Consider the following 52975-nt stretch of genomic DNA (forward strand, 5'->3'; position numbering starts at 1 on the left):
CGCGCCGGTGAACAGAAACGGGATGAAAGTCAGGGTGGCGACCATGGCGTTGGGCAGCACATGGCGCCACATGATCAGGCGCGATGGCAGCCCCATGGCTCGCGCCGCGCGCACGTACTCGAGATTGCGTGCGCGCAGGAATTCAGCGCGTACGATGTCGACCAGTCCCAGCCAGGAAAACAGCAGCATGATGCCCAGCAGCCACCACAGGTTGGGCTGCACCAGGCTGGCTAGGATGATCAGCAGGAACAATACTGGCATGCCCGACCAGATTTCGATGATGCGCTGACCGATCAGATCAACCTTACCACCGAAATAGCCTTGTACGCCGCCGAACAGGACACCCAGTGCCATGGAGCCCAGCGTCAGGACCACGGCGAAGACTACCGACAAACGAAAGCCGTAGATCACCCGGGCGAAGACGTCGCGGCCATGGTCGTCGGTTCCCAGCCAGTGGCGTGACGAGGGTGGCGAGGGGGCGGGCCCGGTCAGCTCGCGATCCAGCGTGTCGTAGGAGAAGGGCACGGCCGGCCATAGCATCCAGCCCTGCGCGGCGATGTTTTCCCGTACGGCGGGGTCGCGATAGTCGGCCGTGGTGGGGAGGAAGCCGCCGAACTCGGTTTCGGGATAATCGAATACCACCGGGGCGTACCACTGGCCCTGGTAGTGCATGACGATGGGCTTGTCGTTGGCGATCAACTCGGCGCCCAGACTGACGATCAGCAGCAGAGCGAAGGCCCACAGCGACCACCAGGCGCGCCCGTTGCCGCGAAAGACTTGCCAGCGGCGGCGGGCGATAGGAGACGGGCGTGCGCGCATGCGAAGTGTCATCATGCCCCCCGTGTCGCGAAGTCGATGCGCGGGTCGACCCACACATAGGTGAGATCGGAGATCAGCTTGAGCACCAAGCCGATCAAGGTGTAGAGATACAAAGTGCCGAAGATGACCGGGTAATCGCGCTGCATCACGGCCTCGAAGCCGAGCAGCCCGAGGCCGTCGAGCGAGAAGATGACCTCGATCAGCAGCGATCCGGTGAAGAAGATGCCCACCAGTGCCGAGGGGAGTCCCGCGATGATGATCAGCATGGCATTGCGGAATACGTGCCCGTAGAGCACGCGGCCTTCGCCGGCGCCTTTGGCACGTGCGGTGAGCACGTATTGTTTATGGATCTCGTCGAGGAAGCTGTTCTTGGTCAGCATGGTGAGCGTGGCGAAGCTGCCGATGGCCGAGGCCAGTACGGGCAGCGTGATGTGCCAGAAGTAATCCTGGATCTTGCCCCACCAGGAAAGATCGCCGAAGTCGGGTGAGGTCAGCCCGCGCAGCGGGAACCAGTCCAGGTAGCTGCCGCCGGCGAACACCACGATCAGGAAGATGGCGAACAAGAACCCCGGCACGGCGTATCCCACGATGATCAGTCCCGAGGTCCAGACATCGAAGCGCGAGCCGTGGCGCAGGGCCTTGCGTATGCCGAGCGGTATCGAGATCGAATACACCAGCAGCGTCGTCCAGAGTCCCAGCGAGATCGAAACGGGCAGGCGTTCGACGATCAGGTCGGTCACTGGCCGCCCGCGAAAGAAGCTATCGCCGAGATCGAAGGTGGCGTAATCGGCCAGCATGCCGAAGAATCGCTCTACGGGGGGCTCATCGAAGCCGAATTGCTTTTCCAATGCCGCTTGGAGGCGTGGGTCGATGCCGCGCGCGTTGCGGGTATCACCGTTGGAGGTCTCGCCGCCGCCTTCCAGGCGCGTGCTGGCGTTGCTGTCCATGCCTTCGAAGCGGGCCAGCATCTGGTCGATAGGGCCGCCCGGTGCCACCTGCACGATAATGAAGTTGAGCAGCAAGATGCCCAACAGGGTGGGGATCATCAGTAACAGGCGGCGTAGAATGTAGTTAGCCACGATGCGGTCCTTAGCGTTCACCACGCTGACGTTGTTCTATCCGCGACGCGCGCTGCGGGTCGACCCACCAGCTCGATAGATCGAAGGTATATTCGGGGAATGGCTGGGGGTAGCCGAACTTGTCCCATAGCGCCACGCGAGTGCCATCGAGGTGCCATTGGGGAATGACGTAAAAACCCCAGCGCAGGACGCGGTCGAGGGCGTGTGCGGCAGTGTCCAGTGCCTGCCGGCTGTCGGCGCGGATCAGGCTGTCGACCAGACCGTCGATGGCGGGATTCTGCAGGCCGATCAAGTTGCGGCTGCGGGGTGCGTCGGCGTAGTCGCTGGTCCAGAATTCGCGCTGTTCGTTACCTGGGTTGGCGGACTGCGGGAAGCTGCCGAGGATCAGGTCGAAATCGAAGTTGCGCTGGCGCGTCAGGAACTGGTTGACGTCGACCACGCGCAGGTTGGCCTGAATGCCGAGGCGTTTGAGGTTCTGAATGAGCGGTAGGGTCACGCGCTCGAACTGGGTATCGTAGAGCAGGAATTCGAGACGCAGCGGTTGCTGGGTGTCGCTATTCACCAGCGTGCCATCATGTATTTCATAGCCGGCGTCGCGCAGTAGTCCCAACGCTTTTTTCAGGCGCGGCCTCAGCCCTTCGGGCCGGGGAGCAGGCAAGGGCGTGTCGAAGACATCCTGCGGCAGGCGATCCCGATAAGGCCCGAGTAGCTCGCGCTCGGCGTCGCTGGGCAGGCCACTGGCTTCCATCTCGGAGCTTTCGAAGTAGCTATCGGTTTCCTCGTAAGCGCCGTAGAAGAGATGCGTGTTGAGCCAGTCGAAGTCGGTGGCCAGAGTCAACGCCTCGCGAACGCGGCGGTCCTGGAATTTCTCGCGCCGCAGGTTCATGACGAAGGCCTGCATGCCGGCGGGCTGCGCGTCGGGGACGACCATGCGCTTGATGTAGCCTTCTTCGCGCGCGGGGGTATCGTAAGCAGTGGCCCAGTTCTTGGCACTACTTTCGCGGCGCAGATCGAGATTGCCGGCCTTGAAGGCCTCCAGCGCCACGGTTTGATCTCGGTAGTAGTCGTAGATCAGGCGGTCGATATTGTGCCGGCCGCGATTGATGGGCAGGTCGCGCCCCCAGTAATCCTCGACACGGCGATAGACGATGCGGCGTCCCGGCGAAAGGCTCTCGACTTCATAAGGGCCGGATCCCAGTGGCTTGTTTAATGTCGGCGTGGCAAAGTCCCGCGACGCCCAGTAGTGCTTGGGCAGCACCGGAAGCTGGCCGAGGATCAATGGCAACTCGCGCGAATTGTTGTCGCTGAATTCGAAGCGCACGGTGTCGTCATCCAGCGCTTCGATCTTGTCGACATCGGCGTAGTAGGCGCGATAGAACGGCTGCCCCTCGTCGCGCAGTAGGCTAAAGCTGAATACGACATCTTCCGCCGTTACAGGATGGCCGTCGTGGAAGCGTGCTTCCGGGCGCAAATCGACTTCCATCCAGTGGCGGTCGGGGTCGAGGCGGATACCGCCTGCCAGTAACCCATACATGGTGAAGGGCTCATCGGCGCTGGATTCCATCAAGGTATCGTAGACGTGATTCAGGCCCTCGGCCGGATTGCCCTGAATGATGAAGGCGTTGGTCGAATCGAAGCTGCCTTGTGCGGCTTGCCGTAATTCACCGCCCTTGGGGGCATCCGGATTGGTGTAGGGCAAGTGCGAGAAGTCATCGGGCAGGGCGGGCGCATCGTAGAGCGAAATCCCCGTGACGGTTGGCACGTCTGCGGCCGGTACGGCCAGTGCCGCGAGGCTGGTCGCCCATAGGCAAGAACCCAACAGCAAGGTGATAACGAACGAGGGCATCAACCGGTTCCTTGAAGCAAGATGCGAACGGGCCGGTGAAACACCGGCCCGTTTGCTAGCCTACCCCAGCGGTGTCGCGTTGAGTAGAGGTATCGCTCAATGCGCTCAGCGAGAAGCCTGGCGCAAGGTCAGGCGTTGCCCGGGTTGCAGATAATCGCCTCTATCGAGCTGGTTCCAGCGTGCCAGATCGCCGACGCTGACGCCATGACGCGCCGCGATACGCGACAAGCTGTCCCCCGGTTTGACTCTGACTTCGCGCGTGGCGTCGCGACTGGCCAGGTTGGGGGAATGGCCGGTGGACGGCACCACCAGCGATTGCCCGATGCGCAACGTATCGCCACTGAGCGCATTCTGCTGACGCAATACGCTGATGGGAATGTCATGACGTGCGGCGATGCCGGAGAGTGTATCGCCGCGTTTGACTACATAATGCGCTTTGGCCTGACGCTTCTCGGCAGGCATCGTTTCGAGCTTGGCGAGAAAGCGCTGTCGGCTGTCGGCGGGAATCACCAGCTTCGCGTTTTGACTGGGGCGTGTCGCTTCGCGTCGAAAGGCCGGGTTGAGTTCGCGCAGGCGTTGCTCGCTAACGCCGGCAAGTTGCGCGGCATCGGTCAACGCGAGTTGGCCTTGGGTTTTTACCTGGGCGATGGCCGGGCGATCGGGAATATCGGGCAGGCTGATCGCGTAGCGCTGCGGATCGGATACCACTGCGGCCAACGCCAATAGTTTGGGCACATAATCCATGGTTTGATCGGGCAGCGAGAGGTGCCAGTAATCGATAGGCTGGCCTTGAGCGGCGGCACGCTCACGGGCGCGATTGACCGTGCCCGCGCCCGCATTGTAAGCGGCCAGGGCAAGCTCGAGATTGCCCTCATACCATTGGTCGGCGAGTGTTTGCAGATAGTCGAGAGCGGCGGTTGTCGAGGCGATGACATCGCGACGCCCGTCATACCACCATGTGTCGGTCAGGCCCATGGCCTCGCCAGTGCCCGGCATGAACTGCCATAGTCCTGAGGCGCCGCCGGGATGAGAGGCAGTGGGGTCGTAAGCGCTTTCGATAAACGGCAGGAGCGCCAGTTCGGTGGGCATGTCGCGCGCTTCGAGCTGACGGGTGACCCAGCGTAGCCAGGGGCGCGCATTCTGGGCCACGGCCGAGACGTACTCGGGATGCTCGGAAAAGTAGTCGAGCCATTCCTTGACGCGTGGATTATCGATATCGTGGGACAGTCCGAAGCCGCTTTTAAGGCGCGTCCAGGCATCGGCTTGCACGGCGCTTTGAAGCTCCAGTGCGTGCCAGAAGGTCCCTTGGTACGCCGATGCAGTCGTGTCGCCGCCGGTCGGTGAGTCGCTGGCCGCAAGTGCGGGTAGCGACAAGGTGATCAGAAAAAGACCTCCCGCCAAGCTCAGGGCTTGGCGGCGGGTCGATCGAACGTGCATGGGAAGCGAACCTCTCGAGGGCTATGACGTCAGCTTGACATGGTGTTGCTAGAAACGGTTTTTCCATTCGCGCAAGGTGGCGAAGGTGCTGCTGGCGTCGTCGGCGTTACCTTGTTCGGCCACTGCGCTGAGCAGGCCGGGTTGGTCGATGCGCAAGAAGGGGTTGATCTGGCGCTCGACACCGATGTTGGTGGGTAACGTGGGGCGCTCCAGCTGGCGTGCTTTTTCGCACTCCTCGAGGTAGGTGTCCCGCGTAGGGTTGTCGGGCTCGGCAGCTTGGGCGAAGCGCAGATTGGCCAGCGTATATTCGTGACCCGCGAATACCATGGTGTCGTCGGGCAATGCCGCGAGGCGCTCGAGTGAGCGCTGCATTTGTGCCGGCGAGCCTTCGAACAAGCGCCCGCAACCGGCCGAGAACATCACATCGCCGCAGAACAGCAGCCCCGGCGTTCCGGGGGCATATAACGCGACGTGGTCGAGTGTATGACCGGGGACCGCGAAGACTTCGAAGCGCCGGCCTTGCACGCGGAAGTCGTCGCCGTCGCCAACGACTTCTTCAACGGCGGGGATGGCCGAGTTGTCGGGGCCTATTACGCGTGGTCCGTAGCGTTTGACCAACGTGTCGATGCCGCCTGTGTGATCGTGATGATGGTGGGTGACCAAAATCGCTACCAGGTTCAGGTTTTCACGCTCAAGGTATTCGATGACGGGTTGCGCGTCGCCGGGATCGACGATCGCTACCTTATCGCTGGCATCCTGACGGAGCAGCCAGATATAGTTGTCCTGGAACGCAGGAATTGGAATCACGGTCAACATAGTACGCTAGACCTCGGCAAACGTCGGAAACACGCCTCTCGTCGCGCCATGCACGATGACGCACGGCAGCGTAAAATGCGACAACCTTGGGGGGAATGGGCCGTCGTGTCAAATTCGCATATGACAATGACGTTGGCGCAGGCTATCTGTGAAGGGCGCCGCTTCTGGGGCTCCGAAGAGGGCGTTGCATTATGGCAGGCACAGCGTGCGTGCCTGGGGCCACTCTGCGAGTCGCACTTCGGATCTCACAGCCTGCAGCTCGGTATGGCTTCGCGGCTGACCGACATGTGCCCCATTCGTCATGCGATGAGCTGGGCGCCGACGCGCGCCTTGGCTCAGGATGATGCCTCCTTGATATGCGATCCCAGCGCCTTGCCGCTTCCCGATGAAAGCCTCGATCTCGTGCTGGTGCATCATCTGTTGGAGGTAATGCCCAACGCGCATCATCTGGTGCATGAGGCGGCACGGGTCACGCGGGATGATGGCTTGCTGGTCATGATGGGCTGGAATCCCTTTGGTGCTGATGTCCTGGGGCATTTGTCCCCTGCCAATCGGCGTCGTTGGCCCTGCAAGGGTCGCTGGCGGCGCAGTGGCCGGTTGCGGGAGTGGCTGGCGTTTGTCGATTTCGAGATCGACCGCGTAGACTACTGCGGCTTTCGCCTGCCTGGCGGGCATATTCACAACTTGGGGCTCGAAACGCTGGGGCGTCGCTATAATCTCCCATTTGGGGGATGTTATCTGATCGTGGCCCGGCGTAAGCAGATCCCTATACAACCGGTGCGCACCTTACTGCGCCGCGATTCGATGGCGGACAACTGGCTCGGCCCCGCCGCGCTTCATCGCGATCACCGCGGGCGCTCGGGTCATGCCACGCACGCCCACGACGATAGGATGGCCGAGGTTGACTGATACTCCCCCCGTGGGCGATATGCCCCATGTGACTATTTATACCGACGGCGCCTGTCGCGGTAACCCCGGGCCCGGTGGCTGGGGCGCGGTACTTCGTTACGGTCAGCACGAAAAGACCCTTAATGGCGGCGAAGCCGAGACCACCAACAATCGCATGGAGCTGACGGCCGCCATTCGGGCGCTGCGTATCTTGACGCGTCCTTGTGAGGTGGCGCTATGGACCGATTCCGAGTATCTGCGTAAAGGCATCACCGAATGGGTCCATGGCTGGATCAAGCGTGGCTGGAAGACCGCCGCCAAGAAGCCGGTCAAGAACGCCGAGTTGTGGCGTGAACTACTCGAGGAGGCTCAGCGCCATCGTATCGAATGGCACTGGGTAAAAGGACATAGCGGCCACGAAGGTAACGAACTGGCCGATACGCTCGCCAATGCCGCCACCGACGATGTCCAGGCGGCTCAGCGGCGAGCCATGGCAGGAGAAAAGTAAGCAATGCGTCAGATCGTACTGGATACCGAAACGACCGGCATCGATCCCAAGGATGGGCATCGCCTGATCGAAATTGGGGCGGTGGAGGTCGTCAATCGCCGGCTGACCGGCAATAACTTCCATCAATACATCAATCCCGAACGCGATATCGATGCCGAGGCCATGGAAATACACGGCATCACCAATGAACGCGTCGCCGATGAGCCGGTGTTCGCGGATGTTGCCGATGCCTTCTGGGAATACATTTACGGCGCCGAACTGGTGATCCACAACGCGGCGTTCGACGTCGGCTTCATCGACCATGAGTTCGGCCTGCTGCAGAACAAGCGGAGTGGGCCACGGCTGGGCCCGGTCGCGGATCATTGCGGTGTGCTCGATACCTTGGCCATGGCGCGTAAGCTGCATCCTGGACAGCGCAATAATCTGGACGCGTTGTGCAAGCGTTACGCCATCGATAACGGTCGTCGGGTGCTCCACGGGGCCTTGCTGGACGCCGAGATTCTCTCCGATGTCTATCTGGCAATGACCGGGGGGCAGACGGCGCTTTCACTTGCCGGTGTCGAAGGTGCCGCTGGCGGCGACGCGGAGGGTGCGAATAGCGTTAGTGGTATTCGGCGTGTGGCCCGGGAAGGGGTAACGCTGGCGGTGACACGACCCAGCGAGACGGAATTGAGTGCGCACCGGGCCAAGCTTGACAGCATTCGCCAGGCGGCGGGTGAGTGTCATTGGGACACGTTGGACGACACGTCTCAGGGGCCCGCATGACGACCACTTCGACTCCGGCATTCGTCAGAGAACTGCCCGGTGCGCAGACGCCGCGCTGGGGGTATTGGATTCGTTTCGGCGAAGCGGGTATCGCCCCTGGTGAAGAGACGGGTATTTTGCAATCCCCGGCTGCCTGGCCCGAACAGGCCATGCCGCTGGGGATGTGGCAAGGCTTGCCGGTGGCGATGGTGCACGAGGCTGGCGAGTCGAGCTGGCCTGCGGCGCGTGATTGGTTGGCGCGGTTACCCACCGCACAGGGCGATCTGCTGGCGACGGCGCTGCAAGTCTTTGCCTGGGCGCGCGATCATCGTTTTTGTGGACGCTGCGGAACGCCGATGCAGCGTCTTTCGCATGAGTTTGCCATGCAGTGCAAAGCGTGCGGTCATCGCAGCTATCCACGCATCTCGCCGTGCATCATTACGCTGGTTACCCATGGACGGGATCTGTTGCTGGCGCGCAACGCGCGTTTCCCTGCGCGGCGTTATTCCACCTTGGCGGGGTTCATCGAGCCGGGGGAAACCGCCGAAAGTGCGGTGCGACGTGAAGTTCACGAGGAAGTCGGGATCGAGATCGGGCGGGTCAGTTTCTTCCGCAGCCAATCATGGCCGTTTCCGCATTCGCTGATGCTGGGGTTCTTCGCCGAAGCGGCCAGCCGACGCATCCGTATCGATGGCGTAGAGATCGCCGATGCTGCCTGGTTCACACCACGCCATTTGCCGGAATTGCCCCCCAGCCACTCGATCTCGCGTCAGTTGATCGAAACGCACCTCAGTGCAGTGGCGATGCGCTGAGAGATGTCATGGCGTGGAAATAGGCAAGGAAAGAATTAGCTGCTGGGGAACAGGCTGGTGAGCTTGCTGGCCAGCATGACATTGCCGGCGGCTTTCAGCTTGCCGCTCATGAAGGCTTGCATGCCGCTGACTTCACCGCTCATCACGCCCTTCAGGGTCTCGGTGTCGGTGGTCAGGCTGACGGAAGGGTCGTCGTGTTCGCCTTGCTGAACGTCCAGGGTGCCGTCCTGAATATGCAGGTAATAGTCATCGGCATCGCTGATGTGGAACTGGAAGATATCATTCATGCCTCGGGCGGCGGCAGGATCGAAGCGCGACTGAAGTTTTTCGATGACGGTGCTGGCGTCGGCCATGATCGGTCACTCTATGGTGTTGATGGAAGTTTCAGCCTATTTCAAACAAATGTTTCATACAAGAGCTGCATTGATTGTCATCCAAGTATGAGGTAGCGACGTGATTGAATGGATAGCGGAATACGCTTTGTTCGCCGCCAAGTTGGCGACACTGGTAATCGCCCTGGGCGTACTGATCGTGCTGGTGGTGTCCCTCAAGCAACGCGCCAGTGGGCAAGGCGATGATCATCGCCTACGCGTGGTGACATTGAATGAGCGCCAGCGGCGGCGGGGTGAATCGTTACGCCTGGCCGGGATGTCGCCCGCACGGCGGCGTCACGCACAAAAGGCGTTGCGCAAGCAGGAAAAGGCACGTCGCAAGGGAAAGGGTGACGCATCTGACGAAGTGTCATCGCGGGTGTGGGTGCTCGACTTCGATGGCGATCTCAAGGCATCACGCACTCCGCAACTTGCAGAGCAGGTCTCGCTCTTGCTGGACGAACTGCAGGCCGAGGATGAAGTGGTCGTGCGTCTCACCTCGGGGGGCGGCCTGGTTCACGCCTACGGACTTGCCGCTGCGCAGCTCGACCGGCTGCGCGATGCCGGAGCGCATCTTACCGTGTGCGTCGATAAGGTCGCCGCCAGTGGGGGGTACATGATGGCTTGCTGCGCGGATCGTTTGATCGCGGCGCCATTCGCTGTCCTCGGGTCGATCGGCGTGGTCGCGCAGATGCCCAACGTGCATCGCCTGCTCAAGAAGCACGATATCGATGTCGAACTGCTCACGGCGGGGCGTTACAAGCGGACCTTGACCATGCTCGGGGAAAATACTGATGAGGGGCGCGCCAAGTTTCTCGACGATTTGCAGGAAACCCATGATCTCTTCAAGCGCTACGTCGGCGAGCGGCGTCCGACGCTGGAAGTCGACAAGGTGGCGACCGGCGAAATCTGGTATGGCCGTCAGGCCCTCGAGGATGGCTTGATCGATGAGATCGCCACCAGCGACGGTTATCTTGCGGCACGCATGCAGGCAGCGCGGATCCTGCATGTGACGCTAGAGCCGCGCCATTCGCTGTTGCAGCGTGTCGGCGTGGGGGCCTCGATGGGGATCGAGCGTCTTGGGGATCGCGTCATGGAACGCTTGGAAGCCAGCAGTTGGCAGCGGCGTTGAGCCGCTGCCAGGGCCGGTTTAGCGGGGTTTGGCGTAGAGCGCGACCAGCGAGTCGATCACGGTGCGGGCCTCGTCGCCCGCCAGTGAATAGTAGATGGTCTGCGAGGCACGGCGTGTGACTACCAGGTTCTCACGGCGCAGGATGGCCAGGTGCTGCGAGAGCGCCGACTGACTGAGATTGAGCTTGCGATTCAGCTCGGTGACCGAAAGCTCTGCGTTGTCGAGCAGGCACAGGATGCGCAGGCGGTTTTCGTTGGCCATGGCCTTGAGTAGCGTCGTGCCTTTGTCGATGGCGCCGTAACCGGCGTCGATCAGGGTGGAGGCAGGCTGGAGCGGACGCATATTGTCTCTCCTACATTGGGATTGGCGATGGATTGCCGAAGGGCGAGGGATAAGCGCCCCACGACAAAGGGATGCTTGCGTGTCGAATGACTGTCTATGTCGGGTGTGTCCTTTCACCCATGGGACAACCAGTCATTCCCTGTTACTCATTCTTGATTTAGTGAATATTCAATAACTTCGCCAGCCCTGTCCAAGGTAGCCTTCAACGGTATTTCAGCGCTTGGGGTTGCAGCGTTATCGGCAGGCCGTGGGACGGGGCATTGCTACGGCACTTGTTGTATTGTAAGGCATTGAAGTAATGACGATAGTTCCTTTTCGTCCTTGGCACTTGGCGATATACGCGTACTCCCATGCCGAGGGCAGATGAGGCGTCTCGCTGGCCGGCATCGGTGAAATCCTTTACAATCCCGCCGCTTTCGCTCGGCGTCCTTCGCGCCGTCCTGCCTTGAGGGTTCCCTTACCCCTCGGCCTCTTTCGGCAACTAAAAAGGTGCTGCATGTTTGCCCTCGATTCTCGCCAGGCGCGCCGCTTGATGGGTTGGCTCGTGAGTTTCCACATCATCGTCATCGCGACCAGCAATTATCTGGTGCAATTGCCGTTCTCGATGTTTGGCGTACACACTACTTGGGGAGCATTCAGCTTTCCGTTCATCTTTCTCGCTACGGACCTGACCGTGCGGCTGTTCGGGAAACGCCGGGCGCGCACGACCATCGCGCGGGTCATGCTGCCTGCCTTGCTGGTTTCCTATGTGGTGTCGGTGCTGTTTCAGGACGGTGCCTTCCAAGGCGTTGCGTCGCTGGGTGGCTGGAGCCTGTTCGTGGGGCGAATCGCCCTGGCGAGTTTCATGGCCTATGTGCTGGGACAATTGCTGGACATTTACGTCTTCGATCGGATGCGACGGTTGCGCGCCTGGTGGGTGGCTCCGGCGTTTTCGACGTTATTGGGTAACCTGGCCGATACCTTTGCGTTTTTTGCTATCGCCTTCTGGAATGGGCCCAATGCGTTCATGAGCGCGCACTGGATTGAAATCGCCTGGGTAGATTATGCCATCAAGTTGAGCGTCAGCCTGGCCTTCTTCCTGCCGTTGTATGGCGTACTGCTGGGGGCGTTGACGCGTCGCCTGGCGCATGTCGCCGATGCCTCCGAACAAGTGTCAGGGCGCAATGCCTGAAACGCCTCTGATATCATGCCAGCATGACTTGAATGGCTGACGAGGCATATTGTGGAATTACATCATGTCGATACTGGCGGCGCCGGGCGTCCGCTGGTGGTGTTGCATGGCTTGTTCGGAAGCGCTGACAATTGGCGCTCGCATATCAAGCGCTGGCAAGAAAGCCGCCGTGTGATCGCCGTCGATCTGCGCAACCACGGCAAATCTCCTCACCAGGCAGGCATGAGCTATGCCGTCCAGGCAGCGGACGTCGAGGCCTTGCTGGATCGTCTGGCGATTGATAGCTGCGATCTTCTAGGTCACTCGATGGGAGGCAAGGTCGCCATCACGTTGGCGCGTCAAGCGCCTGAGCGTGTGGCACGCTTGATCGTCGCCGACATCGCGCCGATTGCTTACGAGCACGGACACGAGGCGATCTTCCAGGCCATGCGTGCGGTCGAACGGCAGCCGCCTTCGGACCGCAAGGAAGCCGACCGGATCATGACGGAATTCGTCGAGACGCAGGCGACGCGTCAGTTCCTGGCGACCAATCTGATTCGTGGTGAGAATGCCACGCTGATATGGCGCGTGGGACTCGACGAGATTGAGGAAGATTACGCCCATATCGTCGCGGTGCCGGACGGGGAAGGTGCCTATACAGGACCGACGCTCGTGCTGCGGGGCGGGCGTTCCGACTACGTGAGCGACGACGTCTTGCCGGCGGTCGAGGCGGTGTTGCCCGAGGCCTGTATCGAGACCATTCCCGGTGCTGGGCATTGGCTGCATGCCGAGCAGCCCGAGGCGTTTCAGCAAGCCTTGGCACGTTTTATAGCGACATGAAATGACGCGCCGACCATGCGCGGAAACGTTTCTCGCATGGTCGGCGCGCTCGGGGTCAAGGCTGGCTGAGATCGACGGCGAGGCGTGATAGCGGGCTCTTGGCCTTGATCTCGCCGCGCTCGAGCAGAAACGACTCGAAGGCCTCGTAGCGACGCCCATCGAGGGCTGCGGGCCGCAAGGCGAAGCGTGGAATGGTGTTGTACCAGGCTTTCTTGTTGACCGGTGTGTCCAGTGCTGGATCAGAGGCCTTGAAGGCTTCCCAGCCCTCATCAGGGTGATTGATGATCCACGCCGTGGCTTCCTCGATGGCAGCCATGAAACGGGTATAGGCATCGCGATGCTCATCCAGGGTGTCGCGATTGGCGATGAAAATCAGTTCATCGTAGGTGGGCACGCCTTCTTCCTCGATATAGAAGGCGCGGCCCTTGACGCCTTCCTGCGCCATCTGTGCCAGTTCGAAGTTGCGAAATGCACCGGTGACGGCATCGACTTTTTCGCCGATCAGCGCCGGTGTCAACGCGAAGTTGACGTTGACCATCTCGACATCATCCGGTGCCACGCCATTGTGCTCGAGCGTGGTATTGAGCAGCACTTCCTCGACGCCGCCTACCGAATAGCCGATGCTTTTGCCGGCCAGGTCTTCCATGCTCTCTATATCGCTGTCGGCACGCACCAGCGTGATGTTGAGCGGCGTTGCGATCAGAGTGCCCACGCGCACCAGCGGCAAGCCCTGGTCGACTTGCAGGTGCAACTGAGGCTGATAGCTGATGGCCAGGTCGACCTTGCCGGCGGCGACCAGCTTGGGAGGGACGCTGGGATCGGCGGGCGAGACCAGTTTCACGTCGAGCCCATGGCGCTTGAAGAAGCCGCGTTGCTGGGCGATGACCAGGGGAGCATGCGACGGGTTGGTGTACCAGTCGAGCATGACCTTCAGGGATGTCGTCTCCGTGGTGTCGTCGTCTGCAGCCCAAGCCGGGCCGGGAGCGATCAATATCAGCGCAAGGCAAGCTCCCATGAGGCGTCGAGTCAAACGTAGCATGTGATGTTCTCCTGCGGATCCCTGCCCGTTGAAGCGTGGCGGGCATTATCGTTATCGCCGTGTAAGGCGGCGTATGGGGCGTTGCCACGCGATGGCGGAAGCTGCCCCGGGTGATTTTCAGCTAGTAGCGCCGGTGCGATCTTCGTGCCATGGCATGAGGCGTCGCATCATGGCGTCGGTGGTGAAGTAGAGCGCGACTCCGAAGGTGACGAGAATCATTAGGGCGGCAAACATCAGGTCGACCTGCATGCGTGCGTTGGCATCGAGCATCAAATAACCCAGGCCCTGACTGGAGCCAACCCATTCGCCGATCACCGCACCGATGGGGGCGGCACTGGCGGCCATGCGCATGCCCGATGCCAGCGCCGGTAAGGCGGCGGGCAGTTGGATGCGCAACAGTCGGCGTCGACGGTTGGCTCCCAGTGTCTGGGCCAGGTCCAGCCATCCTTGGGGCGTCTGGCGCAGGCCGTCGTAGCATGTCGAGGCGACCGGGAAGTAAATGATCAACGTGGCCATGACGATTTTCGCGGTCATCCCATAACCTAGCCATAGCATGAGAATAGGCGCGAGGGCGAACAAGGGCACGGCTTGGCTGATCAGCAGTATCGGCAGCAGGGTACGCCGCAATCCGTGAAAGCGCGCCAGGGCTAGCGCGGTACCTAGCCCGCTGATGCACCCGATGAGCAGCCCCGCGACAATCTCGATCACCGTGATACCGGCATGATGCCACAGCAGTTGCTGGTGCGCCGTGAACGCTTGCATGACGGCAAGCGGCGAGGGTAGAACGTAGCCGGGGACGCCGGTGACGACGACGAGCACCTGCCAAAGCCCGAGTAAGGTGATGATTCCCAATAGAGCGGGCCAGAGACGCTTGAATACGCTCATGCAACGCTCCCGTTGGTGTTGGCATGAGGGGCGGAGTGAAGATGCGCCACCAACTGCGATTGCATGCGCTGTATATCGGGTGCGTCGAGGGCGCGAGGACGTTGTCCGCCGGGCACATCGAAGTCGCTCAAAGACGCCGGTTGATCACCGAGTATCAGGATTCGATCGCTCAGGCGCAGGGCTTCGAGTGGATCGTGCGTCACCAATAGCACCGTACGCCCGGCCAGCAGGCGTGCGGCGAGTTCATGCAATTCCAGGCGGGTGATAGCGTCGACGGCGGAAAAAGGCTCGTCCATCAATACCACCGGCGCCTCCTCGAAGAGTGTCCGTGCCAGCGCGACGCGTTGACGCTCTCCGCCGGATAACGTCTTGGGCCACTGCTCGGCTTTGTCGCTGAGGCCGACGTCGTTGAGCAGGGTCATCGCGTGCTGACGTTGTGCCACCGTGGGGCGGCCACGCAGCGCGGGACCGAGCAGGACGTTGTCGATGACCTTGCGCCAGGGCAGCAACTGATCCTGCTGGGCCATCCACGCCAGGCGGCCGGTCAGCGGGCGTTGATCATCGGTGGTGAGGGTCAGGTCATGGGTATCGGGAATGGGCAGGTCGGCGATCATGCGCAGCAAGGAGCTTTTGCCGCTGCCGCTGCGGCCGAGCAGCCCTGTCCAACTGCCTGCGGCGAAGGTGGCCGAAAGGCCATCGAATAGCCATTGCCCTGAAAAGGCAAGCCGCGCCTGGGACAGGGAAAAACCGAGGGACGTCATCAAGGCTCCATGAATGGGGCGAAGGACGTGCCGACGGCACGCTCTGGTATTTCCTCCGCCGGTGCTAACCGGATCAGGTTTCAGGGTTGCGCGTGGCGCTCTCAGCCCATTGCGTGGTGGGCACCCCTATCCAGAGATGGTTATTGTATCCTGATATGGTGGCGACTGCCCAGACGTGCCGGGGGCGCCATCTCGCTATCGCTTGGGTTGTCAGGAGTGTGCATGTATCCCGATCCCGCATTGACGCATCGCGTCGAGGTTTTTACCGGCCATGCGCTTGCCCCGTTGCCACTGGCCTGGGATGACAGCGCCAACTGGTTGTGGCGAACGCGCGATGAGGCGCCGCAGTTGCTCAAGCTGGCACGCACGCACCCGGCTCATGACCCCTTCTGGCAAGGGGTGGAGCGCCTCTTCGGCTTCGACCGCTGGCGCTGCCCCGAGGCGCTGACACGTTTGGCCGGTGCCTTGCCGATACATTTACCGCTTCCGCCATTGCCTTTGACGTATCTGGGCGCGCTACACCAGACGCCGCTCTGGAGTCTGCCCTGGAGCGATGGTATGCCGGCACGGATGGGGGAGGTGTTCGCTGAACTTTTAGGAAGTCAGCTGGGGCACCTGCATCGCGAAACGGTGTCGGGGTGGGGGCATCCTCTGGAGGCGGTCTGGATGTTATCGGAGTGGCCGCGACGGGCGCATGATTTTTTGAAGCACCATCCATGTTGCGCCGATTGGCCGACGCCTCCCGATTTTCCCGTGCCGTCACGCGCGGTGTGGTGCCTGCCCGATTTGCGTAGCGATCAATTCCTGTGCGGTGCCACCGGTTGGCTATGGAGTGACTGGGAGGCGCTGGTATGGGCGCCGATCGAGTTCGATCTCTGTGTGGTTGAGCTGCTCATCACGAGATCCGCTGAGAGAGACGCCTTTGTCACTGCTTATCGGCGACAGTCGCCCGATGTCGCGCTTGGCGAATACCGCCGAGGGATGCGTGCTCTTATCTGGGCCATGCGATTACAGGGCGATATCGATTGGCGTATCTTGGAAACGCATCCTGCCTGGCTAATGTAGGTGACAGCATGACGCGTCGGGACATGGCATACTAGGCCCTTGAATTTAGGGAGATAGTCGTTAGTCGTGGATACCATCAATAGCCTTTTTTTGTTTTCGGGGTTTCTAATCGCGCTGAGCATCGTTGCGAGCCGTGTTTCGTCGCGTATCGGTGTGCCGCTGTTGGTGCTGTTCCTGGGGTTGGGCATGATGGCCGGCGAGGAAGGTGTGCTGGGCATCGAGTTTGACGACTATTCGCTGGCCTACCTGATCGGGCACCTGGCGTTGGCGATGATCCTCCTCGATGGCGGCCTGCGCACGCGGCTCAAGACGTTCCGTGTGGGGCTCAAGCCGGCACTGTGCCTAGCGACACTGGGGGTCTTCGTGACCAGTGGCCTCGTTGGCCTTTTTGCGACTTGGGTATTCAACCTTTCCTTAGTGGAAGGCCTGCTGGTGGGGGCAATTGTTGGTTCCACGGACGCTGCTGCGGTCTTTTCGATGCTCAGCGGCCAGGGTGTGACGCTCAACGAACGGGTGGGCGCGACGCTCGAGATCGAGTCGGGCACCAACGACCCGATGGCGATCTTCTTGACGATCACCCTGGCCGAAGTACTGGTAAACGGTGCCAGCGGTGTCGGGCACACCTTAATGACGTTCACCTCGCAGTTCGGGTTGGGCTTGTTGTTCGGTGTCGGGGGCGGCTGGCTAGCGGCCAAGCTGCTGCGCTGGCTCGACCTGGCGTCGGGGCTCTATTCGCTACTGGCGCTGGCGTCGGGCTTTTTCATCTTTGGCTTGACCAGCGCGGCTGGTGGTAGTGGTTTCTTGGCGATTTATCTGGCGGGCTTGATGATCGGCAACCAGCCCGGGCGGCATCTCACGCATATTCTACCGGTCCACGATGGCTTGGCGTGGCTGAGTCAGATCGGGCTTTTCCTGGTGCTGGGGTTGTTGGTGACACCCAGCGAAATGATCGATTATGCGGTTCCGGGGGCCGTCCTGGCATTGGGCCTGATCTTCGTGGCGCGCCCATTGGCCGTATTGATCTCGCTCAAGCCGTTCTTCAGTTTTCGCTGGCGGGAACTCGGTTTCATTTCCTGGGTGGGCTTGCGCGGTGCAGTGCCTATCGTGCTCGCCATTTTTCCGGTGATCGCCGGGGTCGAGAATGCGACGCTGTATTTCAATGTCGCCTTCTTCGTGGTGCTGATGTCGCTATTGATGCAGGGAGCCTCCCTGGCACGGGTAGCGCGTTGGATGCGCGTCGAAGTGCCGGCCGGCACGACGCCCAATCGCCGCGGCCCGCTGGGCGTGCTGCCGGAAAACGACTATGAAATGTTCGTCTACAAGGTCGAGAACGAAGCGCTCGAGGACGTGCCCATACGCTTGCTGCGTTTCCCGTCAGGGGCCTTGATTTCCGGCCTTTTTCGCAAGCACACCATGCTGCATGCCAAAGGCAGTACGCGACTGAAGCTTGGCGATGTCATTTGCGTCATCGGGCGCAGCGAGGATCTGCCGGCGCTCAATCGCTTGTTCAACGGAGACGCCACGCTCAAGCGTGAACGTGCCTTCTTTGGCACCTTTACGTTGGATGGAGAAGCCGTCATGAGCGACGTGGCGGATGCCTATGGGCTGACCTTAAGCGCCGGTGAAAAGAACATGACCCTGGGCGAATTCGTGTCGCTGCGCGTCGGTGGCCATCCCGTGGTAGGGGATGATGTCGACTGGCATGGCTTTCACTGGGTCGTCAATGCGGTGGAAGGTAACCGGGTGACGCGGGTCGGGTTGAGGCTTTATCACTGAACCAGGTACATGAATGCAATAAGCGCACAGCGCGTTATCTTGTTCTACGCTGAGTAGATTGTCTTGTCCTGCGGAGTTTGTCATGTTCATGCCCCAGCGGGGTCTCTATCGTTGTCGCGCTTGTCAGGTTGAAGTATTCATCAAGGCAGCCCGGCGACCGCTGGAAGCAAGGTGCCCGGAATGCGAGGCGTGTGATTTCGAGAGCGTCGAGATGGCCGGCGCGCATCCGCGTGCCAGCGTCGATGAGCTGCTGGCGAAGGCGCTGGAGCGCGAAGGCAGCGACTTACGTGATGGTGGTCCTAGGCACGTTGGAGAAGCGGCGTTTCGCGATATTTAAACGGCCTTTGAAGTATTTCCGTTAGTTGATAAGGAGCCGTTCGCGTGATTCAACGGCACGGTCCCAATGAGTGCGGCCGCGATTTCATCGTCGGTGATATACACGGCCAATTGGCGTTGCTTCATGACAGGTTGAACGCAGTCGGTTTCGACCGACAACGGGATAGACTGTTCAGTGTCGGGGATCTGATCGATCGTGGCGCCGATAGTCTCCAGTGTTTGTCTCTCGTCCTCGAATCCTGGTTCTACGCCGTGCGTGGCAATCACGAAATGCTGGCGTATGAAGCGTTGCTGGGCGAGGAAAGAGGCAGTCTAAAAACCCGCGATGCCTGGATGATCAACGGCGGCACTTGGGCGCTGGAGGCGGGGCTGGCCGAGGCGCAGATGCTGCTCCAGCAGTCTTTGCCTTGCATGCCCTATGCGCGCGAAATATCAATCGCCGGTAAGCGTCTCGGCATTGTCCACGCCGAACCCCCCTTAGACTGGCGGGACATCGTAACGCCTTCGCAGGACCAGCTCTGGGGAAGAACGCGCATCCGGCGTGGCGATGAGACTCCGGTCAGCGGTATCGATGCCGTGGTGGTGGGACACACCATTGTAGAGCGACCCACGTGGCTGGGGAACGTCCACTACATCGACACCGGTGCCTTTACGACAGGAAGACTAACACTCATCGAAGCACGCACGCTGATGAGCGGTATCGAGCCGCGACGTGAGATGTGACATCCCGAAACGAAAACGCCCCGAGATCAGTAGGTTACTGAAACTCGGGGCGTTAAGATGCAATGGCGGAGGGACAGGGATTCGAACCCTGGGAAGGCTACAAACCTTCGCCGGTTTTCAAGACCGTAAAATACATCGCCATTAAACCTTTAAAATCATGGGTTTGCAATACGCTTCTATAACGATATTGGGTTATAGAGCACTCCGACTCCCGGTTAAGTCGTTTCGATTTGGGTCGTATGGTTATAGAAAATCGTCGCTCTCCAGCTCCAGTGCAGTAACCGACAGGACCTGTTTTTGGCGTAGATATATCTCGGTGGTGCGCTGGTCACTGTGCTGCAGGTTGGTGGTGACGTCGATACCACGACGCTCAGCGTCTGTTGCGTGTTTGGCCCTTAGATCGTGTTCGGTAAAGCGCTCACGCAGGCTGCCTTCCTTGATTGCCTTCTTCATTCCCCACTGCCAGCGAGTATGAAAAGAGTCCTTGCTGTAGGCGTTGCCGTTGCGATCACAGAAGAGCGTTGGCCCCTGACGCTTGTTGTTGGACTTCACCCATGCCGCGATTCGCTTCAACTGATCGGTCCACGGTATCACGAACTGCTTCCGTGTCTTGCTCGACCGCATTACGATTCCATCAGCCTGTAGTTGATCAATCTGCAGGTTCAGGATGTCACGTTGCCGCAAGCCGGTGATGTACTTGAACATCGCATAATGGCGTACCCACGGCGTGGTGTATTTCAGGAAGGCGGCGAACTCGGCATCGGTGACGTAGCGGTCGCGCGGCGCCACCTTGAGCTTCTCCACCGGCTCGGCGGGATTGTGTTCGTGAATGCCCCAGCGCTGGGCATACTTGAAGACGTGCTTGAGTAGGGCGAGTTCGTGATTGGCCTGGGTGGGCGACTGAGTTCCACGCTTATCCAGGTAGGCGTAGACGTGGTGAACGGTAATGTCCTCGGGTTCGCATTCAGCGAATACCAGGCGCAGGCGCTTGAGTTCGTCACGATTCGACTTCCGTGTCGCCTCGCTGCCCTTGGCGGGGATGATTTCAGCTTCGTAGCGATCGAATAGCCGCCCCATACCGGCTTGAGGGAAGAGGCGGCTTTCCCATGACTTGAAAGACTCCTTGGCTTTTTGCTCATCAGTCCCGAGCTTGATCCATGTCTTACCTATCAGCTTGGCCTGGCGGGCATTGCATTTGTAACGCCAGGCGCCGTCCTTCCAGTAGACGCGCGGGATGCCGACTTTGCTCACGATGCCAAGGCTCCAATATTGGGTTCACGCTTTTGTCGATCTGGTGGTGCCGTGCCACACAAGACTTCTTCGACGTGCCGGCGTCCGACCAAGGTTTCGCCGGCGGCATTAAGTAGCCAGCGCACGCCCATTGCATCAAGCTGTTCGCGCTGCTCTTTGCCACGGCGTCGCCCGGTGAGTTGCTCAAGCTCGCCAGGCGTGAGGAATAGATCCGATGTCATGATCAACTCCTATTGAAAGACCTGAAAGGGCCGCGTAGGGCCTAGAAAAAAGAAAACCGCCTTGGGCGGTCGTGGTGATGCCTTGTTAATTTTTGGCGCCCTACGGTAGGGACGAAGAAATTAACACTCGCGCTATCGGCATCGGCAGCAGTCCCTGAGCCAGGCTGCGAATGGCCAGTAGACCAGGCCGAAGATAATTCTCAGCGCGCCGCTGTCTATCGTCTCTTCTGCGTCATTGAGAATTCCCGCCACAACCATGGCAGCACCGACCGCGATGGATAACTTGCTGACAAAGACGCCGAGGGTGCCCACCCACTTCAAGAACCGGTCAACTGCCTCTTTGCTGATCACGCTCTTCTCCTACCAGGTGGCCACACTCCATCTCTTCCATGCACTGGATGCCTTCACCGAACCCCGTTGCTTTTCCGCAACGATAGGCGGTTTTGATCGATACGATATAAACCCCGGAAACGACCAGGGCAACGATAGTGAGTGTCATTGTCTCGAGTCCTCGGCTTTCGTTTTGTTGCGCCGCTCGATCATGTGCTGAATGATCTCGTCGTCGCTCCACGCTGCTTTATCGGTGCCACGGTGATACCAACGGAACCGAGCCACAGCACTCCGGGTCATGCCGAATTCGCGCAGCTTCGCCGCTGTCTTTACCGGCCTTTTGTGCCATGCTTGAGCGGCGTCCTCTGGCGTCAGGTGTGGCGCCGTGCGCTTCATATACGAGCGCAGCGTCTGCGGATTTATTCTCGCCTCGCGCGCTACCTGGTTCAGCGTTTTGCCATCGGGCGATGGTTTAAGCCCCGTCGAATGACGAGCGGGACGTTCATGGGGGAGTATCCGCATCGTCGCTTTCCTAGGCTTGGCGGCGGTATTCGTCGCGGTGACGGTCAATATCGACTCGAAGCACTACCTGCTCACCGTCGCAAGATACTGTCTCTGCCAATAGGGAGTTCAACGCCTCTGCCTGCCACTGGGCTTTGAGGCGGGCAAGACCGGCGGCGCCTACCGGCGCACTCAGGGCTTGAGCGGCTTCGCGTAGATGCTCCCCGGTAAGCGGGCAGTCTTCCATGTTCCCGTTTGAGTAAAATACGCCGAGGGCGCGCTCAAGACGGCGCTGATAGCCCTTCGTGCCAGGAACGCCTTCTGGCTCGCGCCGGAGCCAAGCTTGAGCAAACGGGGAAAGAGTCTCGTGCAGCCGCTCCACGTGCGCCGAAAGGGCGTCGCGCTCCGCCACTACAGCCTTGTGGTGTTCCAGCATCTTCTCCAGCAAAGGTCGCTGGATGTGGGTGTTGTCGATGAAATCCGGCCGCATCTTGTCTAGCTGGTCCCAGATGTCTTCGCTCATGATTTCTCCTCGGCTTGGCGGCGCAGTTTCCGCGCCTCTCCTTCCATGTACTCGATAATGAATTCCGCATGTACGGGACCCTTTCTAAAGATAGCGGCAGTTTCGGCAAGTACTTCGGCTTGCCACTTCGCCCTCACCCAAGGACTGCTCTGCGCGGCCCAATCCTTCCTGGCTCGCATGACAGCGCTTTGGACATCTGAGGAAAAGTTTTCCCTGAGAATGCTATGGCTCCTTTGCTCTTGGGTAAGTTTTTCCTCAGCTTGATGTAGAAGCTCGGATAGCTCAGCCTTATCGTCTTCCAATTCTTTATTCCGCTGGCACAACTGCTCATATGTCGGGTCGGTGGCTGGCTCTCTTATACCGAGATACTCCCGCCACGGAACCTTCACGCCGTCGACGAGGAACCCCCATGTGCCTCGGTACTTACCCGAGATGAACAGCGTGTAGACACCGCCTTTGCTTACCGTGTGGATGCGGTGAAATTTCCCATAACCAATGGGCGCCGTGTCACCCCGCTGACGGAGGACAGAAACGGTGTGGCGGCTAACGCGATGGCCGCGCTCGGGGTGCCTACCGTCGACCCCGGTCGGTTTCTCTTCGAGGTAGCTGCCGTGCAGGATGATCGTACGGGCGTTCCACGGGCGATCATGCAGGAGCCGGTCGTCATCTTGCTGTGAGATGTGATGCACGCGGACTGAGATCGGGCACCAGCGGTGCTGCGGCTTGCGGCTCTCTTGATCGTAGGGATTGAATAGCCACCAGCGCCGCATGTAGGTGTTGCCGTCTTTTACTAGGTGGAAGTAGGGCGTGCGTTGGCTGCGTTTGATGAGCCAGTCGGCGACCGGCCGGCGACTAACAATCCATGCGACGAGCTTCCAGAGCGTATTCATTGGATACCTCTTTTATAAGTTGTTGAGTTGATTGATCTTCTCGCGCCCTTCGTCGGTAATTTCCGACTCTTCGAAATAGATGCCTTTTCGCTCAAGCGCGCGCTTGGTGGCGGTGCAGTGCGGGCAGTTGGAGCCGGTGTAGACGGTGATCATGCAGGCCTCCTAGCATAAACAAAGGCCACCGCGTGGTGGCCTATCAGAAGTGCTTGAGTTGTCGTGCCCGTCGCCTCCTGGTCAATACTTCTTCCCGCCATCCGCCGCCCGGTTCTCGGGCTTGTGGTCGGCACGCTGGGCGTTGAAATCGAGCTTCTCCAGCATGGCGCCAACGATGTCGTAGCCGGCGCGGCCAGCGAGGTCATAAATCCGAATCACGGCGTCGGCCAGCTCCACCTCGACCATCTCTCGATGGGGCAGCTTGTCGTCCATGAGGCCTTTTCGATGGCCTTCCATCGCCTCGCTGATCTCGGAGTGGATCAAGCACAGCTTTTGCGCGAAGCGCTCGGGAGTGAGGTCGTGTAGGTCGCCCGTTTCAGGGTCATTCCACCATCCGGCCCGAAGGGAGCGCCAATGGCACACCTTAGCGAGCTTAGTGGCGCCAAGAGCCTCGATTTCCAGAACTTCATTGTTTTCCATAATAAGAACTCTCATGGGTGCGTAGTTCGTGATGCAGCTCCGTTGCCGTTACGTGGCGGGCGCGGCCGGATCGGCTTCGCCACCCAGACCGTCGACCAGTTGCTCGATGCTGGCGCGCAGCGCAGCGGCCATCAGCGCGAAGTCCGTTTCCAAGCGCAGCACGGGGTCGTCGTCCTCAATCTGCGAAGCCTCGTCGAGCAAGGCGTCGGAGAAGTGCAGCGACTTGAGCGTCAGGTCGTCATGGAGCATTGCTGTGATTTGCTCGTCGATATCGATTTGCAGGCGTGTGACCTGGCGGCCTGACTCAATGACGCTTTGAGTGTCGTCTGCGTCGATGTCGATGCCGGACGCCGACCACTTGCCGTCATCGCCATGGCTGTCTTCGAGCACAGCTTTATCACCGATGCTCATCCAGCCGGGGCGATTCTCTGGTGATTGCACCCAGTCCGTCATTGCGCGCGCCGGCAGATGGCGCGTAGCTAGGGGCGTCACTTTCAGCGATCCCAGCGACTGGCGGAGTAGGTCGAGTACGTCTTCGGCGCGGGCGCGGCTGGATGCGTTTACGCCGATCAGTTGGCGCTCGGTGTCCCACCACACATCAATGCTCTGGGTTCGCGTGAAAGCGCGGGGCAGGAAATCCTCGACGACCTGTTCCTTGATGGCCTGGCGCTCGCGGCGTGGCAATAGCCGAGCCTCGGCGGCCTCGTGCTCGGCGGCACGCTCCTCGGTTTCCTCGCGGATCACCGAGGCCGGCAATAAGCGTTCTTGGCGCAACGCCGTGAGCAGGCGGTGGCCCTGGACCTCGTGGACGAGTTTCTGCCCGTGGCGTCCGGCGGGCGGGTACCAGCCGAGGCGCTTGCTTTCGCTGGGTGATACCGGACGATGTGCGAAGTTGACCAGGGCGTCGGCCAGTTCCTCGCGGGACAACACAGTCATGCCATGCAAGCGGTACAGGTGCAGGTTTTTGAACCACATGGTTATTGCTCCTTGTTCTTGATCCATTCGCCATCGACGAGCATGTCGCTTATGCCGATGGCGTTGATGTCGTGATGTGTGAGGTGTTCGCCTGTCCACCCGGAGGAATCCGGCTCGATGATCATCTTCACGACCAGACCCTTCATTCGCCCAATGACCGCCTCACCTGAAGCGGGGTAGTGTTTTCCATCGCCGAACAGGTCTGCCGCACGCTGCTCGCCGGAGACCTGGGCAGTCGTTTTGGCCTGAAGGATCGGGGCGGCCAGGGAAGTGAAGGCCTGCTGTACGGCCGGCTTATCGAGCCAGACCGAGAGCGATTGAATGTCTGGTGAGGTGCTCACGCGGCGTTCTCCTGAATCAAAAAGCCGCCTCAGTGGGCGGCTTCGGGTAGTTGGTAGCTAGTCACTCGGCTTTCGAGCAGATCTTTTCCGGCGGGCTCAATTTCTCCCCGCCGAGCCAGCGACTGAACTGTTCGCGGGTGAACAGGAGTGCCGTCTAACAACCGCCACCCCCCCCAATAATGAAATTGACCTTCTGACCTCGCTGCATTGAGCGCACCAGGCGCTCTTGTGGCTTGGTGTAGGGCATAACTCTCTCCCGAAAGCGCCAAGGTCTGGAAATAGGCGGGCGTCTCGTGCCCGGTCCGGCCACCGCCCACACCTACCGCATCGGCGGTCAGCTCGGCCCAGCGCATCGCGCCCCATGCGCAATGTCGTCGGGGTAGAGCTTAGGAGTCGGCGTGTCAGTGGCTGCGGCGGTTATTGGCCCCACCATTCCGCTGGGGTGGCGATTCATGCGGCTTTGCGTGCCGCCATCTGGCGATGCACTCGGCGGCACACAGACGTCATGCGAAGTCGCTTGTTGTGAATGGCCTGCTTTCTAAGCTCGCGGCTTTGGTTGACGCGGTTATAAAGCGAGGACTGGCTGACGGAATAGCCAAGGGCCTGGATTCGCTTTGCCGCCTGCGGAACGGTCATCATTCGGGCCTCGATGCAGTCCTCGAGTAGAGCGTCGATCTCATGCCAGTCGTGTTTTCGATGAGCCTTGCCTTGTCGCTCACGGCACGATAGGCCGATGCGTTGCGCCGTGCCTTGCACACTCATCGTTTCGCGCCCCATGCGGGCCGCTATGTCGGCATAAGAAAGGCCCTCGTTGATGAGGGCCTCAAGGGTGTCGTATTCATTGTGTGACCATGGTCTGTATTTGCGCGGCATAACCGCCTCCTTATGCGGCCTCAAGCGCCGCCATGGCATCGTCATAGCCAGACCAGTTATCGACGCCTCCCGCTTCGAGCGCGTCGAGCTTGGCGCGGGCTTCCAGCAGCGCCTCGTATTCCTTGCGCGGAATCTCGACCGTTTCGGGCGGGGCGACATCCCGAGCCGGCTTGAGCGCGGCGCCTTTCTCGGCGGCTTGGCTGATACGGCTCGTGTCGAGCGGATTTTGCTTATCCGGCTCCGAAAGCTGTTCCTGCTGTTCCTCCCGCTCGGCCTCGGCCTTCGCCTTAGATTCCTCTTCCTGGCGGATGCGCTCACGTTCGGCAGCTTGGCGCTTTTCCTCGGCATCCTTGTGCTCGGCGATGCGTGACCGGGCCAGGTTGCGCAGGTCGTCGGGCGCCTTGTCGCACACGAGCTGGCCGCCATCGGCGAACAGGGCCTCGAAACCCTCGGCCTCCTGATTGAGAGCGTCGATGCTGGCCCGGACCTGCCGCGCCGCCTCGTCGGCCTGGATCTTCCCGTTAGCGACTGCGGTGTCGGCGGCATCCTGCAGGCTGGTCATGGTGCGCTTGCCTTTCATGGCCTCGCGGACACCCGGGTTGGGCGCCGGAAAGCGTAGCGGCCAGCTGCATGCGTCTTCTAGCCCCTCCTGAATGCGGCCAAGGTGGGCGTCATATTCCCGCTCGGCCTGGCGCAGGATGTCGTTGCGACGGTTTTCCTTCTCGGCCTTGACCAGCTTCTCCAGGGTCAGGCGCTTCTGGCGCATCTTCTCGGTCAGCTCGTCGATGGTAGTGAAAAGCTCCGATATGCTGGCCGTCTGGGCGAGTGCGGCTTGCTTGCTTTCCTTGAGCTGCTTTTCACCGTTCTGCAAGAACTTGACCGTTTCCGCCGCGTCAGCGAAGTGCTGGTCGGTGGTCAGCTCAGTGCGGATGCCCTCGATCATGGACAGCGCGCGCGACTTGAAGTCGGGTAGGTTGCTCGCCTGGACGGCGCCGGTCAGGTCGATCTTGAGCGCCGGCAGTGCCTCGGGCGCATCACCTTGAGGGGCGACTTTCTGCTCGGTGGGCTGATAGTCGGCCAGGTCTTGACGGAACTGGTCCCAGCCAGCGATCAAAGCGTCGAAGCGCTTTTGGTCTGGCTCGTACCAGCACCATGCAGCGTTTTCTCGCGTGCCGTCGCTACACATAAAAAGGCAGCGCTCGGCACCGCTGACGAGCAACTGCTGATCCATTTGCACTCTGTAGTGCTCGGGCAGGTCGTTGGCCTCGACTGCGGCAGACAGATCGGCATTCCACAGCTTGTGCTCCCAAATCACGTCCTCGAGCATGGTGCATCCGTCGAGGCTGGCCAGTAGGTGCGGGTACTCTTCGCTGATGCCGGTAACGGGGTAGAGATCCTCGCCAATGACTTCCTCAGCGATGGAGCGGGCGGCAGCCTCGGCAGCGTGACCTTTGTCAAAAAGGCGCTGTTGGGCGGCAGTCACATCTTCGGCGACGCCGGTGTATTTCTGCTTGAGCAGATCCGCGCGTGACTGGTACTTACTGACCCCGGCCATCGCCGGGGCCTCGCTTGCGGTGAAATGGTTTGCGCGAGCGTCGTGCCATTCCTGAGTGCCTTGGATAACGTCGAGAATGTTCACGCTGCCACCTCCATAATCTGCTGTTTTTGTTCGTCGGTCAGAACGGCCTTGCTACTGACCATCGAAACGATTTGCTCGGGGGTCTTCTTGCCGGACTCGATTAGCCCTTGCCAGGCGGGGAAGTTCTTCTCGAAGTCGCTGTCGCTGTAGTACTCCAGCGCCTCGCGCTGTGACTGTTGCGGCGTCACGTCCCGCTCAGGATTAGTCGTCTTGTATCGGTCGGCTTCGTCCTCGTCGATGATCCCGGAAAGACCGAATGCATAGCGGGCGCACTGTATAGTGGCCTTGTGCCGCAACATGCGAGCCGGCCATTTTTTCCACGGCTCGCTGGTGCCCTGACATTCCCCCAGGTACTCGGTCACCTCGGTCGGCTTCGAGCGATCCTTGCGATGAATGCGGCACGTGATAGCCAGAAGGGCACCCTCATTACTCAGTCTGTCGTCGAACTCCATGCCATCGAACTGCGAGTGGCCATTGATGATGCGCAGCCAACCATCGATGCTCACGATCGGCTGAATAGCGCCACGGTTATTGAAGGCGTAGATCTCTTTCGTCAGCGGGTTCAGTCGGTACTCGTTGGCGATGGACATGAAGACCATCAGCTCTTCATGCGAAACCTGCTGCTGACCGCCCTTGGCCTTCATGAGGGTCTGCGTCATGAGGTTTTCGACTGTCTGCGGATCGACGCTCAACCGCGTAGCCATCATCTGGAAGGGTGTTTGCGTTTGCTGCTGCGCCGGCTGGCTCTGGACTTGCGCAGGTTGGTTCATGCTATTCTCCCTGTGATTCGTTTTGCTGTTCGGATCATCCGGCCCGCCCAGGCCCTACACCTGAGCGGGCTTCTTTATTCCTGATCAGGGCGCATTGCGGCCCAGCAGGCCTCGCAGAGCGGCCCGATTTCGCCGTCATCGTCTGCGTAGATGCCGTCTTCTTCGCATCGCCCCGTTGGTTCATCGCACTCGTTGCATAGCTGAAGCGTTCCGGGATAGTTGTCGGCGTTCCATGCTGCGTGCTCGCCTTGGCTTATCGCGTGGCGAAGGCCGTCAGGCCATGTGTTCTCGCTCATGCCGCCTCCTTACGCCCAGCCATCACCGCCTGCGCATACTCCTGGCACATGCCTGACGCCTCGTCGTATGCGATCCGCTTGAGGTCGGCCTGGCCGTTCTCACGCTCCGCGATGTTGTGTGCTAGCGATGCCTGGTGCACTGCCGTCCAAAACGCTTCGTTCTCGCTAAGGCGCTCTTTCAGCGACTCTTGATCACAGTGCGGGGCAACGTCGCCGCCGCGTTCGATGATCTCTACGGCGTCATCGATCAGGGCGCGATAGGCGTCGTGTTCGGCATCGCAGTGATCCTTGCGGGCAAATGCCGCCGCTTCGTTGTGTTCGATAGCCATTTCACGCTCCCCAAATCTGCAAATGCGCCGGCTTGGCGCCGTTAACGCGCTCGGCATATTCAGCCGCGCGCCTACCGTTGCGGATCTCTTCAAGCGTTGGCGCTTTGTCCGCCGCGCTGCGCCGCGCAATCGGTACGCTCCGGTATACGGGGCGTTGGTGCGGGTCGATGTCGATAACGCGTGTGTCTTCGTGTACGAGCCGTGTCACGGCCCCTTCGTTGATAGCGATCATGATGTACGCTCCAGCTCGGCAAGAAGTTCGTCGGCGTACCGCACTGCCTCTGACGCGATCTGTCGTCCCGCGCCGAATACGGAAACCACTCCAGAGTTGGCAGCCAGCGCTTGCATCGCGGCTCTGGCGAACTCTTCGCGCTTGGTGAGTCCGAGGCCCTCAAAGGGCGGTCTCCCGGAGCGCAATGGGTTGTTTGCGTGAATTTCCATGTCGTCTTGCCAATCACGTTGTTGCGGCATTGCCGGCGCATCTGCGTTTCTCATGATGACCTCTTCACGGTAATAATCTCGGCGTCTGAATGCGGCCGCGCGGCTCGATTGCGATGTATCGGGCACTCATTCGTCATCATCCCGACGCCGCACGCGACAAGAGTGAACTCGCTCATTGCCATACCTCGCGCGTCTCGCGCTCGACGCGCCGCTGTTCGTGCCAGCGGTCAATCTCAATCCGCCGACTGCGCTGCTGGATGGCGTCGTCGATCTCCTGACGACGTTCGCTTGGTGTCTTGGGCAGGGCTCTTGTGCTCATATCTACCTCTCGGAAATAAAAAGCCCGCCGGAGTGGCGGGCAAGGAGTCGCTGAGCGACTCACGCAGGGAATAGGGGATGCGATGGCCGGTAGCTAATCCGGCTTGCTGCTCACGAAATAGTTGGCCGTCGAACAGCGCGCGGGAATGCCCATCCACGGACGCCGCCACGTCGCTACCGCGGCGATTCAACGCATCGGGATAGACACTGCTGGCAGGCCCCTATATTTCCTGCCGTCCTCGTAGGGGGATGAGTTGCAATGCCTATCCCGATACCCACCAGATATCGCCCTGGTGGGGCAGCGGTCGGTTACAGCGTCCGACGACCTGTTCGCGGGCTTGGTTATCGCCCTGGCCTGTATACACGCCGCAATGCGGCGCGTGGAATCCTTACCGATATTTCGACAGCCTCGGGTGGGGCGTACTCCCAGCGACCCTTCGGAGATGCAATCCCCTACGGGCGGCTGGGCTTCGCATTTTTAAAGAGCGTGGCCCTGGTAGGGCCTTGACCGGCTGCGCCGTGTCTGTATGCATAATTTATGCATTGATGCATACTCTGTCAATGCATGGATGCAAAAAAATATGCATCCCAGAAGGACAGACACAAAAAAGCCCGCTTGGCGGGCTATGGTTCTTTTATAGCTTGCTATGGCGTCAGGAGGGCTGTTGCCGTCAAAAGGCTGGATTGTGATCACTCAGGTACTGCAGCAACTCTTTATCGGCTCTGTCGGCAGGAATGGCATAAAGCGGAAGGTTTTTCAGGCCTTTATGGTGCTGGCTAAGAAGGGCTTCACTAAGTGTGGCGCCATTGATGTACGACTTACATATATCGTAGTTGACCCCGTCTCTGCGGATGGTCTTAGCCCCAGTGCTTTCCATGGGCACAGAGCCCTCAGCGTACTGCCCTGTGTAGTAATCTCGAATATGTGCGGACAGCAGCTCTTCCTTTAGTTCAGCGCAATCCAGCTTGGTTCTAAAAACGATCTCTCGCCTGGGCGGGTCACCGGCGATCTCTTCCTGTTTAGGTCTGACATGCTGGTCATAGTAAATATGGCCGTTTTTAACTGTTGCGCTTTCGATGTTGGCCAGCCATACATGGCTTGATTTGGCGCCCGTGACAGCAAGATTGCCGCTGCCAAGCAAAGGCAAATCCGTTTGCGCCAAACTCGCAACAGGCATCATTGCAAGAAAAGCGCAGGCAAAAGCCTCAGCGCTGCACTTCATAAAAGCTCCTCAATCGAAATTCTCCCACCAGAAAACGCGACCAATAACGCGCGGCGCGTCGTCTGAGTTCATGTGATAGACCTCTTCCGGATAGTCGTGGCTGTTATCGCTGACGACACGGATGCGGCCCACAGGCAGGCGATAGAGTCGCTTGATGCGCAACATGCCGCCGTGATCCAGCGCGTAGATTTTGCCGTCGGTGATGTGCTGACTGCCTTTATCGATGCCCAGTGTGGCACCGTCCAGGATAGTGGTTTCCATCGAATCACCAGCCGCGACAGCCAGGGCGGCGTTCTCCGGCTGAACCCCTTTTTTGGAGAGCTTGGACAGGCTGAAGCGCTCCTGGGCGCCATGGTTCTCGATGACTTGGGTGCGCCCGTCGCCCGCGGAAAACTCGACTTCTCGAAATATCGGCAACATGACCTCATCCGGGGAAAGCGGGGCGGCGTCCTCGATGATCTCGGTGTCGAGTAACTCCAGCTCATCACCCGACGAAGACGGGGAACGCCTTTTGCCGCCCATCAGCCTCTCAAAATCACCATCACTCAACGGCGCGCGCCCCCTAACCTTTTCGGAGGAAATCCCGAAGTAGCTTGCTAATGCTGCAATGGGCGCATCCCGGGGGCTCTCGATCTTTCCGCCGAGTATACGTGACAACGTTGACTGTGGCACGCCGCTGTCACGGGCCACCTCTGTGGCTCGCTTCCCGCTGACAGCGATCAGTCGCTTCAGCACGTCTTTTGATCGATCTTTTTGCATGAATGCAATGATTGCGGCACTTGGTGCATACCGCAAATGCATTTCGCGTTGACATTTATGCATTAATGCATATCCTGTGCATATAGATAAATCAGGAGGATCAAGCCATGCACGGCAAAGAGTTAGCCGAAAAGCTGGCAGCAATTTTGGCGACCAGATCGGTGACGTATCGCTCTGTTGCCGAACGTGCTGGCTGTGACGTATCGACTCTGTATCGAATTCGAAGCGGCGCGATTGTGAACCCGAGCTACACAGTCGGCCGTGCCATCGACGACCTGCACGCAGAGCTTTGTGCTCACGCTGCATAACTATTCCACCCACTGCCGCCTGTGAAGGCCGCGTTCAGCGATAAGGAATGCATACATGCTTTCACACTCCGTCGATTCCGATGACCGGCGCTGCAAGCCGGAGAGCGAACGACTTGAACACCTGGTGAGACCGCGGTTTACCGAATCTGAGTTTGCCGCGATCGAGGCCGAGGCAGCGCGTCGTCACGGCGGCAAGCTCGCGCCGTTAGTCCATGAGGCGACATTGCTAGGCCTCGAGGTCATTCACGAAAGGCGTCAGGCGCTGCTGGACCGTCTAGCCAATGGTGCGAATCCGGGGCCAGACGAACAGCACGAGCTTGAGCAGCTATTGGCCGAGATGGCGGAAAGCCAGCTCATGGACAATAGCATCGACCAAAAAGAGCAGGCCTGACAGGGCCAAGGGGTTACGCGATGTTGAGTCGCGAATCACTGACGCGGGTGTTCGGCATGATGTCGCCCGCGTCGCAGCAGAAGGCACGACAGCAATCGGAGGTGCGCGGCGTAGGCATCGAGACCGTCGTTCATGAGTCGATCATGGCCAAAGGCGGTGACGCTATGTACGCGCTGCGCCGAAAACCAGAGCTGCGAGTAGTAAGGGGTGGCCGGGCGTAAGTCCGGCTTCTCAATGTTAGGGCCTGATAGGGCGCCCGGCATCTTTTAGGCGCAAAAAAGCCCGGAAGGCGACCAAACCAATCCCGGGCTTTTTCATACAACAATAGGTTAATTATGACTGATACCGCAGAAATAATCCAGTTTCCTGAACGTCGTGATGACGCCCAATCGCCAGGCCCTATTAGGGCTGGCAGGAGTCCGCAAGTGGAAGAGGGCTTCACTCGCATCGCTAACGAGCTTTTCGAGGCATTGATCCAGGCACCACTGACGGACCGCGAGCGCCGTGTCGCGCTTTCGGTCGTGCGGCTGACGTATGGTTGGAACAAGAAAGCCGACCGTATAGCCGATAGCCAGATTGCCGAAATTGCACACCTTCCACGGCAGAAGGTTAACCAGGTCAAGCAACAGCTGATCGCCAAGAAGGTGCTGATGGTCGAGGGCTCTGGCCACGGCCTGACATCGCTCAATAAGCACTTCGACGAGTGGGAGTTGACCGCTCGACACACCCCCAAAACGCACCCTGATTCAGGGGGTGACAAAAAGGGTGACACTGTACCCCATGGGGGTGACAAAGATTGTACCCCACGAGGGTGCACACCAAAGACAGAAGACAACTCAGTACCTAAAGGTACTGATGATTCGTCGAAGAAAACCAAACCTCGAAAGTGGGGTGAGGAAGTCGATCACGAATTGGTGACCGAAATGGTCGCCGCCGTGAGCAGCGATCTAGATTCGCCCGTCAAACATAACCCAACCACCTGGGCCAACGAGTTCCGACTAATGCGGCAGCGCGATGGCCGTACCGTCGAGCAAATCCGCTACCTGATCACTTGGACCGCTGCCCATGATTTCTGGGCCGGAATCGTGATGTCCCCGGCCAAGTTGCGAGCCAAGTGGGATCAGCTAGCAAAACAAGCCAAGACTGAGCACCAGCAGCGCCGCACTAACCGCGATTCTGGCCGCCTCGGAATGGCTCAGCCCAAACCCCAGGGCACCTACACGCCGACCGACATGGATAACCTTCCCGACTGGATGAGGGACTGATCATGGCACAGCCGATGACGACCACCCCCGGCGTGCGGAGCCACCTGAGCAGCGTGCTGGCCGGTAACGCCGAGAACCAGCGTAGTCGCTGCCGTATACACGGCGAGTTCACCGAAACCCTGATGCCGAACGGCCAGTGGTCCGGTTGCCCGCAGTGCCTCGAGGACGACAAAGCCGAGCAGCGTCAGGCCGAGCAGCGTGATCGTGCCGGCCAAATTCGGGCGGACAAGCTCGAGCAACTTCGCGAGGGTGCCATGATCCCGCGCCGCTTCCAGCGGCGGACCCTGCAGAACTTCGAGACCGATGACCATGACCGCAAAGAGTTTGCTTTGGCAGCGTGCCAGCGATACGTCGAGCGGTTTGATGATCGACTAGAGCGGGGCGGCGGGATGGTTCTAACCGGCTCGGTAGGTACCGGCAAAAGCCACTTGGCCTATGGCATCGGTAACGCGTTGCTGGACCAGGGCTACCGAGTAATGGGCATCGACGTCTACGAGCTGATCGACCTGATCAAGGAGCGGGCATTCAGCCAGAAGGGCGGCAGCGAGCGCGAGGCACTCAAGGCGTTCGTCGGACCACTGGACCTTCTGATTCTCGATGAGGTCGGGGCCCAGCTCGGGACCGACTGGGAGCGCCTGATGCTCTTCAAGATCGTCAACGAGCGATACAAGGCCGAGCTTCCCACGATCATCGTCAGCAACGCCGATGCCGCTGGCCTGACCGAATACCTGGGCGAGCGAATTGTGGACCGCATGCAAGAAGGCGGCGGCATGACGCTTTCACTCGACTGGCCGAGCTACCGGAGGGCTGCATGAAGACGATGAGGAAGTTTTTTATATTTAGTGGCTTGCTGCTTTCGATTTCTTTCCTCTCCCTTTCTTTTGTGGAGATGAATGCGAACCCGGCTGAGTGGTCAGTCGCGATTAGATGGTTCCTGGTGTCGATATGGAGCGTTCCGACAAGCATCGCGCTAATCATCGTTATGGAGTATGTGTGATGACCAACGTCACTCAATTCCCAGGCCGCGCGCCCGAGTTCGATCTACCCATGGAAGTCTTTGGAGTCTTGATGCGCCAGGCCGAGCCGACGGTGAGCGAGATCGCGCACGAGGTCGAAATGCAGCACAAGAAGCGGTTCTGCGCCGGCACCTACCGTTGTGCCATCAAGAAGCTGCGGGCGCTGGGTTACGAGATCCATGAGCACGACGATCCGGATGGCGTGCGGTATGAGCTGGTGCAGCCGGAGGGCGCGGCATGAGCAAGTCAATCGAACCGGGATGTCTCTGCATTGTAGTCGGGTGCATCAATCACCCGGACAACATCGGCAAGACAGTAGAGGTAGAGTCGGTATTTAAGCATGAAGAGGGGAGTTGGTGGGTATCAGGCGACGTGTATTGCGGGCTGACATACGGGCAAGTTGTGTTCTTTGGCCGCCATCTTCTCCGTATCGATGATTACGCGCCTGAATCTCTTGAGAAAACCGAGAATCGCGAGGTGCCGGCATGAAAAAGGAGCTGACGTTTCGCGCTGCGACCATCGGCGAGTTTCAGACGGCCAAGGCCTGGCTTGAACGGATGGGTGGCAAGGGGCTCGAAGCTGGCGCCATCGAGATCGTGCTGAGGCGGCCAAGTGACAAGCGCAGCCTCGATCAGAACGCCCGTCTGTGGGCCGTCTTGACCGACGTATCCAAGCAGGTCGAGTGGTATGGCCGGTATCTGCCCAAGGAGGCTTGGAAGGATATTTTTTCGGCTGCCCTGGAGCGTCAGGACGTGGTGCCAGGCCTTGAAGGCGGCTTCGTCATGATTGGGGGCCGGACCTCGAAGATGAGCAAGAAGCGCTTTGCCGATTTGCTGACGCTGATCGACGCATTCGGGGCCGACCACGGGGTGCGCTGGAGCGATCCGGCGCTGCGAGTGCTTGAGCAATATCGCGAGGTGGCGGCATGAGTCATGACGAGTTGGTGATGCGCGCTGAGCGCTGGTTGAAAACCATGGGCTGCGGCGTGGTGTTCAATGACAAATTTCGCGCCGCTAACCACTCCGGTGAGGAGCCTGATGCCATTGGGTGGCGCGATGGGCTGTCCTTGCTAGTCGAGTGCAAGGCATCTCGAAGTGATTTTCTCGCGGATCGCAAAAAGCGCTTCCGGCGAGATCCCGCCGATGGCATGGGCGACTGGCGCTTCATGATGTGCCCGCCGGGCATGATCGCCGCTGATGAGCTCCCGGAAGGATGGGGGCTGCTCTACGTCCACCCCAGGAAGGTGGAGAAGGTGCACGGCGTCCCGGCCAACACCCAGTGGTGGATAAGCAAGCCGTTCGAGGCCAATAAGCGCAGCGAGACCCAGCTGATGTATTCGGCGCTTCGGCGGTTATCCATCCGTGGCCACTTTGAATCCATCTACGAGCCACTGAGCGAGGTGCGCTGATGCGAGACATCTACACCGATCCGCGCCCCGGCGACCAGGTGCAAGTCATACCCGATATCTGCGACCGGCTGCCCGAGCCGATGCAGATCCTCGAGGTAGATGAGCGTGGCGTGCGCTGGCGCCGACCCCTTCATGACCAAGAAGAGCACACGCCATGGTCGATTTGGCAGAGCAATGGGTCTGCCGGGTGCCGCCGAACCTTGGAGCTGGTTGAGGTGGGCGGTCGCGCCGGTGAGCAGCAATTCGACTTGTTTGGGGAGGTGGCATGAGCGCTTGGGAGCCGAACACCGGTGCCACGGATGATTGGTACACCCCGGCCTATATCTTCGAGGCGCTGGGCGTGACGTTTGACCTGGACGTTGCAGCCCCGCCAAGCGGCGGACCTCACGTTCCGGCCTATCGCTGGATTCATGAGGACAGTCTGTCGCAGCCGTGGGAGGGCTTCGTGTGGATGAACCCGCCATTCGGCGGGCGCAACGGCCTGGCGCCGTGGCTTGATAAGTTCTTCCTGCACGGCAACGGCATCGCGCTGACGCCGGACCGGACGTCCGCCCCTTGGTGGCAGGAGGCGGCCGGTCGGGCCGATGCCCTGCTGCTTATGCGCGGCAAGGTCAAGTTCTTGCGGTCCGATGGGAGTCTCGGGAGGTCGCCCGGTAATGGCACGACGCTGTTCGCATCTGGCCCGCAGGCAGTAGCTGCCCTGGAGCGAGCGTCGGGATTAGGTTTCGTAACTCGGAGGGCTGCCGCATGAAGCGCACTGGACCTATAGGGCGCAAAACGCCACTCCGCGCCAAAGCACCCATGAACCGCAAGCGGGAGAGGCGCACCGCGCCCAAGCGCAAGGCGTCCACCGATACGCGCTGGCGCTCGCCGGTCTATCTGGCGTGGGTACGGTCTCTCCCGTGTTGTGTTTGCGACGGACCAGCAGATTCAGCGCATCACCTGATCGGCATGTACCAGATCGGCGGCATGGGGCTCAAGGCGCCAGACAGTCTATGCATGCCGGTCTGCGACGGACCGGGCGGATGCCATGCCCGCATCCACGCCGAGAAGAATTTGCGCGACATGCAGCCCGCTTGGCTACGCCGCACGATTGCGTTGGGGATGCGGGAGTTTGACGGCGAGACGCGTGAGGCGCTGAACGAGGCGCTGGAGTTCATCAACGACAAAGAGGAGGCTGCTTGATGCGTCTATTCGTCGAGTTCCTGGGCCCGTCAACCAACGCTATCTATGCCGGTACACATTGGGGCAAGCGCAAGAAAGCAAAGGACGACGCTTGCGCGGCCACCCTGGCTGCTGTCCGGGCTGCTGGCGTCCAGCAGGTGGCTGGCCGTGTCGATTTGGTTTTCCGGCCCCGGATCGGCAAGGGCGTTCGTCGCCGGGACACCAGCAATAACAGCATGTCGGCGAAGCTGATCGAAGATGCGCTGGTCAAAGCTGGTGTGCTGGCTGATGACACTGACGAGCATGTTCGGCGAGTGATTAACGAACCCGCCGAGATCGACCGGAAGGCGCAGACCGGAACATGGGTGGAGATCATCGAGGTGGAGGGCGAGGCCGCATGAACTGGCAGCGCATCAACGCTTACTGCATCCGGGCCGGTGAGTACCGCATCACGAAGTACACGCTCGGCGGTGAAGATCTTTATATCGTTTACCACGGGGATGCCCAGATCGGAACGGCGGGCAACGGCAACGAGGCCCGTGGTATCGCAGACCGTCACGCAAAAGCGCAACGCTGAAGGCAACAGAACGCAACGACAGCGCAAAATGCAATGCAAAATGCAAAACAGATGCAAAGGGGCAGTGATGCGTTTTCAGAGTGCACGCCAGATGATCTTCGACGCGTATCGAGTAACTGGGAGCAGCGTGATGGCTGGCGCGGTAGAGCAAGCACAGCTCGGTACGGACGTGCAGCGCAGTCGCCGGCAGAGCAACGACTGGAATATCGTGCACGGCCTTGAGGCTGGTGCGGTCATTAGTGCCGTGGAGTCGTTGCCGGAGAATCTGCATGATCTCGCGCTGTATCTATTCAGTCCGTTTACCAACGACGAACTCGACGAGGCCCGCGAGACGGTACAGATTGCGCTGTACCAGCACATGTTGGCCAGTAGCGTTCGTCTACCAGGGCAGGGCAAGGGGCGTCCGACGGCGGATATGCTCAAAACGTTGCGCTATCTTTGCTGTGCGGCGCTGTATCATCATAGCCAGGTGACGCTACCTTATCGTCGAACTGGGCTGCCATCGCCCCATGCTGTTAGACAGTGGCTGCATGATGAGCATGGTATCGAGCTAGACACCCGATTCTGGTCGCGCAACGATCGTGCGACGTGGGGCACAGTCTGGGAGCACGCGCTGCGTGTTGTTGACGGATGGGAGTGCGAGTGCCTGGCCCCGGTGGCGGCGCTTGTAAGCGACAGTGCGGCTTAGGGAAAGCGGAGGAAATTATTTCTTGACGTGTTCGCAACTGCGAACTAAGATACGTATCACAGGGTTCGAGATCGGCTCGACCCACCTCTAAAGAGAGACATATCATGACTACTTACCTCAGCAACGCCATCTCCAGCGCAACTTCACTTGAGCAGGTCGTTGAGTACGTCAACGAAGGTACTTGCGAAGGCATGGAAGGCATCGAGTTCACCTCCGCCATGCTCGCCGGCCAGTATGCCTGGCAGGCCGCGCAAGAGGCTGATGACAGCGACATTACTGAATACCACATCGAAGGGCAGCTTGAGTTCCTGAGTGATGCTGGCGCTGACTTTGATGAGCAAGCAGCAATCGCTTACGGCATGAAGATTGTTGCCGCAGCCGCCGAATAGTCATCCCGATCTTGACGCCCCGCTAGAATGCGGGGCTTTTCTCTGGAGTGCATATGACTGCATCCGAATTACAGGCCCTTCGAAAATTCCTGATGTTAGATGTTCGCGAGGCTGCGGAGATCATCGGTCAAGTATCGCCACGCAGTTGGCAATACTGGGAATCAGGCCGTAACACTGTGCCTGATGACGTTGAAGACAAAATGACAGCCGCTTTGGTGATGCGCCAAGAGATCATCGACCGCCTCGAGCAAGACATCAAAGATCACGGCGACGATCCGCAAAGTGAGCACGGGAATCGCCTCAAAGTCCCGTATTACCACACTCTGAGCGAATTCCAGGCAGACCACCCCGATCAAGGAGCGCTCCCATGGCGGGCTCATCAGTCTGCCGTGGCAGAACTGTATGCCGGAAATTTGTTGGAGCTGGTGTAGCTATATGCCAAAAAAAGGCCGTACATGGGCGCCTGAAGAAGACCAGCTGCTCGGCACCGCTTCGGATGCCGACATTGCGCGCAAGATTGGAGCGACGCAGCCGCAGGTCAAATCTCGACGAACACAGCTAGGCATACCGTCATTTACCGGGGTCAGCCCCAAGAAAATTATATTGCCGGATGAGGCGGTCGCGCTTTTAGGAAAGGCATCGGACGATAACATCGCTATCCGTTACGGAGCATCAAAGTCAAGTATACAGCGAATGCGATACGAGCTCGGCATTCCTGCTTTCCGTGATACGACTCTCTCGCTTAAGACGCGCTCCATGCCGTGGGAGGATGTAAAGCATCTCTCGCAGCCAGAATTCTTCAAAGAGATTTCCCGAGTGTGGGAAAGCAAATTCGGCCTTCCGTTAACGTACAAAGACTTGTCTGAGCTAACTCTATGGAGCGTGAGTCGCTTTCAGAAATGGTTTACCTCGGGCAGTGCTCAGCAAAAATTGCAGCTTCCTGTCCGTCACCATCTCTATGTATCCGTGGCTTTCAAGACCAATGCCAGTCGTAGTGAATAGAAGTCCTCCCTTGCCACCTGCATCATTTTCGATTATCCTAAACCCACTATCGATTTCTGCGCCCTGGCTTTGAGCCGGGGCGTTTTCATTTGAGGCCCTGCCAGTTCCCGGTGGGGCTTTTCTGTTTGCGGTACGCCGCTCCCTGTTTCTCACGCCGTGAGGCGTCGGAATCCTATTATGCCTCGAATTACTCCCGATGCCGCCGGAGGCATCAACGTCTGCGCGTTCCTCGATACGCTGGCGCGCGCCGAGATCGGTCCGACAATGCTCGCTGCGAGCGACGACGGCTATGACGTGCTCGTCGGCTCTGTGCCGGGCGATCTCCATCTGTTCGACAGCTATGCCGATCATCCGCTGCCCAGCGATGACGATGCTATCGAGTACGCCGACGGCGTATTCAGCACGGCGGCCGGTCGCTATCAGATACTCAACACCTACTGGCCGCATTACTGCGAGCAACTTGATCTTCCGGATTTCTCGCCGGAGTCGCAGGACCGCTATGCGATTCAGCAACTGCGTGAACAAGACGCGCTTGAGCTGATACAGGACGGCCGCTTCGGAGACGCGATTAGCGCCGCATCGAACATCTGGGCGTCCATGCCTGGAGCTGGATACGGACAGCGAGAGCACAAGCTGAAAACGCTGGCACAAGCCTATATGAACGCAGGCGGCCAGCTTTCCAGTGAGGACCGGGATTGGTACGACCGCGCCGTCAAACACTCGTCTGGGGGTGCGGCGTGACCATGGCAGAGGTAGGCGCAACAAGCTCCCAGCTGGACCGTATTGAGCAGGGCCTGGCCGAGCTTCGGGAGCTGAACACGCAGATTCTCGACCGGCTTACTCGAATGGAAGAGCGCCAGAATGGTCATGCCGCCGACCTAGAGAAAGCTGAGGCCCGCATCGAAGACCTCAGCAAAAAGGTGCACCAGCTAGAGGTTGGTGCGGCAGTGGCTGACGAGACAGGCCAACAACGTCACTCGAAGCTCTCAGAGCGCTGGAATGCCGCTTCAACTATCGGCTTGCTGCTGCTGGGCGCTGCGCTGTCGATGGCGGGTAGAGTGCTCACCGACCTTATCAGGGGGCTGTGATGAATTGGAGCGATATCGCTGAGACCGTAGGCGAGGCTGCGCCGATGGTCGGCTCGGCAATTTACGGCCAGGCCGGCGGCGCCGTCGGCGGAATGGTCGCTAAAGCTCTGGGCGTCGAAGAGACGCCTGAAGCGGTGAATCAAGCGATGAAGGATGACCCCGAGGCAGCGGCCAAGGTTAAGAAGATCGAGGCCGATCTTGAACAGGCTCGAATCGAAGCTCGCACCGAGCGGCAGAGCCAGGTCAACAAGACGATGCGTGCCGAGCTGGACAGCGACAGCACCTTAAAGGCTGGCTGGCGGGGCGCTGCCGGCTGGACGTTTGTGCTTTCTTGCCTGGGCGTCATGGCGTCTATTGTTTGGTCGATGTTCCAACCTGGCTCTGACAAAGCCGCGCTACTCAATAACGCGATGATGGTATTCGGCATCATGGCCACGGTTCTCGGCATCGACATCAACCGTGTCGGTAAAGAGCGCATGGCGGCTAAGGGCGTCAATACTGGTGGCTTCATGGATGCGATCAAGACCCGGGTGGCGGGCAAGTAAGAATCCCCGCGAGAGGGCGGGGCACTGTCGCGAGATAGAGCCCCGTTTTATTCAGGCAGAGAGGAAGGTAGACCATGATGTATCTCAAATTCGTAGGGCACGACGGTGATGTGACAATCGACCAGCGCTGCATATCGACTAGATCGTACAGTCTGGCTCGAGACAACGCCGGTATCCGCGTCTATGACGATCACGGCATGTGGGAGCGAGTCTCGCCTATTGACTGGCGCAACTGCTTTGTCATGAACGAGACTGGCAACACCATCGATAAAATCGAAGCCGAATAACGAGCCCTGCCATCCCGGCAGGGCTTTTTTATAGGCGGTCGCGGCCGTCGAGGAGAGCAAGATGGAAAGCGTAGAGCTCAAGCTGAAAGCGGTAACCCGTTTTGTTCTGACACGCCGTTCAAGCGCCCCAGGGCATCATGTCGATGAGCTGGGAGAGTTCCTGAACCATGAGCGTGGCAGCCATGCTGGTTATGCGTTCAAGGCGCTAACGGAGGCTGAAGGCAAGCCAGCATGGTTCGAGTGCAGCGACGACCGCATGGCACACCTGAGCGACATTGACCTATTGGCCGAGCTGATTCGGCGCAAGGGGCCGGGCGGTGCAACGCCTCATAAACGACGCATCGGCATCCCACATCGAGACGTCTGCATCGGTATCGGCAAAGATCACGCGGCCGACATCACGATGGAGGAGGATGCGTTGGCGGAGCTGCATCGTCGCGCAGGCATTGGCGAGGTCTAGGTGATGGGTACTGTCACGCAATTCCGGCACATGAACACGCTGACGCCTGCTGGCGAGGCTGCATGCGAACGGTTCGAGAGTGATCTTCATGAAGCGATCACCAAAGCCGAGGATTCCGGGCTGTGCTACGGCATGATCATCGCCTCTCTGAGCCAAGCTCAGTGGTGGATGAACCAGCGCTGTCAAGAGAGCGATGACTGATGTAGGTCGTTTTTATCGAATTCCCTGCGCGGGATAAGGTCACGCTGTGAAGCGTCGCCTGCTTTCGCCCGGCACGTCGTGAGACGCCCGGGCCCTACATGATGGAGGCGCTGCCCGCGAGGGCACCGCAAACGATATGTCGCATAAATACGATTGGGAGGCCATCGAGCGCGACTGGCGCACCGGACGGCACACCCTGGCACAGCTGTCAGGCGTTCATGGTCCGAGCGCGAGCCAGATCAGTCGCCGTGCTACGAAAGAGGGGTGGCAGAAGGATCTGTCGGAGGACATCAAGCAGCGTACGCGTGAACGTATTGCTCGTCCTGATACGGCGCCGGCTGAGGCAACCGATGACGAGGTGGTCGAACAGGCGTCAGAAGAAAACGAGGCGATCATGCGGCGTCAGCGTACGTCGCTGGACCGCTGGCGAAGCATTTCTGACCGTTTTGCTGACCGCCTCGATGGTGAGCTGAATCAGGAAGGCGTGTCGCTCGAGTATCTGGGCAAAGCGTTGAGCGCCGGCACACAGGCAATGGAGCGCGTCGTTAAGCTAGAGCGTCAGAGCTATGGTCTCGACACCGCTGACGCCGACGACCAGGGCCGCACGTTTGCCGAACTGATGGCCGAGGTTGCACCGGATGACCCGGAGTAATCGGGAACGGGAGATCAAGCGGGCGAATGCGTTTCTGAAGGCCCATGCTCGAGGTCGGCTAACCGATCAAGCGGATCTGCTCGAAGCACTGTCGCTGAAGTGGTTTCGGCTCAATGCGCTGTACAAGATCAAGGACAAGCAAGGCAAGGTGCTGCGGTTTCGGCCCAACCGGGCGCAGCGTCAGCGCTATATCGACCGGCACGCGCGGGACATCATTCTCAAGGCGCGTCAGTTGGGGTTCACGACGTTCGAGATGATCGATTCGCTCGATGACTGCCTGTTCAAGGACAACTTCGCCGCGGGCTGCATCTGCCACAAGCTGGATGATGCACAGGACATCTTCAGGAACAAAGTCAGCTTCGCGTATCAGAACATCGATGCCGCTTGGCACCACATCTTCAAGCTACTGGGTATTCGCATCCCGCGCCCAGAGAGCGACAAAAGCGGCTCCGGTGCCCTGGCATTCGATAACGGCAGCTCAATCAAGGTTAGCACGTCATACCGTGGCGGCACGCTTCAGCGGCTGCACATATCGGAGTTCGGCAAGATCTGTCGGCAGTACCCGCACAAGGCGCAGGAAATCGTTACCGGTGCGTTCGAGGCGGTTGGCCTAGGCAACCAGGTGACGCTCGAGAGCACGGCGGAGGGCCGAGAAGGCTACTTCTTCGATTTCTGCCAGTCAGCGCAGCATCTGCAGGAGCTGGGTCGGTCCCCGACGTTGATGGACTTCCAGTTTCACTTTTTCCCGTGGCACGAGGAGCCGGCATACCGACTCGACCCCGAAGGTGTGCTGGTACCGCAGTGGCTCCGCGAATACTTCGAAGACCTCGAGCACAAGCACGGCATCAAGACTGACGCGGCTCAGCAAGCGTGGTACGCAAAAAAGGCCGAGGTGCTGCAGGACGACATGAAGCGGGAGTATCCGAGCACTCCCGATGAAGCCTTCGCGCAGAGTATCGAAGGCGCGTACTACGCCAGTCAGATGCGATTCCTGCGCAAGAATGGCCGTCTGACCAGCGAGGTCCAGGTAAACCCATCGCTGCCAGTCTTTACCGCATGGGACTTGGGCATGAACGACACCATGGCCATCTGGTTTGCGCAGATTGTGGGCCGCGAGATCCACTTGGTGGACTACCTCGAAGGTGAGGGCGAGGGAATCGAATACTACGCCGACGAGCTGAACAAGAAGGGCTATCGCTACGGTGGCCACTTCGGCCCGCACGACCTGGCCGTTCGCGAGCTAGGGACCGGCAAGAGTCGCGCCGATGTCGCCAAGCAATACGGCATCAACTTCGAGGTCGTGCCGCGTATCAGCAACCACGCCGAGGGAGTGCAGGCTGTCCGTAATTTCCTGCCGATGTGCTGGATCGATGAGGAAGCCTGTGACGACGGCGTGAAGTGCCTCGACAACTACCGCAAAGAGTGGGACGACAAGCGCGGCGTCTACAAAGACACGCCGCGCCACGACTGGGCATCCCACGGGGCCAAGGCGTTCGAGACGCTGGCCCGCTCCTCCATTTTCAAGCGCACGAACACACCGGCGCCGCGTCCCGATAAGCGTGAGCGCACCGGCTGGGCCGCGCACACCTGACCACCGCCGTGAGGCAGAGGACACCATGCCGCAGATCATCACGTCACCGGACGCGGGCGCACAGCGCCGTGCCGGCAATACCGCGTACAACCTTAGTGGTAAAACTCGCGAGCAAGTCTCTCAGCTCATGAGCGACGCCGCACGATCTATTGCCGAAGCGCTGATTGAGCAGGGTATTCCGATCAATACCGGTCGATTCCGGCCCGATGTTGGCCCCGTACAGGTCGACATGATCGTCATCGAAGAGCGAGTCACGCGCCCCGAGCCCGCGATGCGTCTGCAATTCGATACTGAAGGCAGCATGGGCATCACGCTGAACGTCAAGATACGCGAGTACGCGTCAGACCCGGCTGGGTACATGCGTGACGTGCTGGACCACCTGGGGCCGATGCGCCGCAACGTCATGCGTCTGCGCCGCAACAAGCAAGACGCCAACCAGGCAATCTATCGAGCACTGACTGGGAGCGCCCAATGAGCGGTATGGGGCTGCTACAGCATCGATCGGCAGAGGAGATGCGCGCCGATGATGAAGATGAGGCACAGCGCCAGGCTGAGGAAGAGCGGCGCCGGCAGGAGCTGATCGAGTCGTCGCTGGGCTCGCATATTCAGCGCTGCTGGGAAAACGCCAAGATGGCGCGACAGCAGATTGAATACCGGATGCTAGATTGTCTGCGCCGACGCAAGGGTGAGTACGACCCCAGCAAGCTGGCCGCTATTCGTAAAGAAGGCGGCGCCGAGATCTACATGATGCTCACCGCCACCAAGTGCCGAGCGGCAGCGGCATGGGTGCGCGACATCATGATCCCCAGCAGAGACAAGCCCTGGGGGCTGGAGCCGACACCGGTGCCCGAGGTGCCTGATCAATACCTGGAACCGATGATCCAGCAGATTCGCCAGCAGGCCCAGCAAATGCAACAGCAGGGGCAGCAGGTGGATATGGCGTCGATGATGGAAGAGGCGCGTGGCAAGCTCCGGCAGAAGGCCGATGAAGCAGCACGAGAAGCCACCGACCGCCATGAGGAGCTGATTGCCGACCAGCTGGCCGAGGGCGACTGGGATGACGCATTCGAGGCGTTCATCGACGACTTTGTGACTTATCCGGCTGCATTCATCCGCGCCCCAGTATTTCGTCGCGTTCCTGAGCTGAAATGGCTGGAAGGCTGGAAGCCGATCAAGGGAGAGAAAATCCGCCCCGAGTTTGAGCGCGTGTCGCCGTTCGATCTGTACCCGAGCCCTGACGCCACCAATATCGACGACGGTGCTTATATTCTGGAGCGGGCGCGGTTCACACGCTCCCACCTCAACCAGATGATCGGCGTCCCCAGCTACAACACCGAAGCCATCCGGCGCGTGCTGGATGAGTACGGCCAGGGCGGGCTACGCGATTGGCTCTGGACGGATGGCGAGCGCGCCGAGCTTCAGGATCGCGGCCACGAGTGGCTGACACCAGGCGAGACGATTGATGGCTTGATCTATTCAGGCGGCGCCCAGGGCGTGACGCTACTCCAGTGGGGGCTTGATCCCGATGAGGTGCCTGACCCGCTGGCCGAGTACGAGGTCGAGGCGATTTTGATCGGTCGTCATGTCGTCCGCGTGCGTATCAACCAAGACCCACTGGAACGCCGGCCCTATCACAAGGCGTCATTCCAGCCAGTTCCCGGCTCGTTCTGGGGCCAGGGCATTCCCGAGCTGATGGCCGACATTCAGGACGTGTGCAACGCCACAGCACGCGGACTCGTGAACAACCTGGCCATTTCGTCAGGTCCGCAAGTGGAGGTGTTCGAGGAGCGACTACAGCCCACCGAAGACCCGACCGATATGTATCCGTGGAAGGTGTGGCGCACTCAGGACAGCAACGTAACTGGCAACAATCCTGCTGTTCGTTTTTTCCAGGCAAGCTCCAACGCCAGCGAGCTGCTGTCCGTTTACGACCAGTTCGAGCGCAAGGCCGACGACGCTACCAACATCCCTCGGTATCTATACGGCAACGAGGGAGCCGGCGGTGCCGGCGAAACGGCGTCAGGTCTGTCGATGCTTATGGAGTCGGCCAACAAGGGCATCAAGGACGCCATTCGACACATCGACCGTGGTGTGATGCGCCGTGTCATCGAAGCTCTGTGGCTGCATAACATGCAGTACAGCGATGACAACAGCATCAAGGGCGACGCCAGCGTCGTGGCTCGCGGCTCAAGCGCGATTCTCGCCCGCGAGCAGACCGACCAGCTCCGTCAGCAGTTCCTCCAGATGACAGCCAACGAGTTCGACATGGGCATCCTCGGCCAAGACGGCCGCCGCCGTTTGCTCGAAAGTGTGGCCGAGAAGCTGGACCTGCCGAACCTTGTTCCCTCCGAGGAAGAGATGCAGGAGAACATGGCCGGACAGAAAAAGTCGCAGCAGGCCGATGACCAGCTTGAGAAAGCCAAGACCCAAGCCGAGATACAGGAGAAGCAGGCCCAGGCACAGCGCCACCAGGCCGATGCTGAGAATACCCAGATCGAAACGCAGGACGAGCAGAAAATGGCGCCGCTCGAGGCTCAGAAGCTGCTCGCCGAGATTGCCAAGCTGATCAGCGAAACACAGGGGCAGCGTGATGGCTCAGACGACGGAACAGGATTGGAAAGCGCTGGCCCGGATAGCGGGAACGCAGGACGGGGAGCGTCTGGCCAGCCTGCTCAAGCGAATGCGCGAGGACAGCCGGGACAGTCTGGAGCAATGCCGAGATCCCGGTGAAGTGTCTCGACATCAAGGACGCGCCGCCGCTGCCGCCGATCTACTGAAGCAGCTCGATGAAGCGCAAGAAGTCATTCGGCAGCGATTCAGCACGTAACGCCGGGCACCGCCCGGCCCACCGCAAAGCCGCTCATGGTTCGCCCTGGGCGGCTTTGTCGTGGGAGCGCTCTGGAATGCGCACCAGAACCCGTTACCCCCATCGTGAACCCCGGCTTATGCCGGCTCACCCGTCACGCCGTGAGGCGTCACAGGAGCAACAATGTCACTACCGAGGTCTGTCCAGGAACAAGCCGATGCCGCTCGCCGGCACTTTGAGCCCGCCGAGAATCCCGATGACGAAACAGCCACGGCTCCCGACGCGGAACAAAACCCGCCCCGCGATGGCAGTCAGGCATCTGCAGAGCCCGATTCCAGCCAGACGCAACCCGCCGAATCTTCTGAGTCACAGCCCAAGGGCGAACAGGGCCAAGATGCGCTTTATTGGCAACACCGGTTCAACGTCCTCCAGGGCAAGTACAACAGCGAGATTCAGGCACTGCGTCAGGAAAACAGCGACCTGAAGAACACGATTGCCGAGCGTGACCGCCGAATCGCCGAGCTTGAGCAGCAACAGCCCAAAGGTGGCGCCGATAGCGGCGTCAGCGATGACCAGCTGGAGCAGTTCAAGGCGACCTATGGCGAGGATCTGGTGGATTTTGTCACGCGCATGGTGGATCAGCGCGCGCCGGCTCAGGCCGCCGACTCTGGCAACAGCCAGGAGATTGCCCAGCGCCTCGAGCAGCTTGAAAGCGAGAAGCAGCAAGACGCGGAGGCTCGATTCTGGGTGCAGCTGGAGCAGGCCGTGCCGAATCTGCGTGAGATCAACGCCAGCACGGGCTTTCACCAGTTTCTGGCTCAGTTCGACCCCAGCACTGGCGAGAAACGTCAGGAGTCGCTGAACAAGGCTCAGCAAAACCTGGACGCCAAAGCAGTAGCTGACATCTTCACGCTCTATATGGACCAGGCCGGGCAGGGCGCTAGGCGCACCGTTCCCGAAGACCAGGTTGAACCCCGTACCGCCAAGGCGACCGAGGCCCCGCAGGGTCAGCGCCAGTGGACAGGGCAGGAAATCAGCCAGTTCTACAGGGATAAGACCGCGGGGCGCTATAGCGCCGAGGAGGCCCAGCGCCTGGAAGCCGACATTTTTGCCGCGCAACGAGAAGGCCGGGTGCATAACTGATTCCCGGTCAGCGGTTCCGATAACTCGCCGTGAGGCGACAAGAGGTAACTAACATGGCAGGTCCAGCACGAGGCGGGAGCCATCCCGACTATTCCAGCACCTCCGCCAGTGGGTTTATCCCGCAGGTATGGAGCGGGAAGCTGGTGGAAAAGCTTTATGCATCCACTTGCTTCGGCGAAATCGCCAACACCGACTACGAAGGCGAAGTGAAGAACAAGGGCGATACGGTTGAAATTCGTACCGTCCCGTCGATCACTATCCGCGACTACGAGGTCGGTGGCGGTCTCAACTACGAAAAGCCGACCAGCGACAAGGTTGAGCTGCACATTGACAAGGCGAAGTACTTCAGCTTCGAGGTCAATGATGTGGATTCCTACCAGTCCGACATCAAGCTGATGGACAACTGGTCAGATGATGCCGGTCAGCAGATGAAGATCGCCATCGACACGGTGATTCTGGGCGACGTCTATGCCGATGCCGCGCCGGAGAACGCTGGCCCCAGTGCTGGCGTGAAGTCCGGCGGCTACAACATGGGCGAAGCCGGCGCGCCGGTGAGTATCGCTAAGGATACGATTCTCGACACCTTGGTTGATTGCGGTTCTGTGCTCGATGAGCAGAACGTTCCAGATATGGGCCGTTACATCATCCTGCCGGCCTGGATGAACGGGATGCTGAAGAAATCCGATCTGCGCGACGCCAGCGCAATGGGTGACAGCACGTCCGTTTACCGTAACGGCAAGGTGGGGATGCTGGACCGTTTTGACGTGTATATCAGCAACAACCTGAGCACAGTCAAGGACGGCACCAGCGGGAAGAACGCCACCAACGTCCTGTTTGGTCACAAGAAGGCGCTAACCTTCGCGTCTCAGATGACCAACATGGAAACCCTGCCCAACCCGCAGGACTTCGGCAAGCTGGTCCGGGGGCTCAACGTGTTCGGTTACGAGATGATCGACCCCAACGCCGCCGGCCACCTGTACGCCCAGCGCGGCTGAAGCGCCTGACACGCCACCCTACGGGGTGGCGTTTTTGCTTCCAGACAAGAGGGCAACTCATGTCACTGACCGAACGAATCGAAAGCGCCGCCAACAAGGACGAGCTAGAGAAGATCGGAAAAGAAGAGCTGGGCGTTGATGCCGATAAGCGTAAAGGTGTCGAGACTATCCGTGCCGACCTCCTGGAGCGTGCCGAGTCCACCCCTGCACAAGAGGAAAGCGCACCCGCTGAGGATGACGCCAACACCAGTGTTACCCCGTCTGAGGGTGATTCGACGCCGGCAGCCCAAATCCCTGAAGCGAGCCAAACGGAAGACAAGCCTGAACCCGATGAGCCTAAGCCGCGTTTGCTTCGGCATCGCGGCAATGGGCGGCTCTTCACTTACAGTGCGGAACTCGCCGCTAAGCGGCATATTGAAGAGGTTTGAGCCATGGCTGTTACCACGGTGGGAACCGTCATCAGTAACGCCAAGCTGGTTCTGCAGGAAATCACGTCTGCCGGTACTCGGTGGACGAATGAAGAGTTGATCGGCTGGCTCAATGAGTTCTATCAGGCGGCGGTTCAGCTCAAACCTGATGCGTTCTCGATGAATACCGAAGTGTCGCTGGCAGAAGGCACACGCCAGCAGATTCCGGCCGATGGGTTGCGCCTGATCGATGTGATGCGCAACACCGTCGGTAGCCAGATGGCGGTCATGGTCACCACGCGCCGGGCACTGGATTCCACTCGACGCAATTGGCATTCCGATCCGGCGAGCCTGGAGATTGAGCAGTACGTGTTCGATGACCTGGACCCGGATCGGTTCTATGTCTACCCGCCGGCCAAAGATGGCGCCAAGCTGGAAATCATCTACTCGGCAGTACCTACTCCGCACAAGGTGAGCGATGGTCTCGACGCCATCCGTGACGATGCTTTCAAGCTCAACGATGCGTATGCGCCGGTAGCCACCGACTACATCCTGTACCGCGCCTACTCCAAAGATGCCGAGCACTCGGCCAATCTCAGCCGGGCGCAGATGCATCGCCAGTCCTATATGCAGCAAATGCAAGGGAAGGGCCAAGTTGATTCAGCTACCTCGCCTAACGCGCCTGACGGATCTACTAATCCACAGGGGGCTGCATGACGTTGAGCGATCTGACTAATCAAGTGGTGCAGGACATCCCTGAGGCGCCCTTGCTTTCCATTCGCGAGATGCTGGCTCGCATGGCACGGGAGCTTTGCACCGAGGCTGACGCGTGGGTTCAAAGCGGCGAGCCCGTAGTAGTGGCGGCCAATACCGACTACCCGCAGGTGGTTGCTTCTCAAGGGGAGCCGCTGCGCATCGTCTCTCTAACCCTGGATGGGCGCGAGCGCGTGCAGGGCGACGGCTTCCTACAGCCAGCACCCAGCGTTATTGAGTTCGATCGCAAGCCCACGGAGTCTCTCCTCTACGGACGTCTGGCGTGTCGCCCTATCTACGGCGATATGCCGCCAGACGAGGTGGTCTCTCGCTGGGGCGAGGTTATCGCCAACGGGGCGCGGTGGCGCCTACTGCTACTTCCACAACCGTGGCGTGACCCTGAACTTGCCACCTACTACCAAAAGCGCTTCCTGGCCGGTGCAGCCGATGCCAGGCAGCACTCCCGTCTCGGCCATGCCCGAGGAGGCGCGCGCGTGAAAGCGCGACGCTTCATCTAAACCTCACCCATCGCACGACTTACCGAGAGGTAACGCGATATGTCCGCATTTTCCGATAATCTGGAAGAAGGCATTTTGCAGCATACGCTGCGCGGCAACTCCCTTCCGACACCTTCGACTATCTATATTGCCCTGTTCACTAGCGACCCAACCGATGCCGGTACGGGCGAGGAGGTGAGCGATTCCTCCTACCTTCGGCAAGACGCTGCAAAGGGAGGATCTATCGATTCCGGATGGACCGCACCCACCGCTAGCGGCGATGGCAAGATGTGCTCCAACGCCAAGCTGATCCAATTCCCGCCGGTTGCCGACGGCTCTGTAACGGTGACCCATTACGCCCTGTTTGACGCCCAGGCGGGTGGAAACATGCTCTATCACGCGCCGTTCTCGGTTTCCAAGACGCTGGAAATCAACGACGTGTTGAGTATCGATATCGGCGGCATGCAGGTCATTCTCCGCTAACTGAGGGCCACCCATGACGGTCCCGTTCAACAGCGCCGTCATCAACGGCGGCGCCTCTCCGGTAGTCTGGGCGGAGGGTCTGCTCGAGGCCGACGCCCGGTCATCGGCCGGCGCCGACCGTATCGCTTACGCCATTCTGGACTCGGCATCCGCCACGGGCGCTAGCAGCGCCACGCCGGTGCGGCAGGCCAGAGTGGGAGGTGGCGCCCATGCGCGCGGCGTAATCACACCCTTTCAGCCGGTGCGCATCACGCCCAGCTCTCCGCTTTCGCCAGTGGGTGAGTCCGCTTCTTCCGGTGTGCCGTACCGCGCGCGTCAGGTCGATGGATTGCCGGCCAAAGCTGTAGCCGAACTGTCGTCTCCCGATCCGCAGCGCTTAGTGCGGATACCCCCTGAATACCGAGACGGCGGCCCGCTCAATGGCGAGTCGATCAACGGCATGGCGACGTGGGTCGACGGATTGGTTGCCACATCTGAAGCGTTCACCGACAACCGCGTCATCGATGCCCGCCTGGTAGATGCTCAGGGCGTTGCCGAGGCCGTCGCCGATGCGACGTCACCTGAGATACCGGTCACTCGGGCGATGGACCCGCGCCGGATGCGCACAGCATCACTGGCATTCGCGCGCAGCCAAGATGTCTCGAAGATCCGCGTTCGCCAGGTGGGAGCGCGCGGACCCGCCATCGCTCGCGCGCGTAGCCGTGCTACGCCGAACACGATTCTAGGCTTCGGCTGGAGCTACTGCGATGCTGAGTCGTCGCTTTCGGCTGCTGACGTCTATGTGGCGCGCGCAGTCTATCCCGGCGACGCCAAGGCTGCAGCCAGCTCCACCACCCAGGCTCATCTGGTCAGGATCATTAAGTTCTTGTTCCAGGCAAGCGCGCGCTTGATTGCCTCGCCGGACATCCTTAGCGGCGATACCCGTTATGCGTACGCATGGGGAAGCGGTCTCGCGGAGGCATCTGCCTCTAGCCCTATCGCTCGACGCTTTCCGCTGTTCGATGCGGTTCCTATCGAAGGTGTGGCGCAGGCCAGCCTGGTGCCACGCTTCGAGCCGCGCTCTCGAGCGATCCACGAGGCTGAGGCTAACGCGACACTTGATGATGATCGCCTGACGATTCTGCATCGAGTGCCGACCAATCCGCGCTTCGAGGCGGAAGCCCGTATGCCGGCAACG

The 52975-nt window shown here is 60.0% G+C and carries 77 protein-coding genes and 1 riboswitch (1 of these 78 cut by a window edge); of the genes, 46 read left to right on the top strand and 31 right to left on the bottom strand.

The window, feature by feature from the left end; genetic code table 11:
• The 5 genes from OP495_RS07115 to gloB form a co-directional block, all read right to left on the bottom strand.
• The coding region (locus tag OP495_RS07115; protein ID WP_280568109.1) for an ABC transporter permease at positions 1-819 on the bottom strand (819 nt) is incomplete at its 3' end.
• An 11-nt stretch (positions 820-830) separates the two neighbouring features.
• The gene (locus OP495_RS07120; RefSeq protein WP_280562044.1) at positions 831-1898 is read right to left on the bottom strand and encodes a microcin C ABC transporter permease YejB; all 1068 of its coding nucleotides are present in this window, start codon (positions 1896-1898) and stop codon (positions 831-833) included.
• Positions 1899-1908: 10 nt separating this feature from the next.
• Positions 1909-3744: an extracellular solute-binding protein gene (locus OP495_RS07125; protein WP_280568111.1), complete on the bottom strand. Its 1836-nt coding sequence runs from the start codon at positions 3742-3744 to the stop codon at positions 1909-1911.
• Between the two features lie 105 nt (positions 3745-3849).
• A complete protein-coding gene (locus OP495_RS07130) occupies positions 3850-5181 on the bottom strand; it encodes a LysM peptidoglycan-binding domain-containing protein (protein ID WP_280562042.1) in 1332 nt (443 codons plus the stop codon).
• Positions 5182-5229: 48 nt separating this feature from the next.
• Positions 5230-5997, bottom strand: a complete 768-nt coding sequence (gene gloB, locus OP495_RS07135) for a hydroxyacylglutathione hydrolase (protein ID WP_280562041.1) — start codon at positions 5995-5997, stop codon at positions 5230-5232.
• Between the two features lie 105 nt (positions 5998-6102).
• Here gloB and OP495_RS07140 point away from each other — a divergent pair, with 105 nt between their 5' ends.
• From OP495_RS07140 to nudC, 4 genes are read left to right on the top strand one after another with little or no spacing between them, the layout of a single operon-like run.
• Entirely contained in the window at positions 6103-6906 is an 804-nt protein-coding gene (locus OP495_RS07140) for a methyltransferase domain-containing protein (protein WP_280562040.1), read from the top strand.
• 19 nt (positions 6907-6925) lie between these two features.
• A complete protein-coding gene (gene rnhA, locus OP495_RS07145; protein WP_280568303.1) occupies positions 6926-7393 on the top strand; it encodes a ribonuclease HI in 468 nt (155 codons plus the stop codon).
• A 3-nt stretch (positions 7394-7396) separates the two neighbouring features.
• Positions 7397-8158 carry a DNA polymerase III subunit epsilon gene (dnaQ, locus tag OP495_RS07150; protein ID WP_280562039.1) on the top strand — a complete coding sequence of 254 codons (762 nt, stop codon included), beginning with the start codon at positions 7397-7399 and terminating at the stop codon, positions 8156-8158.
• Positions 8155-8949: an NAD(+) diphosphatase gene (gene nudC / locus OP495_RS07155; RefSeq protein WP_280568113.1), complete on the top strand. Its 795-nt coding sequence runs from the start codon at positions 8155-8157 to the stop codon at positions 8947-8949. Before dnaQ ends, nudC begins: the two co-directional genes overlap by 4 nt.
• 35 nt (positions 8950-8984) lie before the next feature.
• Here the strand turns inward: nudC and OP495_RS07160 are convergent, their stop codons facing one another.
• Positions 8985-9302, bottom strand: coding sequence for an SCP2 sterol-binding domain-containing protein (locus OP495_RS07160; protein WP_280568116.1), 318 nt, complete (start codon positions 9300-9302; stop codon positions 8985-8987).
• A gap of 100 nt (positions 9303-9402) precedes the next feature.
• Between OP495_RS07160 and sohB the strand changes: the two genes are divergently transcribed.
• Complete coding sequence (gene sohB, locus OP495_RS07165; protein ID WP_280562036.1) at positions 9403-10452, top strand: protease SohB; 1050 nt, start codon at positions 9403-9405, stop codon at positions 10450-10452.
• 18 nt (positions 10453-10470) lie between these two features.
• Here the strand turns inward: sohB and OP495_RS07170 are convergent, their stop codons facing one another.
• Positions 10471-10794 (bottom strand): metalloregulator ArsR/SmtB family transcription factor, encoded by a 324-nt coding sequence (locus OP495_RS07170; protein ID WP_280562035.1) that lies wholly within the window; start codon positions 10792-10794, stop codon positions 10471-10473.
• A 496-nt stretch (positions 10795-11290) separates the two neighbouring features.
• Between OP495_RS07170 and OP495_RS07175 the strand changes: the two genes are divergently transcribed.
• The gene (locus OP495_RS07175) at positions 11291-11965 is read left to right on the top strand and encodes a 7-cyano-7-deazaguanine/7-aminomethyl-7-deazaguanine transporter (RefSeq protein ID WP_280562034.1); all 675 of its coding nucleotides are present in this window, start codon (positions 11291-11293) and stop codon (positions 11963-11965) included.
• 51 nt (positions 11966-12016) lie between these two features.
• The gene (locus tag OP495_RS07180) at positions 12017-12784 is read left to right on the top strand and encodes an alpha/beta fold hydrolase (RefSeq protein WP_280568118.1); all 768 of its coding nucleotides are present in this window, start codon (positions 12017-12019) and stop codon (positions 12782-12784) included.
• A gap of 55 nt (positions 12785-12839) precedes the next feature.
• Here the strand turns inward: OP495_RS07180 and OP495_RS07185 are convergent, their stop codons facing one another.
• The 3 genes from OP495_RS07185 to OP495_RS07195 all read right to left on the bottom strand — a co-directional run bounded on the left by OP495_RS07185 (position 12840) and on the right by OP495_RS07195 (position 15469).
• Positions 12840-13823, bottom strand: a complete 984-nt coding sequence (locus tag OP495_RS07185) for an ABC transporter substrate-binding protein (RefSeq protein WP_280562032.1) — start codon at positions 13821-13823, stop codon at positions 12840-12842.
• A gap of 117 nt (positions 13824-13940) precedes the next feature.
• A complete protein-coding gene (locus OP495_RS07190; RefSeq protein ID WP_280568120.1) occupies positions 13941-14708 on the bottom strand; it encodes an ABC transporter permease in 768 nt (255 codons plus the stop codon).
• Positions 14705-15469 carry an ABC transporter ATP-binding protein gene (locus OP495_RS07195; protein WP_280568121.1) on the bottom strand — a complete coding sequence of 255 codons (765 nt, stop codon included), beginning with the start codon at positions 15467-15469 and terminating at the stop codon, positions 14705-14707. The genes OP495_RS07190 and OP495_RS07195 overlap by 4 nt, the downstream gene beginning before the upstream one ends.
• A 33-nt stretch (positions 15470-15502) precedes the next feature.
• A riboswitch (TPP riboswitch) is annotated at positions 15503-15607 on the bottom strand.
• 84 nt (positions 15608-15691) lie between these two features.
• Here OP495_RS07195 and OP495_RS07200 point away from each other — a divergent pair.
• The 4 genes from OP495_RS07200 to OP495_RS07215 all read left to right on the top strand — a co-directional run bounded on the left by OP495_RS07200 (position 15692) and on the right by OP495_RS07215 (position 19369).
• Positions 15692-16534, top strand: coding sequence for a hypothetical protein (locus tag OP495_RS07200; RefSeq protein WP_280568124.1), 843 nt, complete (start codon positions 15692-15694; stop codon positions 16532-16534).
• A 66-nt stretch (positions 16535-16600) separates the two neighbouring features.
• Positions 16601-18310 (top strand): potassium/proton antiporter, encoded by a 1710-nt coding sequence (locus OP495_RS07205; protein ID WP_280568127.1) that lies wholly within the window; start codon positions 16601-16603, stop codon positions 18308-18310.
• Positions 18311-18392: 82 nt separating this feature from the next.
• Positions 18393-18647, top strand: a complete 255-nt coding sequence (locus OP495_RS07210; protein ID WP_280562027.1) for a hypothetical protein — start codon at positions 18393-18395, stop codon at positions 18645-18647.
• Positions 18648-18691: 44 nt separating this feature from the next.
• On the top strand, positions 18692-19369 hold the full coding sequence (locus tag OP495_RS07215; RefSeq protein ID WP_280568129.1) for a metallophosphoesterase: 678 nt from the start codon (positions 18692-18694) through the stop codon (positions 19367-19369).
• A gap of 243 nt (positions 19370-19612) precedes the next feature.
• Here the strand turns inward: OP495_RS07215 and OP495_RS07220 are convergent, their stop codons facing one another.
• The 21 genes from OP495_RS07220 to OP495_RS07320 all read right to left on the bottom strand — a co-directional run bounded on the left by OP495_RS07220 (position 19613) and on the right by OP495_RS07320 (position 31745).
• Entirely contained in the window at positions 19613-20620 is a 1008-nt protein-coding gene (locus tag OP495_RS07220; RefSeq protein WP_280568132.1) for a tyrosine-type recombinase/integrase, read from the bottom strand.
• Positions 20617-20841: a DUF4224 domain-containing protein gene (locus OP495_RS07225; RefSeq protein ID WP_280568133.1), complete on the bottom strand. Its 225-nt coding sequence runs from the start codon at positions 20839-20841 to the stop codon at positions 20617-20619. Before OP495_RS07225 ends, OP495_RS07220 begins: the two co-directional genes overlap by 4 nt.
• Positions 20842-20973: 132 nt before the next feature.
• Positions 20974-21192: a hypothetical protein gene (locus OP495_RS07230; RefSeq protein ID WP_280568135.1), complete on the bottom strand. Its 219-nt coding sequence runs from the start codon at positions 21190-21192 to the stop codon at positions 20974-20976.
• Entirely contained in the window at positions 21170-21340 is a 171-nt protein-coding gene (locus OP495_RS07235; protein WP_280568138.1) for a hypothetical protein, read from the bottom strand. The genes OP495_RS07230 and OP495_RS07235 overlap by 23 nt, the downstream gene beginning before the upstream one ends.
• A complete protein-coding gene (locus tag OP495_RS07240) occupies positions 21337-21693 on the bottom strand; it encodes a hypothetical protein (protein WP_280568140.1) in 357 nt (118 codons plus the stop codon). The genes OP495_RS07235 and OP495_RS07240 overlap by 4 nt, the downstream gene beginning before the upstream one ends.
• Positions 21694-21703: 10 nt before the next feature.
• On the bottom strand, positions 21704-22195 hold the full coding sequence (locus OP495_RS07245) for a hypothetical protein (RefSeq protein WP_280568142.1): 492 nt from the start codon (positions 22193-22195) through the stop codon (positions 21704-21706).
• Positions 22192-23085, bottom strand: coding sequence for a hypothetical protein (locus OP495_RS07250; RefSeq protein ID WP_280568144.1), 894 nt, complete (start codon positions 23083-23085; stop codon positions 22192-22194). The genes OP495_RS07245 and OP495_RS07250 overlap by 4 nt, the downstream gene beginning before the upstream one ends.
• Before the next feature lie 12 nt (positions 23086-23097).
• Positions 23098-23238 (bottom strand): glutaredoxin family protein, encoded by a 141-nt coding sequence (locus OP495_RS07255; protein WP_280568147.1) that lies wholly within the window; start codon positions 23236-23238, stop codon positions 23098-23100.
• A gap of 81 nt (positions 23239-23319) precedes the next feature.
• Positions 23320-23718 carry a hypothetical protein gene (locus OP495_RS07260; RefSeq protein WP_280568148.1) on the bottom strand — a complete coding sequence of 133 codons (399 nt, stop codon included), beginning with the start codon at positions 23716-23718 and terminating at the stop codon, positions 23320-23322.
• Positions 23719-23766: 48 nt separating this feature from the next.
• The gene (locus OP495_RS07265) at positions 23767-24693 is read right to left on the bottom strand and encodes a recombination-associated protein RdgC (RefSeq protein WP_280568152.1); all 927 of its coding nucleotides are present in this window, start codon (positions 24691-24693) and stop codon (positions 23767-23769) included.
• 2 nt (positions 24694-24695) lie between these two features.
• Complete coding sequence (locus OP495_RS07270; RefSeq protein WP_280568155.1) at positions 24696-25034, bottom strand: hypothetical protein; 339 nt, start codon at positions 25032-25034, stop codon at positions 24696-24698.
• 450 nt (positions 25035-25484) lie between these two features.
• Entirely contained in the window at positions 25485-25907 is a 423-nt protein-coding gene (locus OP495_RS07275) for a hypothetical protein (RefSeq protein ID WP_280568157.1), read from the bottom strand.
• A 10-nt stretch (positions 25908-25917) separates the two neighbouring features.
• The gene (locus OP495_RS07280) at positions 25918-27546 is read right to left on the bottom strand and encodes a lambda-exonuclease family protein (RefSeq protein ID WP_280568160.1); all 1629 of its coding nucleotides are present in this window, start codon (positions 27544-27546) and stop codon (positions 25918-25920) included.
• The gene (locus OP495_RS07285; RefSeq protein WP_280568162.1) at positions 27543-28316 is read right to left on the bottom strand and encodes a recombinase RecT; all 774 of its coding nucleotides are present in this window, start codon (positions 28314-28316) and stop codon (positions 27543-27545) included. Before OP495_RS07285 ends, OP495_RS07280 begins: the two co-directional genes overlap by 4 nt.
• A gap of 74 nt (positions 28317-28390) precedes the next feature.
• Entirely contained in the window at positions 28391-28612 is a 222-nt protein-coding gene (locus OP495_RS07290; protein ID WP_280568164.1) for a hypothetical protein, read from the bottom strand.
• Complete coding sequence (locus tag OP495_RS07295) at positions 28609-28941, bottom strand: hypothetical protein (RefSeq protein ID WP_280568167.1); 333 nt, start codon at positions 28939-28941, stop codon at positions 28609-28611. Before OP495_RS07295 ends, OP495_RS07290 begins: the two co-directional genes overlap by 4 nt.
• Before the next feature lies 1 nt (position 28942).
• Positions 28943-29173, bottom strand: a complete 231-nt coding sequence (locus OP495_RS07300) for a hypothetical protein (protein ID WP_280568169.1) — start codon at positions 29171-29173, stop codon at positions 28943-28945.
• Entirely contained in the window at positions 29170-29436 is a 267-nt protein-coding gene (locus OP495_RS07305; protein ID WP_280568170.1) for a hypothetical protein, read from the bottom strand. Before OP495_RS07305 ends, OP495_RS07300 begins: the two co-directional genes overlap by 4 nt.
• Before the next feature lie 118 nt (positions 29437-29554).
• The gene (locus tag OP495_RS07310) at positions 29555-29701 is read right to left on the bottom strand and encodes a hypothetical protein (RefSeq protein ID WP_280568172.1); all 147 of its coding nucleotides are present in this window, start codon (positions 29699-29701) and stop codon (positions 29555-29557) included.
• A gap of 670 nt (positions 29702-30371) precedes the next feature.
• Positions 30372-30923, bottom strand: a complete 552-nt coding sequence (locus tag OP495_RS07315) for a hypothetical protein (protein ID WP_280568174.1) — start codon at positions 30921-30923, stop codon at positions 30372-30374.
• 9 nt (positions 30924-30932) lie between these two features.
• Positions 30933-31745 (bottom strand): S24 family peptidase, encoded by an 813-nt coding sequence (locus OP495_RS07320; protein ID WP_280568177.1) that lies wholly within the window; start codon positions 31743-31745, stop codon positions 30933-30935.
• Positions 31746-31789: 44 nt separating this feature from the next.
• On the opposite strand from OP495_RS07320, the gene OP495_RS07325 reads away from it, so the two are divergent.
• From OP495_RS07325 to OP495_RS07495, 35 genes are all read left to right on the top strand, one after another.
• Entirely contained in the window at positions 31790-31990 is a 201-nt protein-coding gene (locus OP495_RS07325; RefSeq protein WP_280568180.1) for a helix-turn-helix transcriptional regulator, read from the top strand.
• Positions 31991-32045: 55 nt separating this feature from the next.
• Positions 32046-32381 carry a hypothetical protein gene (locus OP495_RS07330; RefSeq protein WP_280568183.1) on the top strand — a complete coding sequence of 112 codons (336 nt, stop codon included), beginning with the start codon at positions 32046-32048 and terminating at the stop codon, positions 32379-32381.
• A gap of 20 nt (positions 32382-32401) precedes the next feature.
• A complete protein-coding gene (locus tag OP495_RS07335; RefSeq protein WP_280568184.1) occupies positions 32402-32602 on the top strand; it encodes a hypothetical protein in 201 nt (66 codons plus the stop codon).
• Between the two features lie 204 nt (positions 32603-32806).
• Positions 32807-33646, top strand: a complete 840-nt coding sequence (locus OP495_RS07340; protein WP_280568187.1) for a replication protein — start codon at positions 32807-32809, stop codon at positions 33644-33646.
• Between the two features lie 2 nt (positions 33647-33648).
• Positions 33649-34461 (top strand): ATP-binding protein, encoded by an 813-nt coding sequence (locus tag OP495_RS07345; RefSeq protein ID WP_280568190.1) that lies wholly within the window; start codon positions 33649-33651, stop codon positions 34459-34461.
• 181 nt (positions 34462-34642) lie between these two features.
• On the top strand, positions 34643-34903 hold the full coding sequence (locus OP495_RS07350) for a hypothetical protein (RefSeq protein WP_280568192.1): 261 nt from the start codon (positions 34643-34645) through the stop codon (positions 34901-34903).
• Entirely contained in the window at positions 34900-35151 is a 252-nt protein-coding gene (locus tag OP495_RS07355) for a hypothetical protein (RefSeq protein ID WP_280568195.1), read from the top strand. Before OP495_RS07350 ends, OP495_RS07355 begins: the two co-directional genes overlap by 4 nt.
• Positions 35148-35591, top strand: coding sequence for a recombination protein NinB (locus OP495_RS07360; protein ID WP_280568198.1), 444 nt, complete (start codon positions 35148-35150; stop codon positions 35589-35591). Before OP495_RS07355 ends, OP495_RS07360 begins: the two co-directional genes overlap by 4 nt.
• Positions 35588-36070, top strand: coding sequence for a hypothetical protein (locus OP495_RS07365; protein WP_280568201.1), 483 nt, complete (start codon positions 35588-35590; stop codon positions 36068-36070). Before OP495_RS07360 ends, OP495_RS07365 begins: the two co-directional genes overlap by 4 nt.
• On the top strand, positions 36070-36339 hold the full coding sequence (locus tag OP495_RS07370; RefSeq protein ID WP_280568203.1) for a hypothetical protein: 270 nt from the start codon (positions 36070-36072) through the stop codon (positions 36337-36339). Before OP495_RS07365 ends, OP495_RS07370 begins: the two co-directional genes overlap by 1 nt.
• Entirely contained in the window at positions 36336-36821 is a 486-nt protein-coding gene (locus OP495_RS07375; protein ID WP_280568206.1) for a DNA N-6-adenine-methyltransferase, read from the top strand. Before OP495_RS07370 ends, OP495_RS07375 begins: the two co-directional genes overlap by 4 nt.
• On the top strand, positions 36818-37255 hold the full coding sequence (locus OP495_RS07380; protein WP_280568208.1) for a hypothetical protein: 438 nt from the start codon (positions 36818-36820) through the stop codon (positions 37253-37255). Before OP495_RS07375 ends, OP495_RS07380 begins: the two co-directional genes overlap by 4 nt.
• On the top strand, positions 37255-37635 hold the full coding sequence (locus OP495_RS07385) for a hypothetical protein (RefSeq protein ID WP_280568210.1): 381 nt from the start codon (positions 37255-37257) through the stop codon (positions 37633-37635). Before OP495_RS07380 ends, OP495_RS07385 begins: the two co-directional genes overlap by 1 nt.
• Positions 37632-37811: a hypothetical protein gene (locus OP495_RS07390; protein ID WP_280568213.1), complete on the top strand. Its 180-nt coding sequence runs from the start codon at positions 37632-37634 to the stop codon at positions 37809-37811. Before OP495_RS07385 ends, OP495_RS07390 begins: the two co-directional genes overlap by 4 nt.
• Before the next feature lie 67 nt (positions 37812-37878).
• Positions 37879-38499: a hypothetical protein gene (locus tag OP495_RS07395; protein ID WP_280568215.1), complete on the top strand. Its 621-nt coding sequence runs from the start codon at positions 37879-37881 to the stop codon at positions 38497-38499.
• 104 nt (positions 38500-38603) lie between these two features.
• The gene (locus OP495_RS07400) at positions 38604-38888 is read left to right on the top strand and encodes a hypothetical protein (protein ID WP_280568217.1); all 285 of its coding nucleotides are present in this window, start codon (positions 38604-38606) and stop codon (positions 38886-38888) included.
• A gap of 53 nt (positions 38889-38941) precedes the next feature.
• Positions 38942-39319 carry a DUF1870 family protein gene (locus OP495_RS07405; RefSeq protein ID WP_280568219.1) on the top strand — a complete coding sequence of 126 codons (378 nt, stop codon included), beginning with the start codon at positions 38942-38944 and terminating at the stop codon, positions 39317-39319.
• 4 nt (positions 39320-39323) lie between these two features.
• Entirely contained in the window at positions 39324-39890 is a 567-nt protein-coding gene (locus tag OP495_RS07410; protein WP_280568221.1) for a hypothetical protein, read from the top strand.
• A 177-nt stretch (positions 39891-40067) separates the two neighbouring features.
• A complete protein-coding gene (locus tag OP495_RS07415) occupies positions 40068-40631 on the top strand; it encodes a glycoside hydrolase family 104 protein (protein ID WP_280568224.1) in 564 nt (187 codons plus the stop codon).
• A gap of 2 nt (positions 40632-40633) precedes the next feature.
• Positions 40634-40978, top strand: a complete 345-nt coding sequence (locus tag OP495_RS07420) for a hypothetical protein (RefSeq protein ID WP_280568227.1) — start codon at positions 40634-40636, stop codon at positions 40976-40978.
• A 44-nt stretch (positions 40979-41022) separates the two neighbouring features.
• Positions 41023-41523, top strand: a complete 501-nt coding sequence (locus OP495_RS07425) for a 3TM-type holin (protein ID WP_280568230.1) — start codon at positions 41023-41025, stop codon at positions 41521-41523.
• Positions 41524-41597: 74 nt separating this feature from the next.
• Positions 41598-41810 carry a hypothetical protein gene (locus tag OP495_RS07430; protein ID WP_280568233.1) on the top strand — a complete coding sequence of 71 codons (213 nt, stop codon included), beginning with the start codon at positions 41598-41600 and terminating at the stop codon, positions 41808-41810.
• A 61-nt stretch (positions 41811-41871) separates the two neighbouring features.
• Positions 41872-42270, top strand: a complete 399-nt coding sequence (locus tag OP495_RS07435) for a hypothetical protein (protein ID WP_280568235.1) — start codon at positions 41872-41874, stop codon at positions 42268-42270.
• A gap of 3 nt (positions 42271-42273) precedes the next feature.
• Positions 42274-42471: a hypothetical protein gene (locus OP495_RS07440; RefSeq protein WP_280568237.1), complete on the top strand. Its 198-nt coding sequence runs from the start codon at positions 42274-42276 to the stop codon at positions 42469-42471.
• Positions 42472-42607: 136 nt separating this feature from the next.
• Positions 42608-43123 (top strand): hypothetical protein, encoded by a 516-nt coding sequence (locus OP495_RS07445; protein ID WP_280568238.1) that lies wholly within the window; start codon positions 42608-42610, stop codon positions 43121-43123.
• Positions 43110-44714 (top strand): terminase, encoded by a 1605-nt coding sequence (locus tag OP495_RS07450; RefSeq protein WP_280568241.1) that lies wholly within the window; start codon positions 43110-43112, stop codon positions 44712-44714. The genes OP495_RS07445 and OP495_RS07450 overlap by 14 nt, the downstream gene beginning before the upstream one ends.
• Before the next feature lie 25 nt (positions 44715-44739).
• Positions 44740-45189 (top strand): hypothetical protein, encoded by a 450-nt coding sequence (locus OP495_RS07455; RefSeq protein WP_280568244.1) that lies wholly within the window; start codon positions 44740-44742, stop codon positions 45187-45189.
• Positions 45186-47444 (top strand): hypothetical protein, encoded by a 2259-nt coding sequence (locus OP495_RS07460; protein WP_280568247.1) that lies wholly within the window; start codon positions 45186-45188, stop codon positions 47442-47444. The genes OP495_RS07455 and OP495_RS07460 overlap by 4 nt, the downstream gene beginning before the upstream one ends.
• A 259-nt stretch (positions 47445-47703) precedes the next feature.
• Positions 47704-48663 carry a hypothetical protein gene (locus OP495_RS07465; protein ID WP_280568249.1) on the top strand — a complete coding sequence of 320 codons (960 nt, stop codon included), beginning with the start codon at positions 47704-47706 and terminating at the stop codon, positions 48661-48663.
• A 53-nt stretch (positions 48664-48716) separates the two neighbouring features.
• Entirely contained in the window at positions 48717-49658 is a 942-nt protein-coding gene (locus tag OP495_RS07470) for a P22 phage major capsid protein family protein (RefSeq protein ID WP_280568251.1), read from the top strand.
• Between the two features lie 59 nt (positions 49659-49717).
• Entirely contained in the window at positions 49718-50086 is a 369-nt protein-coding gene (locus OP495_RS07475) for a hypothetical protein (RefSeq protein WP_280568253.1), read from the top strand.
• Between the two features lie 3 nt (positions 50087-50089).
• Positions 50090-50782 (top strand): DUF6682 family protein, encoded by a 693-nt coding sequence (locus OP495_RS07480; protein WP_280568256.1) that lies wholly within the window; start codon positions 50090-50092, stop codon positions 50780-50782.
• The gene (locus OP495_RS07485; RefSeq protein WP_280568259.1) at positions 50779-51336 is read left to right on the top strand and encodes a hypothetical protein; all 558 of its coding nucleotides are present in this window, start codon (positions 50779-50781) and stop codon (positions 51334-51336) included. Before OP495_RS07480 ends, OP495_RS07485 begins: the two co-directional genes overlap by 4 nt.
• A gap of 39 nt (positions 51337-51375) precedes the next feature.
• The gene (locus tag OP495_RS07490) at positions 51376-51798 is read left to right on the top strand and encodes a hypothetical protein (RefSeq protein ID WP_280568261.1); all 423 of its coding nucleotides are present in this window, start codon (positions 51376-51378) and stop codon (positions 51796-51798) included.
• 13 nt (positions 51799-51811) lie between these two features.
• Positions 51812-52975, top strand: partial view of a hypothetical protein gene (locus OP495_RS07495; RefSeq protein ID WP_280568263.1) — the 5' portion only. 498 nt of this gene lie beyond the right edge of the window; the window shows 1164 of its 1662 coding nt (coding positions 1-1164); its start codon is at positions 51812-51814; its stop codon lies off the right edge, out of view.

Origin of the sequence: Chromohalobacter sp. 296-RDG, assembly GCF_029889885.1 — a bacterium.
In the GTDB taxonomy this organism is placed as follows: domain Bacteria; phylum Pseudomonadota; class Gammaproteobacteria; order Pseudomonadales; family Halomonadaceae; genus Chromohalobacter.

Coding starts and splice junctions, on each gene's coding strand:
- rnhA (WP_280568303.1), top strand. CDS start 6,926: ATGCCCCATGTGACTATTTATACCGACGGCGCCTGTCGCGGTAACCCC.
- OP495_RS07325 (WP_280568180.1), top strand. CDS start 31,790: ATGCACGGCAAAGAGTTAGCCGAAAAGCTGGCAGCAATTTTGGCGACC.
- OP495_RS07295 (WP_280568167.1), bottom strand. CDS start 28,941: ATGGCTATCGAACACAACGAAGCGGCGGCATTTGCCCGCAAGGATCAC.
- OP495_RS07235 (WP_280568138.1), bottom strand. CDS start 21,340: ATGACACTCACTATCGTTGCCCTGGTCGTTTCCGGGGTTTATATCGTA.
- OP495_RS07490 (WP_280568261.1), top strand. CDS start 51,376: ATGTCCGCATTTTCCGATAATCTGGAAGAAGGCATTTTGCAGCATACG.
- OP495_RS07405 (WP_280568219.1), top strand. CDS start 38,942: ATGACTGCATCCGAATTACAGGCCCTTCGAAAATTCCTGATGTTAGAT.
- OP495_RS07380 (WP_280568208.1), top strand. CDS start 36,818: ATGAAGCGCACTGGACCTATAGGGCGCAAAACGCCACTCCGCGCCAAA.
- OP495_RS07200 (WP_280568124.1), top strand. CDS start 15,692: ATGTATCCCGATCCCGCATTGACGCATCGCGTCGAGGTTTTTACCGGC.
- OP495_RS07460 (WP_280568247.1), top strand. CDS start 45,186: ATGAGCGGTATGGGGCTGCTACAGCATCGATCGGCAGAGGAGATGCGC.
- OP495_RS07315 (WP_280568174.1), bottom strand. CDS start 30,923: ATGAAGTGCAGCGCTGAGGCTTTTGCCTGCGCTTTTCTTGCAATGATG.
- OP495_RS07430 (WP_280568233.1), top strand. CDS start 41,598: ATGATGTATCTCAAATTCGTAGGGCACGACGGTGATGTGACAATCGAC.
- OP495_RS07250 (WP_280568144.1), bottom strand. CDS start 23,085: ATGAATACGCTCTGGAAGCTCGTCGCATGGATTGTTAGTCGCCGGCCG.
- OP495_RS07440 (WP_280568237.1), top strand. CDS start 42,274: ATGGGTACTGTCACGCAATTCCGGCACATGAACACGCTGACGCCTGCT.
- OP495_RS07185 (WP_280562032.1), bottom strand. CDS start 13,823: ATGCTACGTTTGACTCGACGCCTCATGGGAGCTTGCCTTGCGCTGATA.
- OP495_RS07450 (WP_280568241.1), top strand. CDS start 43,110: ATGACCCGGAGTAATCGGGAACGGGAGATCAAGCGGGCGAATGCGTTT.
- gloB (WP_280562041.1), bottom strand. CDS start 5,997: ATGTTGACCGTGATTCCAATTCCTGCGTTCCAGGACAACTATATCTGG.
- OP495_RS07300 (WP_280568169.1), bottom strand. CDS start 29,173: ATGATCGCTATCAACGAAGGGGCCGTGACACGGCTCGTACACGAAGAC.
- OP495_RS07485 (WP_280568259.1), top strand. CDS start 50,779: ATGACGTTGAGCGATCTGACTAATCAAGTGGTGCAGGACATCCCTGAG.
- OP495_RS07350 (WP_280568192.1), top strand. CDS start 34,643: ATGACCAACGTCACTCAATTCCCAGGCCGCGCGCCCGAGTTCGATCTA.
- dnaQ (WP_280562039.1), top strand. CDS start 7,397: ATGCGTCAGATCGTACTGGATACCGAAACGACCGGCATCGATCCCAAG.
- OP495_RS07310 (WP_280568172.1), bottom strand. CDS start 29,701: ATGAGCACAAGAGCCCTGCCCAAGACACCAAGCGAACGTCGTCAGGAG.
- OP495_RS07445 (WP_280568238.1), top strand. CDS start 42,608: ATGTCGCATAAATACGATTGGGAGGCCATCGAGCGCGACTGGCGCACC.
- OP495_RS07435 (WP_280568235.1), top strand. CDS start 41,872: ATGGAAAGCGTAGAGCTCAAGCTGAAAGCGGTAACCCGTTTTGTTCTG.
- OP495_RS07370 (WP_280568203.1), top strand. CDS start 36,070: ATGCGAGACATCTACACCGATCCGCGCCCCGGCGACCAGGTGCAAGTC.
- OP495_RS07285 (WP_280568162.1), bottom strand. CDS start 28,316: ATGAACCAACCTGCGCAAGTCCAGAGCCAGCCGGCGCAGCAGCAAACG.
- OP495_RS07290 (WP_280568164.1), bottom strand. CDS start 28,612: ATGAGCGAGAACACATGGCCTGACGGCCTTCGCCACGCGATAAGCCAA.
- OP495_RS07425 (WP_280568230.1), top strand. CDS start 41,023: ATGGTCGGCTCGGCAATTTACGGCCAGGCCGGCGGCGCCGTCGGCGGA.
- OP495_RS07385 (WP_280568210.1), top strand. CDS start 37,255: ATGCGTCTATTCGTCGAGTTCCTGGGCCCGTCAACCAACGCTATCTAT.
- OP495_RS07410 (WP_280568221.1), top strand. CDS start 39,324: ATGCCAAAAAAAGGCCGTACATGGGCGCCTGAAGAAGACCAGCTGCTC.
- OP495_RS07175 (WP_280562034.1), top strand. CDS start 11,291: ATGTTTGCCCTCGATTCTCGCCAGGCGCGCCGCTTGATGGGTTGGCTC.
- OP495_RS07470 (WP_280568251.1), top strand. CDS start 48,717: ATGGCAGGTCCAGCACGAGGCGGGAGCCATCCCGACTATTCCAGCACC.
- OP495_RS07475 (WP_280568253.1), top strand. CDS start 49,718: ATGTCACTGACCGAACGAATCGAAAGCGCCGCCAACAAGGACGAGCTA.
- OP495_RS07375 (WP_280568206.1), top strand. CDS start 36,336: ATGAGCGCTTGGGAGCCGAACACCGGTGCCACGGATGATTGGTACACC.
- OP495_RS07245 (WP_280568142.1), bottom strand. CDS start 22,195: ATGAGCGAAGACATCTGGGACCAGCTAGACAAGATGCGGCCGGATTTC.
- OP495_RS07345 (WP_280568190.1), top strand. CDS start 33,649: ATGGCACAGCCGATGACGACCACCCCCGGCGTGCGGAGCCACCTGAGC.
- OP495_RS07160 (WP_280568116.1), bottom strand. CDS start 9,302: ATGGCCGACGCCAGCACCGTCATCGAAAAACTTCAGTCGCGCTTCGAT.
- OP495_RS07260 (WP_280568148.1), bottom strand. CDS start 23,718: ATGGAAAACAATGAAGTTCTGGAAATCGAGGCTCTTGGCGCCACTAAG.
- OP495_RS07415 (WP_280568224.1), top strand. CDS start 40,068: ATGCCTCGAATTACTCCCGATGCCGCCGGAGGCATCAACGTCTGCGCG.
- OP495_RS07130 (WP_280562042.1), bottom strand. CDS start 5,181: ATGCACGTTCGATCGACCCGCCGCCAAGCCCTGAGCTTGGCGGGAGGT.
- OP495_RS07330 (WP_280568183.1), top strand. CDS start 32,046: ATGCTTTCACACTCCGTCGATTCCGATGACCGGCGCTGCAAGCCGGAG.
- OP495_RS07255 (WP_280568147.1), bottom strand. CDS start 23,238: ATGATCACCGTCTACACCGGCTCCAACTGCCCGCACTGCACCGCCACC.
- OP495_RS07395 (WP_280568215.1), top strand. CDS start 37,879: ATGCGTTTTCAGAGTGCACGCCAGATGATCTTCGACGCGTATCGAGTA.
- OP495_RS07390 (WP_280568213.1), top strand. CDS start 37,632: ATGAACTGGCAGCGCATCAACGCTTACTGCATCCGGGCCGGTGAGTAC.
- OP495_RS07210 (WP_280562027.1), top strand. CDS start 18,393: ATGTTCATGCCCCAGCGGGGTCTCTATCGTTGTCGCGCTTGTCAGGTT.
- OP495_RS07480 (WP_280568256.1), top strand. CDS start 50,090: ATGGCTGTTACCACGGTGGGAACCGTCATCAGTAACGCCAAGCTGGTT.
- OP495_RS07265 (WP_280568152.1), bottom strand. CDS start 24,693: ATGTGGTTCAAAAACCTGCACCTGTACCGCTTGCATGGCATGACTGTG.
- OP495_RS07125 (WP_280568111.1), bottom strand. CDS start 3,744: ATGCCCTCGTTCGTTATCACCTTGCTGTTGGGTTCTTGCCTATGGGCG.
- OP495_RS07455 (WP_280568244.1), top strand. CDS start 44,740: ATGCCGCAGATCATCACGTCACCGGACGCGGGCGCACAGCGCCGTGCC.
- OP495_RS07275 (WP_280568157.1), bottom strand. CDS start 25,907: ATGCCGCGCAAATACAGACCATGGTCACACAATGAATACGACACCCTT.
- OP495_RS07355 (WP_280568195.1), top strand. CDS start 34,900: ATGAGCAAGTCAATCGAACCGGGATGTCTCTGCATTGTAGTCGGGTGC.
- OP495_RS07225 (WP_280568133.1), bottom strand. CDS start 20,841: ATGACATCGGATCTATTCCTCACGCCTGGCGAGCTTGAGCAACTCACC.
- OP495_RS07190 (WP_280568120.1), bottom strand. CDS start 14,708: ATGAGCGTATTCAAGCGTCTCTGGCCCGCTCTATTGGGAATCATCACC.
- OP495_RS07305 (WP_280568170.1), bottom strand. CDS start 29,436: ATGAGAAACGCAGATGCGCCGGCAATGCCGCAACAACGTGATTGGCAA.
- OP495_RS07365 (WP_280568201.1), top strand. CDS start 35,588: ATGAGTCATGACGAGTTGGTGATGCGCGCTGAGCGCTGGTTGAAAACC.
- OP495_RS07360 (WP_280568198.1), top strand. CDS start 35,148: ATGAAAAAGGAGCTGACGTTTCGCGCTGCGACCATCGGCGAGTTTCAG.
- OP495_RS07170 (WP_280562035.1), bottom strand. CDS start 10,794: ATGCGTCCGCTCCAGCCTGCCTCCACCCTGATCGACGCCGGTTACGGC.
- OP495_RS07420 (WP_280568227.1), top strand. CDS start 40,634: ATGGCAGAGGTAGGCGCAACAAGCTCCCAGCTGGACCGTATTGAGCAG.
- OP495_RS07400 (WP_280568217.1), top strand. CDS start 38,604: ATGACTACTTACCTCAGCAACGCCATCTCCAGCGCAACTTCACTTGAG.
- OP495_RS07320 (WP_280568177.1), bottom strand. CDS start 31,745: ATGCATAAATGTCAACGCGAAATGCATTTGCGGTATGCACCAAGTGCC.
- nudC (WP_280568113.1), top strand. CDS start 8,155: ATGACGACCACTTCGACTCCGGCATTCGTCAGAGAACTGCCCGGTGCG.
- OP495_RS07195 (WP_280568121.1), bottom strand. CDS start 15,469: ATGACGTCCCTCGGTTTTTCCCTGTCCCAGGCGCGGCTTGCCTTTTCA.
- OP495_RS07465 (WP_280568249.1), top strand. CDS start 47,704: ATGTCACTACCGAGGTCTGTCCAGGAACAAGCCGATGCCGCTCGCCGG.
- OP495_RS07335 (WP_280568184.1), top strand. CDS start 32,402: ATGTTGAGTCGCGAATCACTGACGCGGGTGTTCGGCATGATGTCGCCC.
- OP495_RS07240 (WP_280568140.1), bottom strand. CDS start 21,693: ATGCGGATACTCCCCCATGAACGTCCCGCTCGTCATTCGACGGGGCTT.